The sequence below is a fragment of the Luteolibacter algae genome, from assembly GCF_042683045.1.
Lineage (GTDB): Bacteria > Verrucomicrobiota > Verrucomicrobiia > Verrucomicrobiales > Akkermansiaceae > Luteolibacter > Luteolibacter algae.
In genome coordinates this window covers 286,995-344,665 of record NZ_JBHUIT010000031.1, presented here as the reverse complement: position 1 = coordinate 344,665, position 57,671 = coordinate 286,995, and the positions used below count along the sequence as shown (strand labels likewise).

The window sequence follows — 57,671 nt, the reverse complement described above, 5'->3', positions numbered from 1 at the left end:
CAATTGCACCGGTGGACCAAAAGTCGACTTCGATCCCGAGGAGGATGTCTGCCGGGAGATTGCAGAAGGCCGCTCGCTGGATGTTCTGGAGATTGACGGTGCCTCGAACAACGGCGTGGAACAGGTCCGGGATCTCCGGGACTCCGTGAAATATGCTCCGAGCCGCGGACAATTCAAAATTTACTATATCGATGAGGTCCACATGCTTTCAAATGCCGCATTCAATGCGCTTTTGAAAACCCTCGAAGAGCCGCCGGAGCATGTGAAATTCATTCTCGCGACGACTGAAGTTCAGAAAATTCTGCCAACCATTCTTTCCCGCTGCCAACGCTTCGATCTTCGCCCGATTCCTACTCAAACCATCGCCGATCACCTCCTCCATATCGCCAAAGAGGAAGGCATTTCTCTCTCGGATACTGCGGCGTGGGCTGTTGCCAAAGGCGCGGATGGCGGGATGCGGGATGCTCAATCGATGCTTGATCAGCTGGTGGCATTTTGTGGAGAGACCATCACAGAAGAGAATGTTCTCGATGTTTTCGGCTTCACCTCGCGGGAAAAAGTCGCGGAATTGACCTCAAAGCTTCTTTCCCGTGAGACCCCTGCCGCACTGAAGCTCATTCAAAAAGAGGCGGAGAGCGGACGAGAGCTTTCCCAGCTTTTAGGCGAACTGATCGGATGCCTGAGAGGCTTGCTCATCGCAAAGCTAGACCCCAGCGCGGACGGAGAGGGAATCCCGGAGGCCCTCTGGAAAAAGCTGCTCGACGATGCGGATGAATATGCGCCGGAGCGGATTTTATCGGCAATCGATATGTTCGCGGAGACCGAAGGCCGGATGAAATGGGCGACGAACAAACGTTTGCATTTCGAACTAGGGATGATCAAAGCGATTCAAGTCCTCTCGGAGGTCCGCATCACCGATGTGATCAAGGTTCTTACCAAAGGCGCCGATCACCTCCCACAGCCCACGGCGCCGATCACCTCCCCTACCGACGATCATGCGGATACAGCAACGGTCCCGGAAGGCACTGCCGAGCGTGTAACCGTGCCATCTAGCCACATTTCTCCTGAACCCGAGGTTCCAGCATCTGCTGCGGAAGAGCAAACAGCACCGATGGCAGAGGCTGCCGCAAGCTTGCCAGAGCCAGAGGCTCCAAAGGCAATCACCCCGGAAGTAGCGTCTGCCCCTGCTGCGAACGTGGTCCGGACTCCACCCGCTCCGAAATCTCAAAAGAAGTCTCTCGATACCCTTTCCGCCTTTGACGAGTTAATCGCAAACGCCCCGGACGAGGAGGATGAGCCAGAGCCCGAACCCGTCCGCCAGGAAGTCCCAGCGCCTCCGGCCGAGGAAAAAAAGCCGAAAACCATCGATGAAGACACCTTTTACAAGGATCCGCTGATCCAACAAGCACTGGAAAAATTCGAAGCAAAAATTTTAGGTTCCTGAACCAAATCCCAACCCTCATCCAAATCGATCTATGAACATACAAAAATTGATGAAGCAGGCCCAGCAAATGCAAGCGGGCCTGGCAGCAAAACAAGAAGAACTCTCCGCCAGAGAAGTGGAAGTCTCCGTCGGCGGCGGAAAGGTGAGCGTAAAAGCAACCTGTGCCGGGGATGTGCTGGAGATTAAAATCGATCCCTCGGTGGTCGATTCTTCCGATGTCGAATTTCTCGAAGGCCTTGTCCTGAAAGGTGTGCAGGAAGCGATTACCACCGGAAAAGAGCAGGCTGCCGCAGAGATGAAAAAGCTCACGGGCGGTATGCGCATCCCGGGCATGTAAGCCCTCTTCCAATCACCGTCTCCCCACTCAAAGACATGTCCGGAACGCGGCGAGCAATCGGCTGGAGCCTGGTCGGCTGCTCGCTGTTTCTGCATATCATCACCGTCTGGTGTTATGCACGCCAGCCGGATTCTTTGGCAGCATTTACCGTGTTGCCGATATGGATCTGGGGAGGAGCGGGGCTACTTATGTCGGTATTTGCGTTCTGCTTTTTGCGGGCTCCGCTTTCACTGATTGTTACGGCGGTCTGGGCGGTCACGCTCTCCGTCGCCATGGACGAGGCCAAGGTTCTCTCGAATTTTTCCCATCCGCCGATCACCATCGAGCGATCTCTTGCAATCAATGGCCACCAGATTCTCCGTGTGGCGACGGTGAACTGTGCAGGCTTCAACTACGGAGATCCCGTAGAAGATCTAAAAAAATGGGATCCGGATATCGTCCTTCTTCAACAGGTCTATCCTCATCGGGTCAAAGAATTTGCCGAAAAACTCTACGGAGGCCGGGGTGATTATCGTGCATACCTCACGAATGGTATCGTCACCCGATACGAGATCCGACGAGAAGTCCGCAATCCCATCCTCAGCAACCAGCAGCTAACGGTTCGGCTTCCAAGTGGGGCGGAAATCGAGGTCGTAAACGTGCATCTCACGACAGCTGCAACGGATATGCGGCTTTGGAGCAAAAAGGGCAGAACCCTTCACCGGACGAACCGGGCGATCCGCCGCAAGCAACTTTCCGTCATCCTTCAGGTTCTTGAGCAAACGAGCCCTTTCCCCACCACTCCCACCATACTCGGAGGAGACTTCAATGCTGGCGCCACGGATGTGGTTCATCGCCAGCTCAGCCGGGATTTCGAAGATGCTTTTGCAAAAGTGGGCCGCGGCTGGGGTGATACCTTCCATAGGCGTTTCCCTATTCTGCGTATCGACCACATCTACTCCACCCGCCAGCTGAAACCTTTGAGCTGCGGTGTAGCTGTCTCGAAAAATACCGATCACCGCATGGTTATCGCGGATTTCATGATGGAAAAATAATCCTGGAGTCCTCGGGAACCGCAGGTCCCGAGATTAACTTCCGTGGCCGACCGGGATCGATTTCCCACTCCAATAGGAATAGAGATTCACAATGGCCATTGCGATTAATGCCACCGCAAATAGTGGCGCTTTAATCCCCATAGGCAAGGCATCGCCCGGGACATTCGGATGAAGATGGACGAAGATGGTCACCAGTAAAATTATCATTGCCGAAAGGTTCGAGAACAAAAAGGCCTTTGATGCCAAACTCGATCGCTGAAGTTTCATGCCTGAGAAGACCAAACTGAAAAGAATGATTCCCGTGATAATTTCGCCGGATTGCCCCAACCACTTCGAAATCAAAGGGTAAGGCAGTTGACTCTCCGTGACCTGGATATCGAACCAGGTTCTAAAAGGATTGGCAAATTTCGCGAGACCGGGAACCAGCATTGAAATCCCCAGGATCGCGGAAAACCACTTCATTGTGATTTTCTCATGAGCCCTATCGATACTTCTTTGTGAAAATTCTTTCATCCTATCTTCTTGTTGATGGTGGCTTAGACTGGATCTGACGAATTTTATTGGGTCAAAAATCGAATTATTTTAGCACCGTTACCTTTTGTTAGGTGCCGGGTGCGGAAATTTCGTTGGTCCCTATTAAAAATCAAACCCACGCCAGGAAACGAATAGACCGGTCGTCTAGAGATCGCAAGCCATTTTTTCCCGTAGCGAATTTCACAAGCTTAGGAATAAGTAAGGCTGTTCAAATTCGTTGGCAAAAAGCATATCTAGTCTAGCTTCCTCGGATATGCCAAAGCCTATACCCGGAATGAATTCTTTTGATGGCTTCAATGGCAATTTGAAGACACCTCCAAAGTATCGGCACCAGTGGAAATTACTTGGGAATCCCGCCGTCTTTCTGGAGCAATTGATCGGCGAATACGGAGACTTTGTTCACTACCGCGGGCTTATCAGTTTTTACCTGATCAACCATCCGGTTCTGGTGAGTGATGTTCTCAAAAACACGCACCGGAGCTATGACAAGCATACAAAAATATACGATCACTTTAGAAACATCTTCGGCAATGGTTTGGTCACCGCCGAAGGGGAGGATTGGAAAACCAAACGGAAACTCATGCAACCCATGTTCGCACCGGGGGCAATCAAAGGCTTTTTCGGCATCATGGTGGAAGAAGCGGAAAAAACCTTGGATATCTTCGACATTCTTTCTGAGAAGAAACAGGTGTTCGATTTCGCTCACGAGATGGCGGATCTGACCCTCGGAATCGCCGGACGATCATTTTTCAGTGACGATTTCGGAGATTCATCTGAAAAAATCCGCGGATGGACAGAAGCGATCAACCGCTATTGCGCGAAGCCCCCGCTGCCGATTCTTTCAAACCCACGATTCCCTACCCCCACCAATCTCCGCGTCCGCAGAGTGCTACGGGATTTCTCGGAATGCGTGGAACGTTTGATCGATGAACGGCAATCAATTCCAGCCAAAAACGACCTCCTTGCCATTCTGATGAACTCCCAGATCTCGGGTGGCCCAGATCCCTTGAGCCGCATGGAAATCTGTGAGGAAGTTCTGGGTATGATCATCGCAGGACACGAGACCAGTGCGACAGCCCTGACATGGCTGTGGTATGAACTCCACCACCATCCCGATATTGAGAAGGCGTTGCTCAAAGAAATCGAATCTGTCGTTGGTGATGCTGAACTCCAAATGCACCACCTCCCCGAGTTGAAACTTTCTTCTAACGTCATCAGGGAAACGATGCGTTTACATCCTCCGTTTTGGTTCGAGAACCGGAATACCATGGAGGATATCACATTGGGAAACACCTTTATCCCGAAAGGTTCCATGATTGTTTTCAGCCGCTATTCGTTGCAGCGACATGTGGAGTTTTGGGAAAACCCCCATGACTTCGATCCTTCGAGATTTGATCCGGGGAACTGTTCCAATCCCGGAATCGACTCTGCTTTCATTCCGTTCGGCGGAGGGCCACGCATTTGCATCGGCCGCCATTTCGCGATGATGGAACTACAAGTGATATTCGTGACAATTTTGAGAAAGTATCGGGTCGAGCTGGATGCGAGCAATCGCCATCTGATGACTGCGAAATTGACGATGGCTCCTACCCATGGAATGCGGGTAAAGCTTGTGCCCCGCCACCGATAACCTTTTTTAACCTCACGATCATGAAATCACTTCCCTATGTCACGGAATACGTGAATACAGCATTTGAACGTGAAAAATCGAACTGGGATTATGTTTTTCTCCGGCCGGTTCTGATCTTCTTTTACTTTTTTCTCAGGGTTTTCATCTTCCCGTTCAAATTCTTCTTCCACCGTCGGCCCTATGGGTTCGAGGCACGCTGTATTGATGGATTACTTGCATTCGGCATGAAATATTTTGCCACCAATGAAGCCGTTGAAATGATGGTCCGGCACGTTCAGATAGAGCCCTTGCTCTACCGTCATATCCTTTCCACCCAATCGGGCAATCACACCCCACCATCACCCTTGAGAAAATTCAACGGGATCGACGGAGACTTCAACATGGACGATCTGCGTGAGATGGTGATCAATAATCTTACGATCGGGCATGACGAGCTTTCCTATGAGATGTTGGAGCGCTTTGACAAAAATGATTTTCTCGAAAATCTCGATGAGCTTCGCCGTAAAATTCCGGAAGATCATGGGCTTTTCCGTAAAGGAATCCTGGAGGCTACCCAGACCTCATCCCGCCAATGGATTGGATGAACGAATGTGGTGATCATGATCATGATCGTGATCACGATCACTATTTTTGCCGATCTCCGCACCACGGTGAAAGCGCTGAACTCCTTCGACTCGGACTCCATCCTGCTCTGGGCTCTAAAACATATTTATGCCAATGACCGGGAAATCCTGATTGATTTGGATTTTTACATGCAGGTGGACAGCCACAGAGGGCACTACAACAGCAGCGCCTTCTTTTCAAATCCCAGCCTCTATCTGCATGAGCACATTGCGTTCGATGAATATGCTTATCAGACGCTACGCGAACGACCACCCACGCCAGATCCCCTAGATTCATGAACTGCTATATCACCCACACCGGTTCTTTTCTTCCCAACCTGCCAATCCCCAATAGCGAGCTGCCGCTGTATTTGGGCGAGTTGGATGAAGAAGCTGATGTCCGCAGAAAAATTCTCCGGATGAACGGTATAAAATCCCGGCATTACGCGCTGAACAAAGATCAGACACCCACCCATGATGTTTATCAACTCGCCGCGCTCGCTGCCGAGAAATGCATTGCCGACGATGATCCGGGCATTACCTACCTATCGGCAGGCTCCACCAACACTCCGTATATCGGCCCGGGTATTTCCAGTGTCCTTCATTCGGAACTAAGCCGGCGCGGGATACTGAAGCGTAACCTTGAAATCAATTCAAATTCCGGTATCTGCTCGGCTTCCGCCCAGGCGCTAGTCAATACAATCCTCGCTGTTCATTGTGGCGACCATGGTAGCGGATTATGCGTAGGAGTGGAGCAACCATCCGCAATTTTGAAATCTTCATTCATTGTTCCACCGGATGACCGGAAACTTTTTCCACCGGGATCACCGAAGTCAAAATGGTTCATGTCCGTCTTTCTCAGATCCATGCTTTCTGACGGAGCGGGAGCAGCCGTGGTCTCGGCAAAACCATCGCCCCATCAGATTTCTTATAAGGTAAACTGGACGTATTCCCGTTCTTTCGCAGACGAAGCACCATTGTGCATGACACTGGAAGCGCGCACCCAGTTACTCAGCCAGGACGTTGGAGTTTTGGCTGAACACATGGCTCCGTCGGTCCGGAAGTTAGTCGAGGGCGCCCTAGAATCAAAAGGCGATAAAATCGGGAACTACCAGATGATCCTCCCGCATCTTTCGTCATTTTACTTCAAAAGGTATATGATGAGTGTCCTTGAGGAGTTTTCCGACGGAAGGGAAGTCGCGCACTGGACCAACCTGGAAACTGTGGGAAACACCGGAGCGGCCAGCATCTTTGTCATGCTCGACGAGTTCACCCGCACCAGACCTCCACAACACGGTGAGAAGGTCATGCTCTTCATTCCTGAGTCCGGCCAGTTCAATTTCGTGCTGATCAGTCTTACTGCCGTCCACCCCAATTAGGAAACCTTACCATGCAAAAGCGTCTAGCGATCATTGGGGCGGGCTGCAGTGGCCTCATCACCCTGAAAAATGCGGTGGAACAGTTACCCGGTTGGGAGATTGTTTGCTTCGAGCAAAGCGACAAGACTATTGGTTGTTGGGGAAATCCGTATCCCGGCTTTGCATCGACTTCCACAAAGTTCACCACCCAATTCAGCTGTTTCCGAAAATGGTCTAGCTCCACGGAGCCAGAAAATAGAGCAACCAAGACAGATTTCTTCCGCGATGACGAATACGAACAATATCTTCTGGATTTTGTCCGGCATTTCAACCTCGCCCCCCACATTCGCACAAAAACAAAAGTCACCTCGATTAAACGTGTTGATGGCACTTGGAAGCTTTCGATCGATGATGGCAGCCTTCGGGAGGAATCTTTCGATAAGGTGATTCTTTGCACCGGTCTCGTGGCGAAACCAAAACACGTGGACTCGGAAGTCCCCGTATTGGAAAAACTTGAGCCCTTACCCCGGAACAGAACATTGGTCGTTCTCGGTGGCGGCGAATCCGCAGCAGATCTAGCACATCGTTTGGCAGCTCCGGCCCTCGGGAATCGCGTCTACCTATCGCTGAAAAACGGCATCCGTGTCAGCCCCCGCTACCATCCGATACGTGGGGTGCCATCGGACTTTTTGCGCAACCGCTTGCTTCTCTCCATTCATCAGAATCTCCGCAATGCCATCGGGCAAAAATTTGTGGAAGCGCGTATCAAACATCAGGAAAAATTCGAAAAATTCTTCAACGCATCCCCAAGGGACTCATCGTCTTCTGAATCCTGCCGCCAGCGTAGGAAATATTGGGATGCCAAACTTACCGCCCGTGCGAAGGATCAGCTTTTCAATGTGTTTCACACCAAAAGTGATGATTTCCTCGATGATGTGGCTGAGCAACGGATACAGATCGTTGGGCCACCAACAGATGCTTCCCATAGGGTGTATGCGGATTTCGAGGGCGTCAGCTCCCTTGAGCTGGCTCCTGATCTCATTTGTCCGATGATCGGATACAAATCATCATTGGAAGATATTTCGGAAGGCAGAATTCACGTCGAGGATTTCCATATGGGATGTCTACACGTGGAGTGGAGTGATCTTTTCCTAGTCGGCTTTGCACGCCCGATTATTGGCAACATACCGACGATAAGCGAGATGCAGGCACGTTACGTTGTGGGAACAATATCCGGGAAATACTCACGTCCCGAGGGTATCCGGGCGCTTCATGAACTCGATAGACAGCGCCTTGAAAGAGATTTTCCCAACCTCAACACCCTCGCCATCTATCCGGTCGAGATGTTCCCATATTGTGACAAACTTGCCAGCCTGATGGGCAGCTACCCCTCCATAGGTAAGACCGGCAGCATCGTGGATTGGATAAAGATCCAGCTTACTCCCGCTTCAACCATCCATTATCTCGATGGCGACTACTCGACAACAGACATAAGAAATCAAATTATCCACAGTCCTCCTCTGATTGTCTTCCTGTTGTTTCTTATAAAAATAATCGATTACCCCTACCGTTTGATCCGAGGATCGGGCCGCTAGCTCTCTCAACTACCTTGTCAAACGTGGCTCCGGCAGCCAATGGTGTGCCAGTGAAAACTAAATGGATATTGCTCTTTCTGATCACAGCGGCAGCCGTGGCAGCTATTTTTCTCCGCAATCCCGGATCACAATCCAGCAAGCTGGGAGAAGACGCCCATGCCGTGACCATGGAAATTCTGGCGCAGGGTCCACGGCCTCCAGGCAGCGAAGGATTGGACAAAGTCCGCGCTCTTCTGAAAGACAAATTGGAAAATGCTGGCTGGGCGGTAACATTCCAGGAATTCGAACGCGACACATCCATTGGTAAGATCAAATTTTCCAATCTCCGCGCCCGTTTCAAAACCGGCAAAGAAGATCCATGGGAACGGCAGGTCCGCGGGATTCTCTGTGCCCACATCGATTCAAAATACTTCAAGGATAAGGAATTTCTGGCCGCGGACGACGCGGCCTCCGCATGTGCCGCTATCGTGGTGATGGCGAAAAACCTGGCTGAGGAGAAGCCCCAGCAAGCCGCCGATTTGGAATTGGTCTTGTTTGATGGTGAAGAAGCTTTTGCCTTCAATATGACAATCCTAGACGGCCTGTATGGTAGCCGGTTTTATGCGAACTCATGGCGTGCAAGAGACGACAAGCCGAAATTCGGAATACTCCTCGATATGGTGGGTCATAAGGATCTCAAAATCCGCATCCCCTCTGACTCACCGGAAAAACTCTCTTCCCTGATGTTCTCTGCGGCGGAGAAAAATGGAGTATCAAAGCATTTCGGAACAGCGGCAGGCAGCATCATGGATGATCATGTTCCCCTCAATCTAGTCGGCATCCCAACCCTGGACATCATCGGCGATTTCCCGTCGACCCGCTGGTGGCACACCCCGGGTGACAACGCCTCGATCATCTCCACGGAGTCCTTGGGAATTACGATTGGCGTCGTAGAAAAGATGTTGGACGAATTATTGAAAGAATGACTCTATCGGCTCTGATACGCGGCAAACATTTTTAAGAACGCCGGTGAAAAGTCATCTGGTTTCTTCTCAATCCATTTGGCGATTTCAACGATCGGAAACGGCATCATTGATTCAATTTCGGCTGCCGGAAAACTAACGGAGCCTGTATGACGGGTGAGAAACAGATAGATATGCTCCCAACCGTTTTCAGCAGTGGGTTGTAAACTCGCCAAATGCTCCAGGTCCTCGGCAGTCACCTTCGGAATTCCAATTTCTTCGCTCAATTCACGAATTGCAGCCTGCTGGTAATTTTCGCCGGCATCCAGATGACCTGATACGCTCGAATCCCACAAACCCGGGTTCCGATCCTTACGGAGCGAACGTTTCTGGAGGTATAGATCCCCGTTTTTGTTTATTACGAAAACATGAACCGCCCGATGAATGAGATTGTCCCGGTGGACCACGGCACGTGTCGCGGTGCCCTTCAGCTCATCATTTTCATCGACGACATCGAAGAGTTCATCGTCGTTCTGAGGTTTATCTCCCAACGGATTCGAGTCATAAGCTCTCGTCAAATCAATCCATTTCTGCAGATCCAGGGCTTCTCCCCGGACGGTGAGAGGTAGGCCGAGTTTCTCGGAAACCGCTTCCCAGGAAGGCGTATCGGGTAATTGCTTTTTGATTTGTTTGCGCCGCTGGGCAAAGCCACGGCGGACAAGCTCGTCAAACAGACGTGCGTCGAAAGTAGGTGCGTTTTTGTCCTCCCGGGGAGTTAGCACGGCCACGGCGGAATCGATACTTGGCCGCGGATGGAATGCCTCCGGCGGCACTACGCGCAGCGATTGGATATGCCAGTTCACCTGCATTCTAAGACTCAGAACACCATATTCCTTACAGCCGGGCTGTGCTCCAAGGCGGTCGATCACTTCCTTCTGCAACATAATCACCGCACGGGAAAATGGATGAGGCCGCGACAGCATGTTTTTCATAATCGCTCCTCCGGATGAGTAAGGCAGATTTCCTAGAAATTTCACAGTGCGATGCTTGAAAAGCAAACGTCGATCAAATTTTGCTCCATCGGCGAGGTGAACCTCCACATCCTCACGATCACGGAATCTCTCGGTCAAAGCCTGGGCCAGACGCGGATCGAACTCGATGAGTATAACGTGTTTGGCTTTTCCTAGAACATGCTCGGTCAGCGAACCGGTTCCTGGCCCGACTTCGACGACAGTGTCATCTGGCGTGAGTTCCAGTTGGGAAACGATCCACCGGGCCATGTTGGGGTCGGTAAGGAAATTCTGCCCCAGCTGCTTGCTAGGAAGAACATTGGCGCGCTCAAGGATATCGCGGATTTCGTGACCAGTCATTTCTTGCAAAGTGGAGAGCTTCAGCCCGATTGACCAGCGCGTAAATTTGGGACTCGGGAAATTATCTCCCAGTGAAGACCTGTCCCTTTCCAGACTGCCAAGCCGATTTCACACTTTCGAAAAGCGCCTCCAATTGCTTCGAGGAAAGAATCCGGTATTCGATGCTCTTCGCATGGGTGGTGACCGGATAATTTTTAGCCACCATGTTGTGAATCTCCACCCCGGTCACCTCGGCTAGTCGCGCGCCGGCATTCAAGCCGCTTTCCGCGAGTTTTTTGGTAGCACCTCCCTGATCCGATGCATTCGCCGGAACGACAAAGTAAAATCGGCCTAATGCCTGCCCTTTGGTGTCGATTGATACTTCATCGACGATCAACGCTCCATCCAGCACGTATTTGTGCCTGCTGACAGATGTAATCTGGTTCAATGCAACGAGATATTCCCCACCCTTCAGCCGCGCTTCCCAATATCCCGATTTCGCCACCGTTTCAGCCCCCTCGTTTTGCTCTTCCACCGGCTCCTGGCAAAATCCCGAGGTGATACAAACCAGGATTGGAATCAAAAATAGCATTGGATTTTTCATCCCTGACTAAATGCCACCGAAATGTTTTTTTGGCGAGCCTCCTGACGTATTGCTCACTGTAAAATAGTTGATTTACAAAAAACTCAAGCCATGGTTCCGCCATGGTTCGTTACCGCCCGAATGTTGCAGCATTAATCCTCAATAAAGATGGAAACTTATTGATCTGCGAGCGCTACACCGTTCCCGGCGCCTGGCAGTTTCCCCAAGGTGGAGTCGATAGCGGAGAGGCTCTCGAAGCCGCTCTTTTCCGGGAAATCCGGGAAGAAATCGGGTTGGAAAAGAATCACTACGATGTGCTGGAATCCCGTGGTGACTATCGTTATCTATACCCACCCGATGTTCGCGCGAAAAAAATCAAAAAGCACGGCAATCATGGGCAAGAGCAAACCTACTATCTCTGCCAACTCAAAGATGACGCCCCGCCGATCAATGTGAACCAATCTCCCCAGGAGTTTCGCGCCTATCGTTGGATTCATCCCGAGGAGTTTGATCTTGATTGGCTCCCGAGCTTCAAACATGAAGTCTACTCCTCCGTAATGCAGGATTTTTTTGGTATATCACTCATGCCTGAAAGTTAATTGCGCTTCCCTGGAACGTTAGTTCTACAGTAGAGGATCCCAATTCTACGGCCTTCCACTGAAGGATTTTCGTAAAAATCCTGCAATTGTTGCAATCGTGAGAATTGGACTTCCAAATTTCGGAAATTAGGGGCTATATATTCTCGTGAGCTTGCTAGTTAATTGCAATTAACAATCAATCTCATCCCATTCCTGTTTTTCTTTATTTTGTGCTGCGAGCACGCAACTCCGGGGGGAACTGCGAGCTTGCCGCTTAGTTCAGAAATTCTTTGGGGGAATGTGCAATAAGGCGCGGACTAATTTTTTAGTCCGCGCCCTTTTTGTTTTTAGAATGTATTCTCAGGACTGCTCATCCGGCGGAAGTAAGCTCCGCCGGATAATCTCCCTTTTCAATGAGCGCTCGGATCGAGGTCACCACGTGTGGTTTGTCGTCTGGATAGGTAACTCCAAACCAAGAAGCGCTGGTTTCCAGCACCTGGCATTTGGTAACCCCTTGGCTGATGAGTGAGTCTACCACTGTGGGGATGTAGCACTCGCTTTTCTCCTTTTCCACGTTGTCGGCGAGGAACTTTACAAATTCTGCCTCCAGGTGCTCCATAAAATTCGCCGGAAAAGCCCAGAAATTCATTGAAGCGGGAGCATCAGGAGCAATTTCGCGTTTGCTCCCATCCAAAGCATCTCCGCTGATCATTCCGCCGTCCGCACGCGAGATCTTCACAATTTCCTCCACATTTTGGAGGTAGCCTTCCTTGGAAACTTCACAAATTCCGCGGTTCACAGTGCCGTGATCGGAAAGGGTATTTTTGAGAGGGTAGGCAATGAGTCCACAACTATTCTCTGTATTATTATTCAGAAATTCACTCGCTTTCACGTAGGCGTCACTACCGTAGAAGTCGTCTGCATTGATCACCGCGAAGGGTTCGTCGATAATTCCACGGGCGGCGCGCACGGCGTGACTTGTCCCCCATGGCTTTTCGCGAGTCGCAGGCGGAGAATATGGTGCAGGAAGGTCATCCAGCTTTTGAAATGCGTATTCTACTTTGATACGATCCGCGAAACGTGCTCCAATGCCCTCTCTGAAAGCATCTGCAAAATCCTCACGGATCACAAAGATCACTCGATCGAAACCTGCGCGAATCGCGTCATATACCGAGTAGTCCAAAACAGTTTCCCCGTTTGGACCCATAGGATCGAGTTGTTTAAGACCGCCGTAGCGGCTCCCCATACCGGCAGCAAGAACTAATAGTGAAGGCATGGGCAATGAATGCACACCCCATGCTCGCCAGACAATACAATTATAGAATTAGCAAATTAGAAACGAGCCTCCGGATCAGGGTTGCAGAGGCTCGTTTCCAAAAAATCAAGGCAAACGGCGTAAATTCTAGCAGTTAGGCAGGTTTCATCAGATATCCAGCTACCCAACCTTCACTGCCATCATGGTTTTTACACCAATGCCAGCCGTGAACTTGGCGAATGGAGCTTACCTTTTCCCCTCTTTTGACATTCAGAATTGTGGGGTCGAAATCCTCCAAGACAGCCCAGCGATCCTCTCCGAGCGGTTCGAGAATGCTCGCTGGCACATAGCCACTACATTCATCGGCATTGCTTGCCCAAATCCAACCGGGCCAGGTTTTATCCGCTGGCCCGCTGGTAACTTCCTGTCCTGCGGAAAGGTGAAGAGCGCGAGAATTTGTCTCCTCATAATCCGCATTGATAAGGTAATCCATTTGAATCTAAATCGTTGGGATTTACTCTGCTCCGACAGTCTCAACATCCGGCTCGGATTCCGAATCAGGACGGGTGCTGTCAAAAACAAGCTCTTCCGAGTCTGCTTTCTTTGTCACAGTAACAATGTCTCCGGTCTTGACCGTGCCTCTCAGCAAAGCCTCCGCAAGTGGATCTTCAAGGAAGCGCTCGACCGCCCGGCGCATCGGTCTGGCCCCATAATTCGGATCAAAGCCTTTTTCCGCGAGGAGGTCTCTTGCATCTTCCGCAAGAGTGAGATCGATCTCTTTCTCCTTCAGACGTTTGACAAGTTTTGCAACCTCCAGATCGACGATTTGGTTCAGGTCCTTTTTCTCCAGCATATGGAATACGACCAAGTCATCCAGACGGTTAAGGAACTCCGGTTTGAAGTAGCGTTTGGATTCCTCAAGAATTTTTCCTTTCATTCCTTCAAAATCGCCCTGCTCCTCGTTCATCGCACCAAAGCCCAATGAAGTCTGACGCTTGATCGTGGACGCACCCACATTGGATGTCATGATGATGATCGTATTCCGGAAATCAATTTTCCGACCTAGCGAATCCGTCACTGTCCCGTCTTCAAGAATCTGAAGCAGCAAATTCATGACGTCCGGGTGCGCTTTCTCGACCTCATCAAAAAGGACTACGGAATATGGCCTCCGGCGCACTGCCTCGGAAAGCTGACCACCTTCTTCATATCCAACATAACCTGGAGGAGAGCCAATCAGACGGCTCGCGGTGAATTTCTCCATGTATTCGGACATATCAATCTGAATCAACGCTTCAGTATCTCCGAACATGAACTCCGCAAGATTTCTCGCAAGGTAGGTCTTTCCAACACCGGTGGGTCCCAGGAAGAGGAATGAGCCGATCGGGCGCTTCGGATCCTTTAGATCCGCACGAGAGCGGCGAAGTGCTTTCGAGATGGCAATGACAGCCTCATTTTGACCGATCACACGGTCTTTCAAGTCATCTTCCATCCTGAGGAGCTTTTCGGTTTCCTTCTGCTCCATTCTCTGGAGCGGAACACCGGTCCACTTGGAGACAACCGCCATGATATCCTCATCGTCCACCACGACAATTTTCTCCTCGGAAGAGGCACGCCATTCTTTCAGGGTATCTTCCAGCTCCTTCTTCGCGTTTTTCTCATCATCGCGCAAAGCAGCAGCTTTTTCGAAATCCTGTTCGGCGATCGCAGCAACCTTTTGCTTGTTGATTTCGTCAATCAACGTCTCGGCTTCCTTGATGGACGGCGGGCGTGTCATAGTTCCAATCCGAGCGCGCGCACCTGCTTCATCCAGGACATCGATGGCCTTATCGGGAAGATACCTTGCGGTAAGATAACGGGAGGTAAGCTTCACTGATGCCTCGATGGCCTCAGGGGTGTATTCCGCCTTGTGATGGGATTCATACTTATCCCGCAGACCCTGAAGGATGAGAATCGCATCATCGACCGATGGCTCATCGACTTTCACCTGCTGGAAACGGCGCTCCAGCGCGGAGTCCTTCTCGATATATTTCCGATATTCGTTCAAGGTTGTCGCTCCGACACATTGGAGCTCCGAGCGACTCAGCGCCGGTTTGATGATATTCGAAGCATCCATCGCCCCTTCCGCGGAGCCTGCTCCGACGATCGTGTGAAGTTCATCGATAAATAGTATCACATTTTTCACCTTACGGATCTCGTCCATCACCGCCTTGATGCGTTCTTCGAACTGCCCGCGATACTTGGTTCCTGCCACCATCAGCGCAAGGTCCAGAGTGATCACTTTTTTCTCACGGAGGAGCTCCGGAACATTTCCACTTACGATTTCCTGGGCAAGCCCTTCAACAATCGCAGTTTTGCCAACTCCGGCTTCTCCAATCAATACAGGATTGTTTTTCGTGCGGCGGCAAAGAATCTGGATTACCCGCTCGATTTCGTCTTCGCGCCCGATTACGGGATCCAACCCGCCTTCTTTCGCGAGTTTTGTTAAATCACGACCGAAAGCCTTTAGTGCCGGCGTTTTGGCTTTCCCCTCACCAGGGTCACCACCGTTGGAACCATCACCTTGGGAACCGGATTCCTCATCGAAGACACCGAGATCGTCATCGTCCTCTTCGTCATCGTCATCATCCATATCCTCAGGGGAAAAATTGGGATCGATTTCCGCGAGGATTTCATTACGGGTGCGTTGGATATCCACGTCCAGGCGCTTGAGCACCCGTGCGGCGACGCCTTCACCTTCACGTAGAAGTCCGAGCAGAAGATGCTCTGTTCCCACGTATGAATGGTTCAAAGCTTTCGCTTCCTTGTTGGCCAGAGCCAGAACCTTCTTTACCCGTGGAGTGTAAGGAATATTTCCGGTGCTTTGCTGCGGGGGACCGGAGCCCACTTCTTTTTCGACTTCGAGTCGCACGGTTTCAAGCTCGAGACCCATACGCTCGAGGACATTCACCGCCACGCCTTGTCCGAGCTTGATTAGACCAAGCAAAAGATGCTCTGTGCCTACATAGGCGTGATTGAAGCGATCGGCCTCTTTGCGGGCCAGCGCCAGGACTTGCTGAGCTCTTGGAGTAAAATTGTTCATGCGTTTTCAGTGTTGCCGTCCTCAGGGAAACGGTCGGTTTGATCATTCTTTTGATTAAAATTATCAGGGGAATTGAGGGATTGCAAACGAGAGCGAACAATTTCCGCCCGAATCGAATCCCGATGCTCCGGTGATAGCTTAGTTCCAGCATGTAGCTGAAGGTGTGCCTGTTGAATGTCCATCAGCAGAGTATCGCACAGATTCACGGTTTCAGCAGGAAAAAATCCCAGATTACCTCCCAGCCTGAGAAGGGAGAGATGATTCAGCGCCTCTTTGGAATCGATGATGAAAGCATGTCTGAGCACGCCATAGGCACGGCCGATTTTATCGGCTACCATTTCAGGATCTTCTTCCATGAGCTTCTCCCGAGCATTCTGTTCATGGGTTGCAACCTGGGCGATCACGCGCTCCAAACGGCTGATGATAGTTTCCTCACTTTCCCCGAGTGTCGATTGGTTGGATATCTGATAGAGATTGCCCAAGGATTCGGTCCCCTCCCCGTATAACCCGCGCACGGCAAGTCCGATTTTGTTCACCGCTTGCAGCACTTGGCCGATCTGATCGCTCAGCACCAAAGCGGGAAGATGGAGCATGGATGAAGCCCTGAGACCGGTGCCAAGGTTGGTAGGACAGGTGGTCAGATAGCCCAAATTCGGATCAAACGCATATTCAAGTTTTCCCTCCAGCTCGGTATCGAGCTCGGAAAGCGCCTCGTATGCTTCAGTCAGCTTCAAGCCCGGGCGAATCGATTGCATGCGCAAATGGTCCTCCTCGTTCAACATGAAAGAGAAACTCTGCCTCCTCTCGATAACGGCACCGGAGCCATCAGTGCGGGCGGCATGCTCCCGGGAGATCAGGTGTCGCTCCACCAATACTTGCTTCTGGACCGAAGAAAGATCGCCCAACTCTCTGGAAAACGCATCTTTCATTGCCGGGAGCTCTTCCACAGCAGGACGGAGGATCTCTAGGGTTTTCACACGTTCCGCTTTCCTCGCCCAGCCGGGGAATGAATGTCCCCGCAGGTTCCGCGCAAGACGTATCCGTGAGGTGATCACCGCGCTATGCTCCGTCTGAACACCCGTCATCCAGTCCGCGGGATGGCGGATCAATGTGGAAAAACGCATCATTTGCTTACCTTATCGAGATTATTGATTTCGTCCCTGAGTTCCGCTGCCTCTTCGTAGCTCTCCGAGGCAATGGCCAGCTCCAGGCGATCCCGCAGCTCTTCGAGCTTTTGTTCACGAATGCGGACCTCCATCAAGCCTTCCGGGACTTTCCCCACATGGCTTACCCCTTTGTGCATACCACGCAGCATGGGTGCCAGATCGCTGGCAAATACCTTGTAGCAATTCCCGCACCCAAAGCGTCGAACTTTTTGCAAATCCTCAAATGAGAAGCCGCATTCCGGACAGATCCGGGCATTCCCTGCGATTTTTTCCTTCCGTGGAACGGGCACTTTTCCCATGTTTTTCTGGAAATTTCCCAGCAGTAGATCTGACATGGAAAAACCCGTTGGATCGGTTACACCGCGCTCCTTCGCACAGCTATCGCAAAGGCAAACTTTCTTCATTTGCCCTTCAGCAAGCTGTGTCAGGAACACGGTCGCTTTGTTATCGCAGTAGTCGCACTTCATTATCAGGATAAAACTCTAGCATATCATGCAAACGGGGTTCCAGTGCTCATCGCCAAGCTGTGAAACTCTGCGAGGAACTTCCTGGTCAGCTCTCCCGGCTTGCCATCACCAATCACACGTCTGTCCAAAGAGACAACCGGAATTACCTCTGCTGCCGTGCCGGTGAGGAAGCACTCATCCGAGATGAAAATATCATAGCGGGTCAACGAGCGCTCCACGACTTTGACTCCAAGCTTCGCGGCAATTTCAAGTATCACCGCGCGGGTGATACCATCGAGGGCACCATCGGAAATCAACGGGGTGAGGAGCTCGCCGTTTTTGATGATGAATAAATTGTCGCCGGTGCATTCCGCGACGTAGCCCTGCTCATTGAGCATCACAGCCTCCAGGGCACCACCTTGGATAGCCTCCACTTTGGCCATCACATTATTTAGGTAGTTCAAGCTTTTCACCTGCGGCATCAAGGCTGCCGGTGCCGGGCGGCGGGTCGCGCATGTGATCAGCGCAAGACCATTCCGATAATGTTCTTCCGGATACAATTTGATCGTAGAGGCAATGATAAACATCGAGGGCTTCGGGCACAAATATGGATTAAGCCCCAGCTCACCAGCACCACGTGTCACCACCAGGCGGATGTAGCCATCGGTAATGCCGTTTGCAGCCACCGTTTCACAGGTGAATTTGCACACCTCTTCCTGCGTCCAAGGCATATTGAGAAGAATCGCTTTAGCTGAATCAAACAGGCGGTGGATGTGCTCCTCCAACCTGAAAATCCTTCCATTATAAAAGCGAATCCCTTCGAAAACACCGTCTCCATATAACAAACCATGATCAAAGATCGAGATCTTCGCTTGCTGCTCGTCTACCAACTTACCGTCTAACCAAATTTTCATGCTTTTCTCGCCCACGAACCTAGGCTTCTCACAGCCAGTGGCAAGCTGGAGATGAGAAAATCGGCAAATCATTTTCGTAAAAATCGATCTCCCCGGTTTGCGGGAATTACGAAGGATTCGCGGTTGAAACTTTCCACGGAAAAAGGAACGCTTGGAAATGCTCCAAATCACCGCAGACCTCAAAGCCCTCCTTCTAAAAAAATCCGTGCGAACCGGGACTTTCACCCTCGCTTCCGGGAAGCAATCCGACCTTTATATCGACTGCCGGATGACCGCCATGGACCCCTTTGGCGCGGCGCTCATCGGAGAACTGGGCTGGCATGCGGTCCGCTCAAAGATTCATTCCGAGAAGCTCTCCATACAGGCAATCGGCGGAATGACACTCGGCGCGGACCCCATCTCCCTGGCGATCGGCATGGCATCCGCCCGCAATCATCCCGAGGAGGCACTCCAGGTTTTCACCGTAAGAAAGGAGCCGAAAGGTCACGGAGCAGGAAAGCAAATCGAAGGGAATTTTACACCCGGGCAGAATATCGTCGTGGTGGATGATGTCATCACCACCGGAGGGTCCACTCTCAAAGCGATCGATGCCATTGAGCGCGATGGCGGCGTAGTCAAGTTCGCCATTGTCCTGGTGGACCGGGAAGAAGGCGGTCGGGAAGCAATCGAAGCCCGCGGTATTCACGTGATCCCACTTTTCACCCGCAGCACCCTACTATCCTGAGTGTATTGCATTGACAGAACATTCCTTCCCCATGCGATATAAAGAAAATACATGGCGGATTTTCCCAATAAACCCAAAGTCGCCGTCCTGGTAAGCACCGCCAACGGCTGGGGACGGAATATTATCAAAGGTATTCTTTCGTATGCCAGCGAGGTTGCGCCCTGGCAGCTATCACTGCGTTCCTCGGAGCTGGAGAGCTTTTACAGCATTCCCAAAGACTGGAACGGAGACGGAATCATCGGACGCATCTCCGATCCTGCCCTCGCGGAAGAAATCAAACGCACCGGGCTTCCCGTCGTGGACGTATCGGATACCTCCCTCAGCGGCTTTTCCTCCCCCTGTTTCCGAACGGACGACTTGGCGGGGACCAAAATGGCAATCGATCACTTCAAAGAGCGCGGCCTGAAAAACTTCGCCATCGTTGGCCCTTTGGATAAGCCTAACCCGCAGTGGTATACCGAGGCCTATCGGAGCCACCTGGCCACTCTGGGTCACACTTGCGAGACATTCACGCTGGAGGATATCGACAAAGACCAATCGGCAAAATTCATCGACTGGCTCCAGAAGCTTCCGAAGCCAGTCGGAATCCTTACATGGGGACATAATTTCGCCATGAAAACCGTCAGCACCTGCATGGACATCGGCATATCCGTCCCGCATGACATCGCTGTTCTCAGCGGAGATTATGACGAGCTCCTGAGCAATGCTTGCTTTCCGGCGCTGGCGGGGATCATGCTGCCAACAGAGCAGATCGGCTACCGCGCGGCCCAGACCCTCCACCGGATTCTTGAGGGTGAGCCCATTGAGGACTCAATCACCTATATTCCTCCTCTGGGGATACAGCCTGGACCATCCACCGATATGCTGGCAACCGACGATCCCAGAATGGTCGAGGTGGTTACATTCATACGGGAACATGCTTTTGCACAGATCACGATGAAAGATATCATCAAAAAAGTCCCCATGGCCAGGCGCTCGCTGGAGCGTCGTTTCCAGCTGGCTTTCGGACACTCACCGAGCGATGAGATCCGCCGCATCCGCATGGTTCACGCTAGGGAGCTTTTGGTGAAAACCACATTACCGATGCAGCAGATCGCGGAAGCGTGTGGCTACGCGACCTACAATCATCTCACGACAGTGTTCAAAAAGCACGTCGGCTGCACGCCGCGGGACTACAGGAAACGCTACCGCAAGTAAGCTTCGCCGGAGCCTCGGCAGTAGCCCGGATTGACCCGCCAGGGACGCGGCGACATCTCAATCAAAAGGAGCGGCAATTCTGTCCCAATGGAAAGTTTTCACTGCGTATTGGTGTGACCGATAACTCAACTCGGCGATATTGCCAGATTACGTATACTTTTTACGCATTTACGAATTTCGACGAGCCGGATTTTTCCTATTCTGACTAGTTCCAAACTCCATGCAAACATCCCACCTCACGAAATTATCCGCACGGATTCCTCTCCTTCTGGCCAGTCTTTTGCCACTTGCATCCATTCATGGGGGCACCTCCATGGAAAAGCCGAATATCGTATTCATATTGGTAGACGATCTGGGTTACGGCGATGTGGGATTCAATGGCTCCAAATACTATGAAACACCGGCGCTCGATGCATTGGCCGCGGAAAGTCTCGTTGTCGATAATGGATACATGTATCCATCGTGCTCCCCATCCAGAACCTGTTTTTTCACAGGCAAGCAATCATTCCGCACAGGAGTTTACACAGTCCCCGTCCTCGAAACAGGAGACGACCAGGAAAATATCTTTTCACGATGGACCGTCGAGTTGAAGCACACGCTTTTTGCCGAGCCGCTGGAGGATATCGGCTATCAATCGATTCATCTGGGAAAATGGCATATCGTCGGCCCGTATCCGGATGAGGAGTTGGCCTCATCTTTCCCATTGAAGGAAAAACTCACGCAGCCGGATCCGGGCGAATACGGTTGGTCTTACCGGCACAAAACTCCGGAGCTTCAGAAATATTATCCGGAAGGACGCGGATTCAAAAAGAACGTCGGTGGCACCTACCGCGGCGATCCCGCCCTGGAAGTCGGCGGGTATAAAAGCGAGACAGGCGGATACTTCGCTCCTTTCAGCAATCCCTTCATTGAGCAGAAGCCCGATGATGAATGGCTTACCGACCGGCTCACTGATGATGCCATCGAGTTCATGGAAGAAAACAAGGACGCCCCGTTTTTCGTCAATCTCCACTACTACGCTGTTCACGGGCCCGTCCGCGCACGCAGTGAAGAACTCTTGAAAAAATATACGGAGAAGGCTGGAGACCCGGTGCTAGGACAAGGTATGGCTACAGGGAAACGCCATGCCGAGCAGGCCGCGTATGCCACGATGATCGAATCTGTGGACGATAATATCCAACGCATTCTCGATTACCTAAATGAAAACGATCTACGTAAAAACACTCTGATTATCTTCACTTCTGACAATGGTTATAATGGTGGAATGAGCGCAAACGATCTCCTCCGTGGCTCCAAGGGCTACATCTATGAAGGCGGTATCCGCGTCCCCTTGCTTCTCAATTGGACTGATAAAATCAAGCCGCGCCGCACCGATACCGCAGTCAGCGTTCTGGATTTTTTCCCAACGTTTCTTGATGTTGCAAATGTGAAGGACTATTCCGGCACCTTGGATGGTGATTCCATCACACCTCTTTTCCAAGCCGAGGACGCACAACTAAGCGACCGTCCGCTTTTCTGGCATATCGCCAGCCAGTGGAAACATGGCACCTGCTCCGTCATTCGAAAGAATGACATGAAACTCATCCAGTTTCTGAAAGATGGAGCACTGGAACTCTACGATTTGAAAAAGGACCCTCTGGAAGCCCACAATCTGGCGGAAGAGGACAAGGAAACCGCAAGCAAATTGCTCGCGGAACTTGTCGAGTGGCGGAAAAGCAATCAGGTGCCATTACCGCCAAATTCGAGCTTGGAATTCTAAATCCTCGCAGAAGATTCTCCGTATGATACATATAGATTTTTCCCAGCTTGAAAACTTGATTTCCGTATCATACCACCAAAACAACTCTGAAATTCATGATTAAACGTAAAAATTGCATCACTTTAGTGGCGTCGTTTGTCAGCCTGTTTGCCCCGTTGCACGCCGAGAAGACAGACACTTCTGATAAACCAAATATCATCTGGCTGATGGCCGAGGATATGGGACGCGATCTCGAATGCTACGGCATGCCGGGAGTAAAAACCCCCAACTTGAACAAAATGGCAGCGGAAGGCGCCCTGTTCACAAAAGCCTATTGCTCGAACCCCATCTGCTCGCCAAACCGCTCAGCAATGATGGTCGGGGTGGATCAAACGGTGATCAATGCCCACCACCACAGAAGTAATCGCGATGTTCCCCTGATGGCTCCATACAAGCCAATCACCTCCTTCCTAAGGGACGCGGGTTACACCTGCTTTTTGGGTCACGATCTGGTTCTCGGGAAAGGCCGCAAAATCGATTGTAACTTCAAATACGAAGAAACCGGTCCATATGATGGCGTAAAGCATTTCGGAATTTTCGATAAAACGGAGAATTTCAGTGCGGAAAACCAACCATTTTTCAGCCAGATCCAACTGCAGGCCACCCACCGTGGCGACTGGTGGAACGGCATACGTGAAAATTCCAAACATCCCGTAGCTCTCGATTCAGTAGTGCTTCCTCCCTATTTCGCGGATACTCCCGAGATCCGCTACGACTGGGCGACCTATCTCGACACCGTGGAATTCATGGATAACGAAGTCGGACAGATCATGCAGAACATCAAGGACCAGAAGCTTGATAAAAATACGATCGTGATTTTTATCGCGGATAATGGCCGCTGTAACTTGCGGGGCAAAGGCTACCTCCAGGAAGCCGGAGTCCACATCCCGATGATCGTCTGGGCTCCCGGGCTTATTGAACCTGGAACCAGGATCGACAATCTGGTGTGCACAACGGATATCTCAGCCACCGTCCTGAAGCTCGCCGGCGCAGAAATCCCGGAATACATCACCTCCAAACCCTTCCTCGGAGTCGACAAGCCGGAATACCGGGAATTCGTCCGCTCCGCCCGGGATATCTGGGATGAAATCGATGATTGTTCCCGCAGCATTTCCACCTCCAAGTTCAAATACATCCGCAACTACATGCCGGAGGTGATGTGGGCCAATGATCAAGCCTATCTGGAGCTCAACCGACCGGCTCTTCACGTCATGCGACGCCTGAAAAAGGAAGGAAAACTCTCCGAGGCAGAGCAAACCTTTTTCGCCGAGCGCAAACCCTACGAGGAACTCTACGACCTCGAAAAAGATCCTGACGAGCTAAACAACCTCGCTGAAAATCCGGAGTATGCCGCCGTTCTTGAGGAGATGCGTGCAAAGGAAACCGAGTGGACCGCGAAGAACCGCGACTACGGACTGGAAGATCTTGGCAAACGTAAGCCCGAGGAAGGTCTGGCCTCCGTCACCACGCGTGAAGCGGTTAAAAAAAATGATCCACAGCTCTGGGAAGAGCTGGAATCCGGGAAGCTGATGGAAACACAAGCCTGGTCCAAAAGATACAGAAAGCCCAAGAAGTAGCCCCTCGTAGCTGAAAAATCCGGCCTGCTTGTCTTCGCCGACAGGCAGGTCTTCTTAACTCATCCCAAAATGCTTACCCACACCGCCTCCATCCTGCCGCTTTCGGCCTCAGCTGTTTTAGCCCTTTCCTGCAATGCCTCAGCGCTGGAAGTCATCAAGCTGGAATCCTCTTCCAAGGACATGACGCCCATTGTCAGAAAGGCCATTTTTGATGCGCAGGATCCCGAGCTGAAAATTGTTTTGGCACCCGGAACCTACCGTTTCCTTCCGGATTACGCCTTTCAGAAAACATGCACGATCACCAACCATTCAAACGGTCTGAAAAACATCATCTTTCCTTTCCAGGGACTGAAATCGATTGAGATCGAAGGCAATGGAGCAGAGCTCGTTTTCCACGGACAGGTTCTTCCATTTCTCTTTGAGGATTGTCAGAAGGTGACCGCCAGGGGCTTCAGTATCGACTGGGATATCCCATTCATTTTCCAGGGAGAAGTAGTGGCGGTGAATGAAAAAGAAGGCTGGCGTGATATCAAGCCCCATACAGAAGGCTTTGGCTGGGAGCTCCACCGCGGGAAGGTTCTTTTTCCGGGAGTGGATGGCTTCAATTATGAAATTCTTGGTAGCACTCTGGCATTCGATCCGGAAACCCGGCGCGTTTCCCACGGAGCTCTCGATATGGAAAGCGATCCGCAGCGGGTGGAAAAACGACCGGGTGGAATCCTCCGTTTCCACGAGCAGTTGCGTCAATACCCCGCGGTTGGCTCGGTGCTTACTTCAAAGGGCGATCGTGCCCATGATCGCTACGCCCCGGCGGTTCATGTAAAGGAATCATCAAACATTCATCTGGAGGATGTGACAGTCCATCACGCCCTTGGTATGGGCTATTTGATGGAGCGCTCTCAAGACATCGTGATGTCTGGCTGCTCGGTGGTTTTGAAGGATGATACCCAGCGGCTGATTTCCTCCACCGCAGACGCGACCCACTTCGCCAACTGCAAGGGCGATATTCTTATCGAGAACTGTCGCTTCGAAAATATGCTCGATGACGGCACCAATGTCCACGGAACCTACGTAACGATCGATGAAGTGCTGGACGAGCGCTCGGTGCGTATCAAACTGGAGCATTTCGAGCAAACGGGATTCCGCTTCGCTGGCGAAGGAGACGAAGTCTGGTTCATCAAATCACCAAGCCCGAAACGCGGACGGGTGAATGAGGTGATTTCTTCCCAGCCCATCAATGATCGTTTCTCGATTCTGCATTTCAAAGATCCCCTTCCTCCCGAAATCACGGCTGGCGATATCCTTGAAAACAAAACCTGGAACCCGACGTTCACCATGCGCGGTTGCACCATCCGCAACCACCGCGCACGTAACATCGTTCTTAAAAGCCCGCTGAAAACGGTGATCGAAGACAACGATTTTTCCTCGATGATGTCTTCGGTATTTTTCCGGGGTGAGACCTTTTTCTGGTTCGAATCCGGTAGTGTGAACGATGTCACCATCCGCAACAATCGCTTCAATTACTGTGCATATAGTGGCATGGAGCATGCGGTATTGAACATTACCCCGCGCCTTGGCGCAGCCTTTGATCAGGAAGAAGTCTACGATAGCAACATCCGCTTCGAGAATAATACCATCCATACCTTCGATAGCCGCATCGTGTGGGCGGATCGTGTGGACGGTTTGGTTATCAAAGACAACACCATCGTCAGAACAGATGATGCGGAGCCGCTTTATCTGGATCGGGCACTTTTCGATTTCAAGAACTGCAGGAATATCGAAATCACCGGAAACAGCTACGACGGCGAGGTTTCCAAAGACATTCAAGCAGATGATTCCTCACGCAAATCCCTGAAAGTCGAAGGCAACACAGGATTCTAATTTTTATCAAAGCAGACGAATATGAAACACCACTTTCTAATTAGCGCATTGGTCGCACTTTCAACTTCCGCATTCACGTTGGCCGGAGAAAAGCCAAACATCCTCATCATCTACGGAGATGACATCGGCTACGGCGATTTCAGTTGCTACGGTGCGACAGGCGTTCAAACGCCGAACATCGACGCCTTGGCGAAAAACGGGATCCGCTTTCGCTCGGCATACGCCACCGCCGCCACCTGCACCCCCTCACGTTATTCGCTGCTCACCGGCGAGTATGCGTTCCGCAATGAGGAAGCGCACATCCTGCCGGGAAATGCCCCGCTGATCATCAATCCGGAGCGCCCGACGGTCGCCACCTTCCTTCGAGACAATGGCTATTCCACCGCTCTCGTGGGTAAATGGCATCTCGGCCTCGGCTCAGTAAGCGAGCCCTTGGACTGGAATGGACTTATCAGCCCCGGCCCCAAGGAAGTAGGCTTCGATTATTCATTCAACATGGCAGCAACCGCGGACCGGGTTCCCTCGGTCTATATCGAAAACGGACACATTGTCGGCTTGGATCCGGCGGATCCCGTGAAAGTGAACTATGCGGAAAAAGTGGGAGACGAGCCGACCGGGATTTCCCATCCCCAGCTTTTGAAAGTGCAGGCAGATGAGCAACATTCCGGCACGATTGTCAACGGCGTGAGTCGTATTGGCTGGATGACAGGTGGACATGCCGCTCGCTTCAAAGATGAGGATATGGCGGACACCTACCTCAACAAGGCAATCGAATTCATTTCCGGGACCAAGGAACAGCCGTTCTTCCTCTACTACGCGCCAAATGAAAACCATGTGCCGCGCGTTATCCATCCACGCTTCCAAGGCTCCACCAATATGGGCCCGCGTGGCGACGCGCTTGCCGCCTTTGATTGGTGTGTGGGCCGCCTTGTCCAGGAACTCAAGGCTCAGGATAAATTCGACAATACCTTGATCATTCTCTCGTCTGACAACGGCCCGGTCCTTTTCGATGGATACTGGGACGGAGCGGTTGAGCTGAACGGGGACCACCGCCCGGCAGGGCCCTGGAACGGGGGCAAATACAGCCGTTGGGAAGGCGGGACACGGGTTCCGTTCATCGTTTCCTGGCCAAAAATGGCTAAGCCGGGTGTCTCGGATGCGCTCGTCAGTCATGTCGATATCTTTGCGTCCATCGCCGGCTTGATTGGAAAGCCTCTGCCGGATAAATCCGGCGCGGATGGTGAAAATCTGATCAAGGCTCTCACCGGGGAATCCGCCATTGGCAGAGAATTCATCGTCCAGCAGGCTCTCGCGCAAATTGCGATCCGTAAAGGCGATTGGAAATACGTTCCACCCGGCAGTGTCACCCAGCGGGGTGGTATCGATCAGTGGATCGAAACCCAGGTTGATGCTCCCGGTCTTTTATTCAACCTCGGAGAAGATCCGGAGGAAACCACTAACCTCGCAGCAGACTACCCTGAAATTGTCGCGGATATGCAAGGAATCATTGAAAAAGTGGCCCCGGAAAAATCTTCCGGAGATAAGAAAATCAACAAAAAGCAGCTCGGTTTCTAATTTTCCATCACCTCGCTGAGCGCAATCCCAATCATTTCAGATCATGCAAAAGAAACACCTTCTCACACTCGCTGCCATGCTAGCAGCAGTTATCATTCCCAGCCGGGCCGAGGATGCCAAAACCCTCGCCGATGGAAAGCAGCCCAATATCGTTCTGCTCTTCGTCGATGACTGGGGCTGGGCGGATTTTCATGCCCGGAACCCGAAATTCGAGTCTCCCAATATTGATCAGCTCATGTCAGACGGGATCGATTTCACCCAAGCATACATCGCTTGCCCGACTTGCAGTCCTAGCCGGGCCACTCTGCTCACCGGCCAACACCCCGCCCGCCTACGGATCGTCCGCCACATTCCCACGGCACCGAACAAGGATGGCTTCGATCAATTCGGAAGAACCGATGAGGAATTCCATACACTCAAGACAGACCCCGCGAACTTCCCCTGCCGGAACTGGTTGCCACTTGAGAAGACCACCTATGCGGAAGCTCTTGGAGAGCTAGGTTACTACAACTATTTTGTGGGAAAATGGCACCTCGGCCACGAGCCGTATCATCCGATCCACCAGGGTTTCGATTCACAGGCAGGAACATCGAACTGGGGCCATCCGAGCAATTATAACCCACCCTATTTTAAGAATTCCGATGTCTACAAAGATGAGAAGGAACGCTATCTCACCGACAAACTCACCGATGAGAGCGTGGAATTTCTCGAGAAATATGATAGTAGCCAGCCCTTCATGTTGAGCCTCTGGTATTACACAGTCCACGGTCCACAAATCGGGAGAAAGGACTACGTAAAACACTTTGAAGAAAAAGGCATGACCGGAAAAGACGCCCACTATGCGGCGATGGTGAAGTCCTTGGACGACTCAGTAGGCAGGATCCGCGAGACACTGAAAAAACAACAACTTGATCAGAATACCATCGTCATTCTTCTCTCGGATCAAGGTGGCACCTTCGAAAATCCACCTTTCCACGGCGGGAAAAAATCGGACACGCTCTACGAGGGCGGAGCACGCGTCCCCTTCGCATTCTACTGGCCGGGAGTGACGAAGCAGGGAAGCAAGAACGAAAACATCGTTCAATCAACCGATCTTTTCCCCACGCTTGTCGAAATCGCTGGAGGCGATGTTTCGAAATACAAGGATTTGGATGGAATCTCACTCCTCGATGTCATCAGGGAAGACACCACGCTGGATAGAGGCGAGCCAATCTATGGCTACCGCGCTTATGAAGATCTTTACGCCAGCGTTCGCGAGGGCGATTGGAAGCTGCTCGCCTACAGAAGCGGCAAAGTAAAGCTTTACAATATCGCGAAGGATATCTCGGAAGAAAAAGACCTGGCCACATCGAACCCGGAAAAAGCTGAAGAACTCCGGAAAAAACTCGCGACGTGGGAGCAATCCATGGGCGTCGAAAAATATTCCGGCGTTCAGTAGCTGCTTCGTATTCCTTTTCCATAAAACCTGTATTCCTCATGAAAAATCTACTCTTGATCGCACTGCCACTGGCGATGGCCGGAGCACTTTTCGCAGCCCCGGAAACCAATCAGAAACGCCCGAACATTTTATTCGCTCTGGCCGATGACTGGTCGTTCGGGCATGCGGGAGCCTACGGTTGCGAGTGGATCAAAACTCCTAACTTCGATAAGATCGCCAAGGATGGGATGTTGTTCACGCGCGCCTATACCCCAACGGCAAAATGCGGCCCCTCCCGCTCCTGCATCATCACGGGACGTAATCCATGGCAATTGAAGGCAGCGGCGAATCACTGGGCTTACTTCCCGACAGAGTTCAAATCCTTTTCCGAAGCTCTTTCAGAGAACGGATATTTCGCCGGGATGACAGGAAAAGGATGGGCTCCTGGCGTGGCAAAGGACGAGCAGGGGAAATTACGGAATCTTGTGGGAACGGTATTTTCCGACAAGACCCTTGAGCCCCCCACCAACCAGATTTCCGATGTCGACTACACGGAAAACTTCAAGGAATTCCTCAATGCGGCCGGCGGAGAAAAACCGTGGGTTTTCTGGTTTGGCAGCACGGAGCCACACCGTGCCTACGAATATGGCACCGGCGTTTCCAAAGGCGGTAAAAAGCTGGCCGATCTCCCGCACGTTCCTCCCTACTGGCCGGATAATGAGGCTGTCCGCAACGACATGCTCGATTATGCCTACGAGGTAGAGCACTTTGACAAACATCTCGGCAATATGCTCGCGGAACTCGAAAGGCGCGGCGAATTGGAAAACACCTTGATCGTGGTTACCAGTGACAACGGAATGCCGTTCCCCAGGGTCAAAGGCTACGCCTACGAGAATTCCAATCACCTCCCCATGGCCATCATGTGGAAAGGAACCATTGTCCCGGACCGCGTTATCGAGGATTATGTCAGCTTCATCGATCTCGCCCCTACCTTTATAGAAGTGGCCGGCCTCACCGCAGAACAATCTGGGATGCACCCATTTACAGGTCGCAGCCTAACGGAGTTTTTCAAAACCGAAAAAAGTGGCAAGGTCGTCGAAGAGCGTGATCACGTGCTGATCGGCCGCGAGCGTAATGATGTCGGCCGCCCGGAAGATCATGGATACCCGATCCGCGGGATCGTGAAAAATGATCTGCTATACATCAATAATGTGGAGCCAGACAGGTGGCCAGGCGGGAATCCGCAGACCGGCTATCTGGATACAGACGGCAGCCCTACCAAGACCGAGGTCCTGAAATCCCGTCACGATCCGGATACAAAGAAATTCTGGGATCTCTGTTTTGGCAAACGTGGCGCGGAAGAATTCTACGATCTCAGCAAAGATACCTGGTGCATGAATAATTTGGCAAAAAATCCGGACAAGGCCTCTGCCTACGCGGGATTGAAAAAGCAACTCCAGGAAGAATTGGAAAAACAGGGAGATCCCCGCTCATCGGGCAACGGTCCTGTATTCAATACCTACCCGAGTGCTAACCCCGTGGAGCGCGATTTCTACAAGCGCGCGATGAGTGGTGAAAAGGTGAAGGCGGATTGGGTGAACGAGTCCGACTTCGAGCCCGATTTTCCAAACTGAAAACCGGTCCGTCCAAATAAACCCACACCATGCCGCCCGTAAAAGAAATCCCGCAAGTCGCCATCTTTGTCAGCACCTCCAACAGCTGGGGACGCAGTATCGTTAAGGGTATCATCTCCTATGCCAACGAAGTAGGCCCATGGCATATCTGGGTAAGGACCGGCACCAGAGAGACCTTGGAGCATCTGCCACGCGGCTGGCGCGGAGATGGCATCATCGCCCGGGTTGCCACGCCAAGTTTTGCAGAAGATATCAAGAAGTCCCAGTTACCGGTGGTCAACGTTTGTGACTTTGACGTCCCTGATTTCGCTTCCGCATGCGTCCGCACAGACGATTCCATCGGCACAAAATTAGCGGTGGAACATTTCATTGACCGGGGAATCAACAATGTCGCGCTTGCCGGGCCGTTCCATCTGCCCAATCCTGCAGCCTACTCACGGCATTTTAAAAATGCGGTCTCGCAGCACAAACTCCCCTATCAAACCTTCGCTCTGCGGGAAAGCGAACTACAGGACTCGAAAAAACTGGCCGAATGGATCAATTCCCAGCCGAAGCCTCTCGGCCTACTCGTCTGGGGCAACGAATATGCCAGGCAGGTCGTGGATTGCTGCATGCAGGAAAACATCAGTGTCCCACACGATGTGGCTATCCTGAGCGGCGGCTACGATGAGTTATTGAGCCATGCATGCTTTCCCGCCCTTTCGGGAATTATGGCACCTACCGAACAGATCGGCTACAAGGCGGCCGAGCTGCTTCACCTCAAACTACTCGGTGAACCGGTTGAGAACAAAACCATTTACCTTCCACCCATGGGGATCATCGAGAGACTATCAACCGATACCCTTGCCGTGGAAGACCCTAGACTCGTCCAGGTCATCCAATATATCAGAGACCACGCCTTCGAGCCCATCTCCATGGATGATATTCTAAGAGCCGTCCCCATGGCCAGACGTTCCCTGGAGAATCGATTTCAGCGAGCTTTCGGCCGTAGTCCGACAGACGAGGTCAGGCGGATCAGGATCAAACGTGCCAGCAAGCTCTTATCTGAAACAGATCTGCCGATGCAGGATGTGGCAGAGGCCTGCGGCTACACGACTTACAATTATTTGAGTCATGTATTCAAAAAATCCACCGGCCAATCCCCAAGACAATTTCGCAAGCAATTCCGAATCTGACGCGAAAATTGGTATTATCCACCGATAAAATGGCACAATCACACACATATTTTACGTAAACGCGAATTACAATTACGGGTCGAGCTGATAGATTAAGTTTAACTAATGTCCAAAATTAATCTTAAGAACTTCCTGATAAGCGGGTTTTGCCTCAGCACCGCCCTCGCAAATGCCCGGGATATCAACGTGGCAGACTTCGGCATCATTCCTGGAAAGGATGCGAGCCTTCCCCTGAATGAATTGATCCTCTCCGTCGGAGATGAACCGGACGTCACCTTGATCTTCCCGAAGGGTGACTACGATTTTTACCCGGATCGGGCGCTGGAGAAATATCGCGCAGTGGCCAACCACGACAACAGCCTCAAGCGGATCGCTTTCCCGTTGATGGATTGCAAAAACATCACCATCAATGGCGGAGATTCCCGCTTTATCTTTCACGGCCGGATCGTCCCCTTCGTCTTGGATGGCTCCAGCGGTGTGACCCTGAAAAACTTTTCCATCGATTGGAAACGCCCGTTTCAGAGTGAGTTGAAAGTCGTCGAGCACTCGGCGAATGGAAAAGCGATCACAGTCGAGATCGACAGCGATGAATTTCCCTACACCATAGAGAAAGGCCAGATCCTCTTTGACCATTATGACTGGCAGGATCCGATCGCCACGAACATTCTTTTCGATCCCAAAACGCGGTCGCCCATGCATGAAACCAGGGATTACTCGCTAAATCCACGTCACCCGATGAGCGCTAAAAAGCTTGATGGGAATCGCGTCGAGCTCACCGCTTCGTTCAGCAAGAAACTGCCCCCTGTGGGCAGCGTCATCGTCACCTACGGCTCCCACCCGACCAGCCGTCTTGCTCCCGCCATTCACGCCTCCGATTCGAAAGACATCATCATCGATAATGTCACTGTTTATGCAGCGGGCGGTATGGGCCTCATCGCCGAGCGCTGTGAAAACCTGAAACTCGATCATATGGTCGTCACTTCTACCGACAAGCGTCTCATCTCCACCCGCGCCGACGCCACACACTTCATTGGCTGCAAAGGAACTATCGAGCTGGAGCACTGCCTTTTCGAGCACATGCTCGATGATGGTATCAACGTCCATGGAGCGTATGTCATTATCGATGAATACCTCGGACAAAAGAACTTCCTATGCACGATCAGCCATTTCCAACAATGGGGTCTGACCTTCGCGGAAGCGGGTGATAAAATTATGGTCATGGATCGCTCAACCGTTCTCCCGCTGTTTGAAGGCACAGTCGAAAGCGTCCGGCCGATCAATGAAAAGCATTTCATGGTTACCTTGGAAAATGTGCCCGCGGAGATTCCCCAGGGTCCGCTCTCCATGGAAAATATGACCTGGTATCCGGATCTTGTAATGACTCACAACGTCATTCGTGAAAATCGCGCACGTTCCGCTCTGATCACCACGAAAGGCAAAGTCACCGTTACAGAAAACTACTTTTCTTCGCAGATGCACGGCATCCTCATCGAAGGTGATAACAATGTCTGGTATGAGTCCGGTGCGGTCGAGGACGTGACTATCGCCAACAATACTTTTGTGAACATCGGCTACGAAGGGGCTGACCGCTATCCCCTTTACGCATCCCCACTCCTCAATGACGAGCAGAGGTTCGGTGATGGCCGCTACCATAGAAATATCAACTTCACCGGGAACAGCATCAAAAGCTTCAACGGGCTTATCGCCTACTCAAACTCGGTGGAAGGCTTGAATATTTCCGATAATACCATCGAACTTAGTAGCGATTATCCAGCTGCCCGGGACTTCCCGAGCATCGATCTCCACTACAGTGATAAGGTCACCATCAAGGGGAACAAGTTTATTGGCTTTGGAGAAAGCGGCACGATCCGGATCTCCGGTGATACGGAGAACGTCACCATCGAGCAGAACGAAAACCTGCAGCAGGAGAAAGCAAATCAGCCAGCACCAAGCAAATAGCATTTTCCCTTTCACCTGAACTATGAGGCTCTCCATCTAACGTGGATGAGCCTCTTTTTTTTGCCTTCCTACCTTACAGATGAACAAAGGTTGATCTCCAGAAGAGCGCTTCCCGAATCTCCTGAAGATCTACGATGGAATCAACCGATGGAACGAGCCTAACCCGGCGGAGCGCCTCATTCCGCCGTCAGCAACCGGACATCGCAAGGCTTCAGGATGATCTCGGGGGAAACTTCTTTACCGCTAATGAGATCCGTCACTTTCACGGGAGAATTCCCATCACCCAATTCAACAATGCGCTCAAAACGGCTCACATTATTCAGCGTGATGGATACAACTCCCGTTTCCTCATTAGGATGTTGCGTAATGATGACACCGTAGGCGGGTTTGCCGTCCGCATCCGTGATCCGCACCTCACAAGACATCGAGAACAGGTCAGCATCCATCTCTTTCCGGAACGTCGAGCAATATCCGTCTATTGTGCTTTCAGCGAAGGACCGCACGGTGTCTAACGTTGTTTTCTCGCCGCGCTCCTTTCCCAATTCATTTTTCACAAAGCTTCTCTCCGGCCCCACAGTCATTACTCTACCACCCCCTTCGATGAATGCGCCCAGCCCCTTGAGGTTCTTGTCCGTGATAAATGGAGTGGGCGTGATCAACAGAGTTTGTTTCTCCAGATTCAGCTCACTGAGCATCGAAGGAGTCGCGAAGCCTACGGGAACATTCAATAGCTTCAGTGCCTCGTAGACCGCTTTCACTCCAGCGATATACTCACCGGTCTGGATAGCTGATTCCTCGCAATAATAAATCATCACTTTCCGCAGATCCGGCACTGCTCCCGCGACATGCTCTGAATGGGCATTCAATTCCTTCATCACTCGTCCATAGGCATCAAGCGCGATAGGTTGTGTGGATAGCTCACCGATGTGATCCGCATTGGAGCCCAGCGCTCCATCTTCAGACCTTCCCCAAAGCCAAGGATTGATCGCGCCCATACCATGAGTGAAAGCAAGCCAGAGCGACGAGCGGACATACTCCCGCTTGAGATCAAAATGTCGCCAACTGACAGAGCTCAAGCCATGCCATTCCGAATCGTAGAAAGGCCGATCGGGACACAGAGACTTCGAGAAATCCAAATACATGGATTGCTCCTGCCACTCGTAATCGTAATAAGCCTGCCAACCTTTTTCGGGATCGTTCCCAACCTCGTTTTTCCCGAAAAATTGTGCTCCCCGTGGGGTGACCCGGAGATCGGCACCTACGATTTCCTGAAGACGGGTGAGATATTCCATATCCATTCCGTCATCCCTATCTTCATCTCCCAGAATGTATCCGAGCATCTTGATCGTCACTGGAGATTTCTCGGGATCATATGCGTGGACACGCTTTTTCAAAAACGTGAACCACTCATTTACCCGATCCATATTGAAGCGGCACCAGTCATACCAGACTGCCGTTCCTCTAAGCGTTTTATCAATGGGCAATTCCACATGCACCTGATCGTATGAGGTATATTCGGTGCCATGGGATTCATTGAGCGCGGCAAGCGTTTTGTATTTCTGAACAATCCATTGCCGATACTTCGCCATCGTTATGCCGGATACTCCGTTCTTTGCCAGCCATCCGCCCTGTTGGGTCGAGAAATTCGGCTCGTTTGCCAGCAAATGCATTTTGGGGACATTGCCGAAAGCTTGTGACCAACCTGGCAGCATTTGCGAAAAAAGCTGATCGAGACTTTCCCGAATGAAGGGATTATCGATATCATATTTGGTGAAGTGCCGGGCTCCATCCAGGATTTCCGGATGTGCTTCCTCCATCCAACCTGCAGCATGATGCCCGATGAAATAGTCTGCAGGAGCCATATTCTTAGCTGTCTCTTCTTTTGCCCGTCGATATACCGCATCTTTCCGTCCTTTGGAGACTTTCCCATCCTTTCCCAGAAAACTGATCCCATAGTATCCTCCGCCCATTCTCCCGAATGCCTCAAGCATTTCCTCGCTATCCCCCATCCACGTTATCGTGCTCGGAAAAACAATTCTTCCATCCTTCCGGTAGTAGGCGTCTTCCAATGTCATGCCACCCTTCGAGAAATCCACAGGTGCTTCGAGGCTGAGGGCCCCCTGCAATTGCTGTTCTAGCTCGGCAATCGCAAAATCCGCAACGGTCAGGCAATCCGTCATCTCATACACGGGGAGGTTCTCCGTTTCGGCAGGGTCGATTTTTGAATAGTAGCCGTAGGTTTGAAATATCTTGCGGACTTCTTCCAAGTTTTGAAAATCGAACTCCGCAGCTTTTTGGAAGGTTGAGAGAACCGTCCTGGAAACGGATGCGTAGTCCGTATTGAGACCTTTTTCTTCCGCCTGTTTGATCAGAGCGAGGAGCCGCTTCTCTTTTTCAGCCACTTTACCTTTCAGCTCCAGCCATTCTTTTTCAGCTGGTTTGGAATCGTTCTGAGCTGCCAGCGGCATGCAGCTGAGCACGCCAGCTAACATCAGCGGAAGTTGTAATATTTTAGTCATGAGCAATACGGACTACTCGCCAAATCGATCATTCTTTCAACGCCAATATCATTATATGACATGCCCACAGAATATCTCTCTTCGGAAACACTCCCAGCGAGCCCACTTGGTCTGGCCCAACGGTCTGTGGGTTGGCCTAATCGGCCTCAAGCAATCTGCAGGATACGTGATAGGCACCCCTAGTTTTCCCGGTCTTTCCGTCGGTAAACCATGTCTCCAGGAGAGCCGGACCGCGTTTCAAATCCAGTTCAAAGCTTACCGATCCAGCCTCCGGACTGAGCGCTTGTCGTGCTTCCTGTTCGCCGATTCTGATCCGTGCGTCAGATGCCTCGATAGGCTTCATGTTATCCTCAGGGAAACGGGATAGCTTGATTTCATACCTGCCTGCGGTTTTGACATCGATCGCCCAAAAGCCATTGATGAACAACTTATCGTCGTCCAGCTGACTGGGGCGCCAGATAACGTTCCCCTCTGTAGGGTGCCAATCGCGGATGGTAAACTCAGTGCTGCCGGACGGATCTGCACCCAACTGGAGGCGGGTAAATCTGTCATCGTGTGCCGAGACATCATCGAACCATTTCCCATAAGCCGCGAAAAGCTTTTCTGCGATGTCAGGAAACTGATCGGCCAGATCTTTGGTCTGCCCGGGATCCTGCACAATATCGTAAAGTTCACCGTTAACGTAACGCCACCTCTCGGTCAAAACCGCAAACTGGGGACCTTTGGCGCCCGTTTGCGTCAGAGTTGGCTTCCGGAGATCATCATTCTGCCGATCTAGAAAAAACATTCTGTCCGGCCATTCTTCTGCCTTGCCCGTGAGCAATGGCGCGATGCTTTTCCCGTCAAAATGAACATCCTGTGGAGCCTCCAATCCGCAGAGATCGATCAATGTCGGCAACCAATCACGGTGACTGGTAAGCTCGGTGATCTTCTTGCCCTCCGGGAAGTGATCCGGCCATTTCGCAAAACATGCCACCCGATGACCACCTTCGTAAACGGAACCTTTTTTACCCCGCATGCCCGCATTGAAACCATCTTCGGAATTTACACCTCCGTCTGATCCCTCGGCGGTGCCATTATCTCCCATGAAGATCACGATAGTATTTTTATCCAATCCGGTCTCTTCCAAAGAGGAAAGCAACCTGCCAAGATTCTCATCGAAATTCTCGATCATTCCGTAAAATGTCGCCCGTTTCTCAGGCATCCCCAGCTCGGTGAATTTCTTGGAATACTTTTCTTCCACGAAATGTGGGCTGTGCATCGCATTAAGTGGAAGGTAGATGAAAAACGGTTTTTTTGCCTCGGGCTGATTGATGAATTTCAAAGTTTCATCGAACCACACATTGGTGCAGTAACCTTCGAACTGCTCGGCAACGCCGTTTCGAAAATAGGTATCGTCGAAATAGTCGTTCCCCTCCGGGTTTCCAATCTCATCCGCGCCACCCGCCATGTGGCGGACAACGGTATCGAATCCACGGTAGCGGGGAGCAAACGGGAATGAATCCCCCAAATGCCATTTTCCAAACATGCCCGTCCGGTAGCCGGAGGCAGAAAACACATCTCCCATGGTTTTCTCATCTGGATTCAAAAGCTGCCGGCCCTCGGTAACCGCCCACGCTCCCGCACGGATGCAATACCGTCCGGTCATTAGTGCGGCGCGCGATGGTGTGCACACGGGATCCACATGATAGTCTTCCAGCGAAACACCTTCCCGCTGCAGTCTATCAAGATTTGGCGTATCGAGCCATGGATTCCCGTGGCCCGACATATCCGCATAGCCTTGATCATCGGTAAGAATGACAATCACGTTCGGCTGTCGAGGGTTTCCTTCTGCCCGCAGGGATGAAAAAGGAATGAGCAGCAACGCGGCTTTGAATATAAATCGAGATTTCATCACTTTTGTTTTTTCTTTGATCTTGCAGGCTTCAGCACGGGCAGATCCGGATTCATTCTACGCAGCATGGCTTCATCCGGGCCACCGCCGTATTGCGCCCAATACAAGGCTTTCAGAGGATTGATTCTGGGAGCTTCCACATCTTCATTTACCATTAATGGTTTAGCCTCATTCCACCATTTTTCATAGCTGGAACGTAGTTGCGCCACTACTTCCGGGTAGTCTGCTATAATATTTGTCGTTTCGCCCGGATCGGCTTTGAGATCATAAAGCGCTTTATTACCAACCAACGTAAAACGCGAGTTCTGGATCGCGCATTTGGTATATTTGGCTTCCTCGCTCCCTCCTTTTTCCCAACGTCCCACATGGTGAACAAGAATCCGATCCTGCCATTCGGCATCCGGGTTTTTCAATAGAGGAACCAGGCTGATCCCCTCGACCTGCTTTGCTGTTTTTTCTGAGATTTCCGCGCCAGCGATCTCCGCAAGTGTGGGATAAATGTCGATATTGGAACTCAACGCACTGGTTTCCTTCCCTCCCTTGATTCCCCCGCTGGGCCAGCGGAAAAAACACGGTGCGCGGGTCCCGCCTTGATACTCGGTTCCTTTCTGGCCACGCATTCCGGCATTGAAAATTCTCACGCCAGCAGTGCCGCCATTATCCGTAGCCAAGTAGATGACCAAGGTATTCTCCGCAATTCCCCATTCGTCCAACTTCGCCAGCATGTTGCCGAAGTTCGTATCGATATTTTCGATCATCCCATAGAACTTCGCCAGGTCTTCGCTCACGCCTGGCTTCCCAAGGTAGTGCTGGTAATATTCTTCCGGAAGGACATGCGGGCCGTGAGCCGCGTTTGGCGTGATATAGGCAAAGAAGGGCTCATTGGATTGTTTTTTCTTTTCCATCCATTTCAGTGCCTGATCAAAAAACAGATCGGTGCAATACCCCTTTGTCTTTTCCCACTTTCCGTTGTGCCACAATGCGGGATCGATATTTGTATTACCGGGCGCGTCTCCACACGATCCGGGATAGGTCTGTCCGATACCTCCGGCACCGTGGATGAAAACCTCATCAAATCCTCGGTTCTCAGGGCGGTAGGCCTCCTCGTCGCCAAGATGCCACTTACCGAAAATACCGGAGGTGTAACCTGCTGTTTTCAAAATCTCCGGTAGGGTAAATGTGTCCAGCGCCATACGCTCCCGCTCAAGAATCGTATGGGTGACACCGTTCTTGAATTCGTGCCTTCCGCTCATGAGCGCGGCACGACATGGCGCACAAGTGGGACTTACATGAAACTGCGTGAATAGCAGGCTCTCTTTTTTGAAAGCGTCCACCGAAGGGGTCTTCATGATAGGATTGCCAAGGCATGCATAGTCTCCGTAGCCGATGTCATCCGGCATCACGAGAATGATGTTAGGACGCCCGGCTCCCAAAAGGGACGAGAGGGAGGAAAGAAGCAGACTACCTAAGAGAGTTATTGGGAACTTCATATTCATCATTGGGTGTAACGTTATCCGATGCTGTTCTCACCACGGTTTTCCTTCTGCTGGATGGTCACCGGCCAACCGGGAAACTGATTGGAGTCTTTTCCATCCTCCGCATCCACAAGGAAGCGGTAGCAATCGAGCGTATAGGTTTTAGCCTCTGTATCGAAGGTGATGAAGCCAAAGCCACTACCTTTTTCGTGAGCCTTTTTGTAACGGTTTTTGTCTTTTCCAACCACAGGATTCCCCACGGCATACACATATACTTTGTTGCCAAAGCCGTCCAAATACTCACCGGTATGATCCAGTCCATGGTTTGGCCGATTCTCATGGGGCATGCCGCTCTCATCCGGTCGCCACCAACGGGGATACCCCGCGGAAATGGCCGGCGTGCAGAAAGACCAATTACTATCGCGCTGCTGATCCACTCCATACTGGCAAAGCGAGGCCAAATGCTGATCTCCATTAATGTGCAGCGCCATCGACGGACGCATCAGATCGATTGCCCGGTTGCGTGGAGTCTGCGGCCATGCTCCGGAATCCAGATCGCCTTTCAAGTAGCCGTCATAGTCGCCATGGTGTGTCGCCACGCCTGCGAAAACGGTCTGACTCAAGACCGCTTTAAGTTCATGGCCGCGCCAGTCCGCAGACCATTTTTCGAGAAATTCCTCCTGTCTGGCACCCAGCAGAACCAAGCCCGGTTTGTCTAGGCCAGCAGTGTCAAAGTCCGGATCCACCACGTGATCCTCCCGACCTTCTCCCGTATCGACATGCTCGGGGCCGCTCTTCCATTGACGATCCGCAATTATGGCAAACCCAACGTTCCCGTAGACCATATCCCCGTAGTAAACGCTGATATCCTGGAGGGATGGTGCAGGATCATAGGCATCGGGATGATGGGCCACGTTTGTTTTGTGCACGGCGTTCACCATTCGGGCGGGCTCGCGATATCCCCCTTTTGATGAAGCACTCTCATCCGCCCCGGTCATTGCGGCTCCGCCTTCTCCCCAGATATTTCCCTGGAACACATCATGATCATCCGGCAGGCAAAGCGTCGGCTGGCTATGCATCACATTCCGGAACGACCAACCAAACTGGTAAAATTTTCTCAAATAACACAGAATCGCTGGCTGCGCCGGCTCACGGATAATACCGTATCCACCATGACTTTCGTAGATCTGGTCTCCTGAAAAGAACACCAGGTCCGGCTTGAGCTTTTCCACATTTCGTGAGACCGGCTCATAGGGAAACCCGTAATCATTCTGACAGGTAAGTGCCGCCATTCTCAGAGGCCGCCCGCTTGGATTTGCCTGGATCGTCCCGGTCCATTCATCCGGAGTCTCAGTGCCATCCACATGTTTCTCCCGATAAACGAGCTTGTAGGGAATCGCGGTTTTTTCATTCCAATTCGGTATCCGGAAAGTCGCGACCCACGCATCCGGATCCAGCTTCGCTTCCCCCAGAGACTCCCATTTGCCTTCTCGTTGAACCTGGAGTTCCACAACCTGGCTGTCATCGGCTCCCATTGGACCTGTCAGTGCGCTCATCTTCATGACAAAGCCCTCGTCTGAACGCGAATCACTCAAGGAATACATCGACCATACAATCGGCCCGAACCTTTGTTCGGGCTGCACTGAAAATGCCTCGCCCATCATAGTCCAGTTACTAAAGCGGTAACGCGATGCCGCTTGAGACGCTTTCTTCGGTGCTCCATGCTTTGTGGAAGCTCCATAATTACTGACCAAGGCGACATTTCCCAAAATCAACTCCGCAGGGAAATGCTCTGTGATCGCACCAAGGCTGAGTCCATCCACCGGGGAGCCGGCTTCCAAAGTCACGGCAATTCTTCCATTGTCCGCTTTCACCGATAGCCGCAAGGACAAGTCCTTAGGATTCGCGTCCTCCGACAAAGGTTCGTGCTTCGCACCGAGGATCAGCTGTCCATTCATCACTCCCGCATTGATCCCGTTTCCGGCGAAGCAATTGCTGCGATACTCGTTTAGCTCGCTATGGATACCGATGCGAAACCCTGCTCCAGCATCTTGTTCGTTTTGCTCCAGCTGACTCAAATGGACTGACATCTCGAATCCCTTCGAAGGATCCGTCACCTGATGCGTTACCGAGTGGATGCTCCGATTCGGGCCCATGCTCTGGCACTCCGCCGCTCCATCGGCGATCTTCCAGTTTTCCATGGGATTGGCCCAAAACCCACCCCCCAGCCAAACGCGGTCATGGGTATTTGCCCATACGTCTTGCGCGGCAGCATCCTGCGCCATGGCAAACCGAGGCCCTGCGGCCATTCCGGCTACAGTTCCTGCAGCCACTAACTTGAGCGCCGAGCGCCGGGAAATTTTTTCGTTCATTGGTTTTATCTATCCGGTTTAGCTGGAAAGTTCAATTCATCGGCAGGGCAATTACATGCGCGACAAATCCCGCGCCTATCAGATTGGCCGAAAACGCCATAGTAGCTCCGCTGCCGGCAACCATCTAAACGCAATGGAGAGTGCCTAAATTTCACAAAACCGTTTCCCGAGAAAAGAAACGCTCATTTTTTCCAATCCCGCCATTTCTTTTCTTTTTTGACGGTTTCCTGCGGAAGCTCATCGTTATAGACCGATCTACCACTCCAGCGCAATAAGGCTGCGATCTCCTTTGCTTCCTCAAGCAACTCCTTCATCCGATCCGGAGTTATTCCCGGTTTGGTCAGCGCCGCCTTCACTGCGGCGTCCCGCTTCTGCAGAACGACAGAAGACAGCATCCCAAGTGCTTGCTCGGCTGCCTGCAGACCATCCCCGGGATTCATTTCCAGTAGACTCATCTCGCGATGCAAAGCCATCTGCTCACGTTTTCGAAGACTTGCGACGAAGGCATTGACCGCCGCACTCGAATTGGGATCTGGAGATGCAGCCAAAATCCGCTCCAGAAGGCCAACACCTTCAACCCACGCCTTCGCTTCGTGCAATGTTTCAAACTGCTCGTTGAGGAAATGTTGCGCTGGGGCGGATGCCAACGCCAGCTGGCAAAGATAACCCACGGTTCTGTCCAGTGCCAGAGGCTCCAGGTTTTCCTGATACTCTTCCACAGGCTCCGGGGAGCGATTGTTCGCCGCTCTTGTCGATTGTGTTTTCGCTCGTTTGACAGCACCCCCGATTCCCTCCCGCAGGGTGGCGGAACCCAGACCAAGCATGCTGGCGACCACGTTGATTTGTTGATCCCGGGAAGCGTGATCGCCCATCAATGCCAGCAGATCCGTGCAATCGCGGGAAAGCGATGCCTTGCCTTCCGCGCTGTCCAGGCTTCCGGCCTTTTTTGCAAATGCTATTTTGAAATCGAAAAAATCCCGGGCACTTTCCACCAATGCACGGAACGAATCCACACCTTTCGCCTTGATATAGGTATCGGGATCTTCGCCCGGAGGCAGCTCTACCACCTTCACCGAAAGCCCCTCCGGTGCCAGCTCGCGGAAGGCACGCTCGCAAGCTTTCACCCCTGCACTATCCGCATCAAAACACAACACTGCGGTTTGTGCGTAGCGTTTGAGAATCCTCGCATGCTGGGCGGTGAATGCGGTGCCCAAAGGCGCTATCGCATTTTCCACACCGGCCTCATGACAAGAGATCGCATCGATCTGGCCTTCACAAAGGATCACAGTCTTCTCCTTGAGGATAGCCTTTTTCGCTTTATCCAGGGCGAAAAGCACATTGGATTTTTTGAAAATATCGGTTTCCGGAGAGTTGATATATTTTCCCGACCGTCGATCCTCCCTCAGCTGTCTGCCGCTGAACGCAATCACATCGCCAATCTCGTTGCGGATAGGGAACATCAGTCGATCCCGGAAGCGCACATACAGCCCCGCCGCCGGTTTTTCCTCATCCTTGAGCGCCGCCAATCCAGAGCCGACCAGTTCCTTCCCGGTGAATCTGCGCTCCCTTGCCCATCGAAGGAAAACCTCCGGGTTCTCCGGCATCCAGCCAATCTCCCAGCGCTCCGCCATCTCTTTACCGAAGCCACGTTGTTTGAGATAGTTTCTGGCATGTTCACATGCGGGATCTGTCAGAAGATGTGCGTGGAAAAGAGCCGAAGCCTCACGATGAAGATCCAATAATCTCCCGCGGGATTGTCTGGCTGCCTTTGCCTTTGGCGTGTCCGGTTCCTCCTCCAGATGAACACCTGCCTTTCCTGCCAGCTTTTTTAGCGCATCCATGAACAGGAGCCCTTCATGATCCATCACAAAGCCAATGGCATTGCCGCTTTTCCCACAGCCGAAGCAGTGATAAAACTGCCGGGAGGGACTGACATTGAACGAGGGCGTTTTCTCGTGGTGAAACGGGCAATTCGCCTTATAGCCGGTGCCTGCTCTCTTCAATGGAATATAGCTCCCGATGAGGTCGACGATATCCGTCGCCGCCAGCACCTGCTCAATCGTTTCCTTGGCAATCAGGCCCACGGTTTATTCTATTTTTCCGGCGAATTTTCCGCGCCCTAGTTTTTCATCCAGGATCTCCCATTGCTCGCGGCTGACGATATATCCTACACAGCCCTCGCGCCCGCACCGGCAGGGATGATCTTCATAGCACTCGACGTCAAAACCATAATCGAAAGTCAGCTCCTCGCCCTTTTTGATGTCGCGGAGCGAGTGAATAAAAATTTTTTTTCCCACAGACCAGGCTTCACAATTCGGCTCGCAGGAATGATTGATCAGGCGTGCGGTATTCCAGGGAAAATTTCCGTCGATATCGTATTTATTGGAGAGATTGAAAATATAGACGGCCGCATCCCCCGTTTGCACCGCTTGCTCGTGCTGCTTCACCCCACGCTTATCACTCTCCGATTTATCAATCAGTTCACCGACATACTCGATGATTTTTTCCTCAGCAGGAATATCGCGCGTCGCATAAACACCCCGTCCGTGAATCTCGGACTCGCGGACTTCGCAAAGCTCGCTCTGGCCACGCTTCCACATGGCCAGCATCTTCCGGTGCAGCTCACGCTCACTGATTTTTGTGGGACTCTTCGGCATGATCTGGGGAGCTATCTAATCTGGCGCTTTTCGAGAGGTGGAAGTTCCAAATCCTTTGGCAGGGTAATGAAGAGACTACGTAAATCATTCACGGTCACACCCGCCCCATCAATGAAGGTCCAGCTGTCTTTTCCCTTTTCCGAAATTGCCACCTGGAAGCCAGTGCTTTCAATGACTACTGCCACAGGATCTCCTTCAATCATCGTGCGGAATCGGGTGACCGTGGGCACGAGAACCAGCCACTTTGTGTAACGCAGGCTCTCGACTTGCCGGCCATCAATCGTTTCCACCTTTTTCCCGGGAAACACCTCGAACGCCCGCGGCTGCCCCTGCGGAGTAAAATCCGTGATGGAAATCCCTTGTTGGAGCATCTGTTTTGCCACCCCATCGAGCTGTCTTTCCAGATTTTCCATCCCGCCCATACGCATCGCCGTGCGCTCTTTCCACTGAGGATACATCCTGTCCACCGCTACCTTGTAACGTCCGAGAACGACTTCCTGCCCCAAATCCGCCACAGCTTTCACTGCTGAGGCGATGACTTCCGGAGGAGCTTTCTCCACAGCAACTTCCTGCCCGCGCAGACTGATCACCATCGCAAACAAACAGAACAAGAACTTCATGTCACTACCCATGCCCCCCACCCGCCTTTCCGTCAACTCCATCTCGTATTGAGTATGTCCTCCGGGAAATATTTCCGTCCGTCGTTAGTTCCCGAGTCTCTGCACGAACTCATCCAGTAAAGCGTCCAATCTGCGCTCTCCGGCGATTTTCTGTGGCCGATCGAAGCCTATCCATATCGCGGTGGATCCTGCGGGACCCAGGCGCAAGGTCCAGGCATCCCGCTCGGACCCTGTTGCCCCTGTGAAGCTACGGGTTCCAGCCCGCTGTTCCAATACCGATATAGCCTCCTGGGCACCCGCGCTGCTCAATGCGGGATCCAGTGAAGGTGTTGCCCGGTAGATTTCCTTTCCTTCGAGGTTCTTGATCGACCTTATGAAAAACGGCTTTGGCTTTTTTCCTTTATTGCCCAGCGTTGCAAGTCCCACGGACATTTCCATCGGAGTCGCGGCAACGGCTCCACGAAATAGATCCTCCGTCTGGAGAAACGGGCCGGAAAGTCCACAACGTTTCGATAAACGCTCCACTTCCGCGGGGCCGATCTGACGGCCTGTCTGCAGCGGACTGCCGGGCAGGACAAGCTTCCCTCTCTCCGCCGCAGCTGCCGCGACAAATGGCTCGAAAGCAGAACCCAGATCACGTTTCGAGCGGGTCCTATCATAGCGGGAATGAGAAAAATCACGGCCGCCAATCAAGGCTAGAACCGCTCCGCTTTTGGTTTCGGTGGTGACGGCCGCATATTGCAAATAATCCGCTTCGGTTCCGCTTTCATGGCTGGAATGCGTCGGATGCTCCCACCCGTTTTCATTCTCCAACGCGAATACCGCCCGATTCAGCTCCGTCTCCAATCGCCCCTGCCAGCTGCTATCCAATGTCGTGTAAACCTTCAAGCCACTGAGCAGGATATCTTCCTTCTCCATGATCTTCTCCAGCTCTCTTTTGACTGCGAGAAGAGCGTATGAGCTTTGATTTTCAGAGCTTCCATCGTCCTTCGTAAGACGGATCTCCAGTTCCTTGACCGCCTCCGCCCGCTCCGTTGTGATAAACCCCGCATCAACCATCCGTGCCAGCGTCTGGTTACGCTGCTCAATGGCAGCCGGTAAGTTTCTCAGAGGAGAGAAAATGTGGGGGCCGCGGATAATCCCCACAATCATCGCACATTCCCCGGGATGGAGCTGCGCGGTCGACTTTCCGAAATAAGTTTTTGCCGCTTGTTCCACTCCGTAGGCCCCGGAGCCAAAATAGATCCGATTTAGGTAGCTGGTAAGAATTTCATCTTTGGAATAGCGGCCTTCGATCCGAAGCGTGAGAGCAATTTCCACAGCCTTCCGGTGAAGCGATTTCGCGCGCATCTCAAAAGTGTTCCGCGCAAGCTGCATGGTTAACGTCGATGCGCCCTGGGTAAAATCCCTGTCCTTCACATTCCTCACGGTCGCCCGCAGTAAGCCCTTGAAATCCACTCCACTGTGCTCGAAGAAATGCGCGTCCTCCCGGGCAGCGAGGGCTTCCACCATAAAATCCGGGATTTCATCCCTGGAAACGATTTTGCGCCCGGAGGACCCCGGAACATCAATCTCTTTCCCATTCCTATCGTAATATACAGTGCCGCTAGGCAGCTTCGCGACCTCATCGAGATCAAATTTGGAAGCTAGGAGAAAATAGAAAAACGCAACTCCCAGGGCGATCACAGCGCCGACCACCGATAGAGAGAACATGAGAACCGCCGGCCCATGTAGCCAAGCTGGTAGGCACCTTCTCCATAACGGTGCTTTTGTGATCGGGCGCCAGGTTGACATTATTCAGATAACTTCTTTGTGGGACGGGATCACACAATCGCCCTCACACCAACCTCAATCCAGGCTGTTCGCAAAATTTACTCCTCGTCGGCAGGATAGCGGAAGTGGCCGAGAATTTGATGACTGAAGACTGAGGGCTCCCATTTTACGCCGCCACCTGCGGGATGGTGAACCACCCAGGGAGTCGAGCCTTCTCCGGAAGGGCCTGGAACCACGATTCCGATATGGGTTTCGGCATTTGCCAGCGCCCATACTACAATATCTCCCGGCTTGTAAGTGGAGGGATCACGGGCTTTGTCCGGCTGAACGGTTTCTCCATAGCGCGAGAAAAAGGCCTGAAGATTCGGCACCCGTCTGTGATCAATATTCGAATCCGGTTCCGAAGAGGTCCAAAGCTGCGGATAGCTGCGGTAATCGCTTTCCATGTCTTCATGGATTTTTTCCTGCAGGTCTATTCCGATCTCTCGATAGCAGCGGACCACCAGATCGGCGGCCACCCCTTTGGATAGCGGCACATCGCCGTTAGGATAACCGATTTTGTAGTAAGCCGGATCATAGGTGATCGATTTCGAAGAATATTTGAGCGCTTCCGAAGCGAGTTGATCGCCGATTTCACCCGTATGCTCCAGTTCGCGGATCACGAGTTCCACCTGCTCACTGGTGGGGCCATTTTGTGCAGCCATCAGGCTACCTATCCAAGGTTTTGCAAAGAAGAATCCAGCTCCCAGGGTCATTGCGACGATAACCCAGCCTCCAAAAAAATTCGGCTTCTTCGGTTTTTGCGGGCGTGGCCCGATGTATTCGATCGCGTTGTAATATCCTGAGCGTGAACGTGCCATTTCGTGTAAGATTGCAATCAGGAAAGCAAAATCAGCACCAGGTTACCACGAAAAATATAAGATAATCCCATTATTTTTGGAGTGGGAGAATGGAGGCTGGCCACGGGTTGTCTTTTGCATTCAAACATAGCCCATGAAAATTTTCAATTCACCGTCATTGCTATCATGGGGCGAGCTGGATCTTCCACTTTTCGGGCTATCCTCGGATTGGTTTGGGAAGCCATTGGATCCCCCCCAGGGATTTGCTCTGGCGATGGATTCGGAGCAGCTATGGTTTATCGCCACACGGCAGTCCGCCGCGCAGACAAGACCGGATGCCATCCCGGGTGCCTTTGTCTATGGCCTATGGGAATATGATGTTGCCGAGCTTTTCATCGCGCGTCCGGATAGCGGGGAGTATCTGGAATTCAACCTTGCGGCAAACGGGGCATGGTGGGCATCGAAGTTCAGTGCCATTCGCATGCCGGCCCAAAATCAACCGGATTTCACCGGGATCATTACCAGCTACCATCAGGAAGATCCGTCGGATTCCTGGTTGGCAGCGCTGGCGATTCCCCTGTCCTTTCTGAAAGAGGCTATCGGTTTCGGAGAAGAAAGCAGAATCAATGCTTCATTCATCCTGGGCACACCAAAGCGGACGTTCCACAGCGTAAACCGACTTCCCGGCGAACAACCGGATTTCCATCAACCGATGGCGTTCTCCAAGGTGGATCTCATCGATATCCCGTCATTTTAGCCCTCTTCCTGCTTGGAGCGACCCGTTTCCGCGTCTAACATCTTCCGACAAATGAGCCGGTTCGAAATTGAAGAAATTATCGCGCAAGGCGAAACCGGGATTGTTTACAGAGGCACTGATACAAAAAATCACGAACCTGTGGCTATCCGCAGGTTTTTTCCTTATGGACAAAATGGTGGCGGACTGGACGCTGCCGAAGCTGCATCATTCCGATCTGCGGCTGAAAAGCTATGCTTTGTGGAACACCCGGCTCTCCGCTCGATCGTCGCGGGTGATCTGGATCCAATCGACGGTATTCCATTCATTGTAACCCAATGGATTGAAGGCGTTTCGCTCAAAACCATTATTGCGGGAGAAGTCCTTGATCCGGCATTGGTGATCGATCTTCTGCGCATCGCTCTCGAGGTTTCCATTGTCCTTTCCCACGTTCTTGGCGAGGAAGCCGTGTGGATTGAGACCGATGTCGAATCCATCGTCCTCGGCACCCAGGATAGCGAGCGAAGCTTCACCTTTTGGATTTGTCCGTTCAAGTGGTTGGGGCGCGATATCGAGTCCCGGACTCTATCCTCGATCGCGGAGCTTGGCGAAGAGTTAGCCGGGTGGCAAAACAAGCTTGTGAGCGATCAGGCAGGCAACGGCTTGGGCGGCTGGCTGAAATGGATAAAAGCCAACCCCGAAACCAGTTTGCGGGAAGCCAGAGAGAGACTTGCCAGTTGCACCGGTGGCGCAGCTCCCGACCGTGAGTCAACCCTGGTCCGCCGCTCGACACGCCCTGCGAGCACTGTCATGGTCAAACAGCCGAGCTCGAAGACCCCTCTGGTGATCGCCGCACTCATTGTGATGATTGGAGCGGCCGGCTACTTCTATCTTCCGAAGAATACGAAGCTTCCGACGATTTCCCCCCAATATACCGAGCAGACTATATCCGAAGTGATCACATCGGCCGAGAAAACACCTCCAGTCGAAAAGCCTCGGGAAAGACAATCTCAAACCCGCAGCGAAGCATTGTCCCGCGCAAACGACCTGGCGGAAAAACTGAGCCAGGAGGCAGCGGAAAACCACGATACCCAGGCTGCATTGCTCCAGGAGCAGCTCCAAATCATGGAAGAGCGGGGCGGAATACTCAGCCCGGATGACGTGGTTCTGGTGGAATCGTTCCCCAGCGGGACAGACGTCAAACTATCCGGCACCCTTCGCGGCATTCGCCTCTCCAGCTCCGGCAAGACACTTTATCTGAATTTCTCCAACCCCTACGACCCGAACCAAATCAACGGGATCATTCGAAAGTCCGATTATGAAGATGATTTTCCAGGTGGCGGCTTCACCGCACTCATCGGAAAAAAAATCCTCCTCACCGGAAAAACCTTTCGGGAAAGCTCAAAGAAGAAGCCGTTTGTAAAAATCACTTCCCGCAGCCAGATCTCCACTCCGTAGATTCTCTCCCACCACACGGCGGATATGATCTACCATTCCGGTGCCTGCTGCCGCACCGCCTCGTATAGAACGATCGCCACGGCAGTTGAAAGATTCAGACTGCGCGTTCCTCCTGGCACCATCGGGATTTTCAGAGCATGATCCCCCGCCCGTTCGATCAATTCCCCGGGAAGGCCTTTCGTCTCCCTTCCAAACACAAGACAATCACCCGGCCTGAAGTCTGCGGTCCATGGCGATTTACTTGCCTTGGTGGATAATAACCACATTTGTCGGCCTTGCATCGCTTCCTCCAGCTCCGGATAACTTTCCCAGACATGGAGATCCACATCCTGCCAATAATCAAGGCCGGTCCGACGCACATATTTATCCTCAAGCGAGAAGCCCAATGGCTTAACCAGATGCAATGACGACCCAGTGGCCAATGCCAATCTACCTGCCGCTCCCGCATTATGCGGTATCTCAGGCTCCAGCAGGACGATATTGAACATAGACAGGTTCATAATCAGCTCCCCGCACGATTGCCAAGTCTTCCCCGAAGAAAAAATGGGAAAAGAAAATCGGGCTGGCGGGATTCGAACCCACGACCCCTTGCCCCCCAGGCAAGTGCGCTACCAGACTGCGCTACAGCCCGCTCAATGTCGGAAGGAGAAAAAAGCAATCGATTCGCCGATTGGCAAGCCTGTAAAATCGTGAAATGTATTTGTCGTGAACAGAATCAAAACAGCCATCGTAGGAGCCAGCGGATACACCGGAATGGAACTTCTCCGCACGCTCCTAACCCATCCAGCTGTCGAGCTCACCGCAGTGACCTCCCGGGCAGAAGCAGGAAAGAGATTGGACGAGGTATTTCCGAGATTTTCCAAAGCCCGCTCAGCCGCTCTTACTTTCTGTGAGCCGGATCCCGATCTGATTGCATCCACTGGCGCGGAGGTTGCCTTTTTGGCTTTGCCCCACGGAGTCGCTGCAGAAATCGCCCGTGCCTTGCTTGAGCGCGGACTCAAGATCATTGATCTTAGCGCGGATTTCCGTCTCCGCTCCCCACAGGTCTATGAGGAATTTTACGGACACCCTCATCCCGCCACAGATCTCCTGGAAGAGGCAGTCTACGGGCTCCCGGAAATTCGGGAGGAACAGATTAAAAATGCGAAGCTCATCGCATCCCCCGGCTGTTACCCGACAAGTATCATCCTCCCACTGCTTCCCCTGCTACGAAACGATCTGATTGATCACAGCACGATTGTTGCAAACTCAATGAGCGGCGTCAGTGGAGCAGGACGCAAAGCAGATCTCACGCTTCTATTCTGTGAATGCAATGAGAGCGCCCGGGCCTACGGGGTGCCCAAACACCGCCACCTTTCGGAAATCGAACAAGAGCTCAGCATCGCCGCGGCAGAAAATGTGACCATTTCCTTCATCCCGCATCTGATTCCTGTGAATTCCGGCATCGTCACCTCCACCACTGCAAGGCTGAAACCCGGCGTGAGTGCAGAGCAAATCGAACAAGCACTGGAATCAGCTTATGCGGATGCGGCATTCGTCCGCCTTCTCGGGCGGGGCAAAGCTGCGGATACGAAAATGGTAACCCGCACCAACTTCATCGATATCGGCTTCGAGATTGATTCACGCACAAATCGCGTAATCCTGATGAGCGCCGAGGACAATCTCTGCAAAGGAGCTGGCGGACAGGCAATCCAGAGCTTCAATATCATGCATGGATTCGATCAGCGAACGGGGCTCGAAAACTGGTGAGTAAATTTATTTTACGATTTATTCAAAAATGAGCTTGCCCAACGGCTGGGTCCTCCATAGCGTCCCGCCCTCCAAGGACAGATGTCAGAGTGGTCGAATGAGCACGCTTGGAAAGCGTGTGTAGCAGCAATGTTACCGAGGGTTCGAATCCCTCTCTGTCCGCCATTTTTGCCCGTATTGCGAACTTGCGATACGGGCTTATTTTTTCCCAGCATATCCTTGATAGACAAGGAGATGGAGAAGAGGCGCAAATCCACGCGATACCACGAAGTTCGCATTTGGGTCACGAAAGCCTCGTCGTCGCACTGGTGCTTGTCCTTTTTCGGGTCAAATCGCGATACCCGAATTTCCTTCAAAATGAGGCTCAGAAGTTCGCTCTGCTCCTCGAATGTCAGCTCTCCGAAGAGGGACGTGAAGTCGGTGAGCTTCTCGCAAATGATCGCCTCGTCGGTGACGAGGTTCCGGCGGTAGTCGATTTCCATCTGGAGCTTCTGTCTTACGACTTGCAGGTCGCTCTTGCGCTTACCAAGCGCGTTGGCTTCTTCCATGAAGTCCGATGAAAGGTCTTTCATTTCAGGACGCTTGGCCATGTCGATGAGCCGCGCCACTTCGGTGGAAACGTCGCCCAGCTCCTTAACGGTCTTCTTGAGTTTTGCCTCGAAAGGCTTGACCGCTTTCAGATGATCCTTGCGAGCCGATTCCGCTGTTGAGCGGACGATCTCGGGATGCTTTCCGAGTTCGGACAGGAGTTTGAGAACAAAATCCTCGAAGGCTCGGGCGGGAATATTCCGCAGCGGGCAGGCGGTGTCCTTGCCGTGTTTGTTGAGGTCGCCACAAACATAATAGAGGTAAGGATTACCATCTTTGTCCTTCTTTCCGGCAGGCTTTGGGATGAGATGCTTCCCGCAATGATCGCACCTGAGCAATCCCTTGAGGAGCATTTCGTGTCGGTTCGCTCGGCGAGTTGCCGATTGCGGCACCTTCTTCTCGACAAGGCTCTTATTAGCTTTTTCCCACGCATCCTTTGTCACGATGGCCTCGTGGCGACCGGGATATTCCGCGTCGTTATGGGCGATGATTCCTTTGTAAAGCGGGTTGCGGATCAGTCGGGTGACGTTCTGGCCGACCCACTGCTTCCCGCCGATGTGCTTGGTTTTTCCTTCCTTGGTCGTGGTCGTCCGAGCCTTGGTGGTGATGCCATCATCGTTGAGTTGCTTTGCAACTTCGATAGGCGTTCCGTAGCGTGAAATCAGGGTGAAGATATTCTTCACGATGGGGGCTTCGCTCGGGTGAGGGACGAGCAATTTCTGATCGCTCGCGTAGTCGTAGCCGAAAGGCGGATTACCACCGTTCCAGTAGCCGCGCTTGCTGCGCTCGGCAATCTTGTCGGAAACCCTTCGGCGTGTGAGCTGACGTTCCCATTGTGCGAGTGAAAGCAAGAGATTGAGAAACAATTCTCCGGTCGGCGTGTCAGTGGAGAAAGCCTCGGTAGCCGAAACGAACACCACTCCGTGAAGCTCGAAGAGTTTCCAGAGTTCGTAGAAGTCGGCGATGGATCGAGTGAGGCGGTCTAGCCGATAGACGATGACGGCCTGGATGCGTCCGGCTTCGATCTCGGCAACGAGTTCTTGCAAGCCCGGTCGCTCGATTGATCCGCCCGAGTATCCTCCATCCTCGAAGATCTGTCCCAACGTCCAGCCGTCGGGTTCTTTCATGGCGACCGCATGTTTGCAGATGCTCGCTTGGGATTCCAAGGTGCTGAAATCCTTGCCCTGCCACTGCTCATCGGTGGAGCATCGGCAATAAATGGCCGCTCTGACGGCTTGTTTTCGTTCGGTGTTCATAGTTCGTATCTAATTTCACAAAGTGAATCAGATATGAGCGAACCTACAAGGCCGAAAGACTCTTAAATTACCGCATAGCGGGTGTTTCTAGTGCTGCCTGATTTGGCAAGATGGCCGCTTTTGACCATTGCATCGAGACGGCGGAACGCGGTCGAGCGGGAAAGGGAAAACCGTTCGCGCACTTCGAGAGGTGAGCATTCCCCCACTTGGGCGATGAAGATCAGAATGGGGTCGGCGTCTTCGGCGATTCTCTTCTGGTTCTGACGCGCTTTTTCAAGCTCTTCCCTGCGGCAGCGTCGGGCGACGGCGCGTGCCAACAACTCTCCGATGCGCTCCATGCGGGCGGGGTCGGAAGTCGGGGATTTTGTCAGAGAGCAAACCATAGTCGTTCTGTAGAACGACTATGGGCGGGCGCACATCCGGCACGGTTTGCATCAAAACGAACGCCGCCCGTTCTTAAAGCGCAGCTGCCAACCGCATCAAGGATGCCGAAAACGGTCACGGATGCGGCGTGATAGCGATGACCGTGATTTCTTTTTTCTGAGGTCCGTAGAACCAGAAAATGCGGTAGGCGGCGGGTGTCCTGTTTTCCGCGTAAGCCTCAAAAATCTCCTCCCCGTTCGGACCGGAGAGAGAGCTGTATTTGTGGGTGTTCAGACCGGGGTGTCTCGGATTCACTTCGAGATAGCCCAAAGCCTTCCTAACGGCCTTGAGTCGCTTGAGGAGGCTCTTGTCCCCCTCAAGTGATTTGAAATCGGCTTCGGCCTGTGCCGTGAATTTGAGCTGAAAGGACATGAATCAGTCGATGTCCTCGTCAGCGTGTTCGGCAAAGCTGCCGAGCGAGCTTGTCTCGCCGGAGGCAGCTTGTGCCAGTCCGACCTTTACGGCCTCAAGAGCCTGAGGATTGTCGAAGAGCCATTTTTCACGGGTAGGGATCTCCGAATAGGGTTCGAGCACGATATTGCCCTCCTCGGTTCTGTGTGCGCGAAAACTGCTGATTCCCTCGGCTAGTTTCCCAAGATTGATCCGGCCTTTTGCGTCCGGTCTGATTTGATGTGTGGTTTGATCCATAGCTTTTCCTCACTTTCTGATTCCAGTGTAGCAAATTGGTGGGGAAAAGTCAATGTGGGCAAAGCTATATTGCCCACATTGTGATTTAAACAAGCAATCCAAACAAATCCGGCTGCTGGGCAAGCAGGTCGTCAATGGCGATCAAGTGCGCGAAGTCGTTGTAAAGGTGGTTGTGTTTCAGGCTCACGCTCGTGTGGACAGCGTGACAGGGAAGCTCTTGACCTGCGGTTCTTCGGCGGTAGCGGTGCAGTTCCAAAGCAACTTGGCGATAGCGGCTCAGATCGCCCGCCAGTTCGGCAAGGACAATGGCGCGAAGCTTTCGCAAGCCCTGCGAGCGTTGCGGCTCCGCTTTAGCCTCCAGTTTGTCGAGTTCGTCCGCTCTCCAGCCATTGTAACCAGATTCCCGGACGCTCTCCCTGATTTCTTTCGGGGTTAGCACTCTTCCACCCAAAAGGTAGAACCATGGGTGGCCGGGGCTGTAGGTGCTAGGGCGGCTCTGTTGCTCTTCCTGTTGTGGTAACATTTTTCTCTCCTTTGTTCGTTGGTTGCACCCCGTGACCGAACCAACGGCAAATGGGGCGAAAAAAGGGAGAGGCGCGAAGCCTCCCCCTTGGGAGTGGTTTTCAGTGATTCCAGAAAACGAGGGTTTCGCTGTTGTGTTCGATGGTGAACACGTCGCTGATTTCCATGTCGCGGGCGAATGCCGCATAATCGAAGTAGTGACGCAGATTCTCAGGGATGGATTCCAGTTGCCCGGTTTCCTCAAGAAACTCGATGCACCAGTTTTCCAGTGAGTCCGCTGTCCCTGCGTATGCTTCGCTAAATATTTCAACCTGTCCGGCTTCAATGTCGTGCCCTCTGTGGGCGCAGAATTCGCAGAATATTTCCCAGTCGATCCCCTCGGCTTCGACTTTCTCGTATGCCTCCTGAATCGCGTTCAAGGTATCGGTTCCGGGATACTCGGAAAGTTGGCCGCAAAACTCATAGTCATGCACCGCCCATTCTTCGGCGTCCTCTTCTGGTGAAGCTTCGAGGATTTCAGAAATCCGCTCTTCGAGGTCTTCCGTTCCGTCGAGGTCGATCCAGTTTCCGTGCAGGATTCCGGCGTTATAGCTGGCAAGGCAAGCCACGTAAATTCTAGGTGTGTCGTTTGTCATATCAGGTTCCTTTCAGTTCTTGTTTCTTAGATAAGCCACTGGGCTTCATCGCCCCGCGCATGAAACCTTGGCCTTCGCCGAGAAGCGGGGTAGCAACGTCAAGGGAGGCTCCGAAAAGTCCCGCAAGAGCGTAGTGACGAGGACAATTTTGGGATGCCCTTGACGGTCGCGAGGGCAGCCAGCCCTTAGCCAGATCAGTTCGTCTTCTGGCAAAAACCGTTCGTCGGTTGGCACTGCCATCGGACAAAAGAACGCTGACTTTTCCACCGGAGGGGTGAGGCACGATAAGACCGTCCGGCACACGAAGCATGAGGGAACGGCGGGCTTTTGGTGTCCACGGGGTGCGGAGCAAACAGACCTGTTAGTCAGCTAACCCTGTGCGCCTAACGCCGCCACTCCAGAGAGTTTGAGAGGCGTTAGCCTTTCAGGAGAAGGGGTAGGGCTGCACGGCAGTAAGCCCGAGGGGAAGGCTTTCCCCCCTTTGAAGAAAAAATCAAAAAAATGAAAATCTGCCGGATAAACCTGCCACCACCATCGTTCCTTTGGTGAAATGCTCACACCAACCATGGAATATCCAGAAACAGCCAACACGAAGGAGGCACGCGAAGCGGTCTTCGAGCGACGTAAGGTGGCCGTAAAGCAGTCAATCGACGAATACCACGGCTACCTTCAGAACTACCTCTACGGACTGACACGCCAGTGGCAGGACGCGGAAAACCTGCTGCAAGATCTCTGGCAGTATGTGCTCCTCCGTTTCAAGGAAGATCAAATCGGATCGCTCCCTTTGCTCAGAAAGAAAGCCTACCAGCTTTTCATCGACCACTACCGCCGGATGGTCAGACGCGGAGAAACCTTGTCGGATTCACCGCCCGAACCAGTGACCAGACCAATGACACCTGACGCTTACACCGATGCGGAAGAAATCGCTCTCAAAGAAAAATTCTGGTCGGAGTATCCCGGCATTGATCTGACAGAGGAACAAAAAGAAGTCCTTTGGCTTCACGCTCGCTACGGATTTACCTTCGCCGAGATTGAGGAGAAAACGGGAGTTTCCAGTTCCACTGCCTGTGATTGGGTCGCCCATGGCCGCGACTGCATCGCCAAATTTATCAACCGCTAACCAACTACCATTATGAATGATTCACAAAGTGTCCCAAGCCCTCAGTTCGAGGCAAAAGAAGTCGATAGCCTGATCGCAAATTTCGGAGTGCAACTGTCTCCTGAAAAACGCGAAGAGCTGCACCAGAATCTCGATGCTCAAAAAGAGCAGTTTCTCTCGCAGGAATTTGATCTTGAGAAAGGTCATGACCGCGAAGGTCGCGGAGGCAGTTGATCAACGTGCTAACCCGATCTCCTCAAACACCCCGTGACGGCCTGCCGTCACGGGGTGTTTCCTTCATGATCCGTAAATACAACTTTAAGCGGAAGGCAGTCCAAGTTTGTCGAAGAACGCCCTATTTCTTTCTTTAGACATTTGTAGAAGGCGATCAAAGCTAATGACCTCAATGTATGCCTTTAGGCTCTTCTTGTAACCAAAGTATCCACTTCCGTCTGAAGTTCTAGTCAGGTCATGGATTTTTTCACACTGGTAAATCATAGTTTTCGTAATGTCTGCTATGATGTAACAAAATCCAGGAATGTCTTGTGAACCGGTGATTGGCCTTCCAGTAGCCGTGGTTATCTCACCGAGCCGTATCCGGTCGAGGTAGCGAAGAGCCTGTTCGATCG

At 52.2% G+C, this 57,671-nt stretch carries 51 protein-coding genes, 2 tRNA genes and 1 pseudogene (2 of these 54 cut by a window edge); 27 read left to right on the top strand and 27 right to left on the bottom strand.

The window, feature by feature from the left end; genetic code table 11:
* The 3 genes in view from dnaX to ACFSSA_RS13760 are tightly spaced (at most 35 nt apart) and all read left to right on the top strand, a layout consistent with a single transcriptional unit that may run on beyond the window.
* Positions 1-1,444, top strand: partial view of a DNA polymerase III subunit gamma/tau gene (gene dnaX, locus ACFSSA_RS13770; protein WP_386821108.1) — the 3' portion only. It extends 185 nt beyond the left edge of the window; 1,444 of the gene's 1,629 nt are visible here — the last part of the coding sequence; its start codon lies off the left edge, out of view; it ends in the stop codon at positions 1,442-1,444.
* 31 nt (positions 1,445-1,475) lie between these two features.
* The gene (locus tag ACFSSA_RS13765) at positions 1,476-1,781 is read left to right on the top strand and encodes a YbaB/EbfC family nucleoid-associated protein (RefSeq protein ID WP_386821107.1); all 306 of its coding nucleotides are present in this window, start codon (positions 1,476-1,478) and stop codon (positions 1,779-1,781) included.
* Between the two features lie 35 nt (positions 1,782-1,816).
* Positions 1,817-2,815, top strand: a complete 999-nt coding sequence (locus tag ACFSSA_RS13760; protein ID WP_386821106.1) for an endonuclease/exonuclease/phosphatase family protein — start codon at positions 1,817-1,819, stop codon at positions 2,813-2,815.
* A 33-nt stretch (positions 2,816-2,848) separates the two neighbouring features.
* On the opposite strand, the gene ACFSSA_RS13755 is transcribed toward ACFSSA_RS13760, so the two are convergent.
* Positions 2,849-3,277: a hypothetical protein gene (locus ACFSSA_RS13755; RefSeq protein ID WP_386821104.1), complete on the bottom strand. Its 429-nt coding sequence runs from the start codon at positions 3,275-3,277 to the stop codon at positions 2,849-2,851.
* A 346-nt stretch (positions 3,278-3,623) separates the two neighbouring features.
* Between ACFSSA_RS13755 and ACFSSA_RS13750 the strand changes: the two genes are divergently transcribed.
* From ACFSSA_RS13750 to ACFSSA_RS13725, 6 genes are read left to right on the top strand one after another with little or no spacing between them, the layout of a single operon-like run.
* Positions 3,624-4,979, top strand: a complete 1,356-nt coding sequence (locus tag ACFSSA_RS13750) for a cytochrome P450 (protein WP_386821103.1) — start codon at positions 3,624-3,626, stop codon at positions 4,977-4,979.
* Between the two features lie 20 nt (positions 4,980-4,999).
* Entirely contained in the window at positions 5,000-5,563 is a 564-nt protein-coding gene (locus tag ACFSSA_RS13745; RefSeq protein ID WP_386821102.1) for a DUF6999 family protein, read from the top strand.
* Positions 5,564-5,578: 15 nt separating this feature from the next.
* A complete protein-coding gene (locus ACFSSA_RS13740) occupies positions 5,579-5,881 on the top strand; it encodes a hypothetical protein (protein WP_386821100.1) in 303 nt (100 codons plus the stop codon).
* Positions 5,878-6,960 (top strand): hypothetical protein, encoded by a 1,083-nt coding sequence (locus ACFSSA_RS13735; protein WP_386821098.1) that lies wholly within the window; start codon positions 5,878-5,880, stop codon positions 6,958-6,960. The genes ACFSSA_RS13740 and ACFSSA_RS13735 overlap by 4 nt, the downstream gene beginning before the upstream one ends.
* 11 nt (positions 6,961-6,971) lie before the next feature.
* Positions 6,972-8,534 (top strand): NAD(P)-binding domain-containing protein, encoded by a 1,563-nt coding sequence (locus ACFSSA_RS13730; RefSeq protein ID WP_386821097.1) that lies wholly within the window; start codon positions 6,972-6,974, stop codon positions 8,532-8,534.
* Positions 8,535-8,584: 50 nt separating this feature from the next.
* Positions 8,585-9,499, top strand: coding sequence for a M28 family peptidase (locus ACFSSA_RS13725; RefSeq protein ID WP_386821096.1), 915 nt, complete (start codon positions 8,585-8,587; stop codon positions 9,497-9,499).
* Between the two features lie 2 nt (positions 9,500-9,501).
* Here the strand turns inward: ACFSSA_RS13725 and rsmA are convergent, their stop codons facing one another.
* Positions 9,502-10,845, bottom strand: coding sequence for a 16S rRNA (adenine(1518)-N(6)/adenine(1519)-N(6))-dimethyltransferase RsmA (gene rsmA / locus ACFSSA_RS13720; RefSeq protein WP_386821095.1), 1,344 nt, complete (start codon positions 10,843-10,845; stop codon positions 9,502-9,504).
* 61 nt (positions 10,846-10,906) lie between these two features.
* Positions 10,907-11,407 (bottom strand): hypothetical protein, encoded by a 501-nt coding sequence (locus ACFSSA_RS13715; RefSeq protein WP_386821094.1) that lies wholly within the window; start codon positions 11,405-11,407, stop codon positions 10,907-10,909.
* Positions 11,408-11,529: 122 nt separating this feature from the next.
* On the opposite strand from ACFSSA_RS13715, the gene ACFSSA_RS13710 reads away from it, so the two are divergent.
* A complete protein-coding gene (locus ACFSSA_RS13710; protein WP_386821093.1) occupies positions 11,530-12,006 on the top strand; it encodes an NUDIX domain-containing protein in 477 nt (158 codons plus the stop codon).
* A 349-nt stretch (positions 12,007-12,355) separates the two neighbouring features.
* Here the strand turns inward: ACFSSA_RS13710 and ACFSSA_RS13705 are convergent, their stop codons facing one another.
* From ACFSSA_RS13705 to ilvE, 6 genes are all read right to left on the bottom strand, one after another.
* Positions 12,356-13,261 (bottom strand): nucleotidyltransferase family protein, encoded by a 906-nt coding sequence (locus ACFSSA_RS13705; protein ID WP_386821092.1) that lies wholly within the window; start codon positions 13,259-13,261, stop codon positions 12,356-12,358.
* 133 nt (positions 13,262-13,394) lie between these two features.
* The gene (locus ACFSSA_RS13700) at positions 13,395-13,733 is read right to left on the bottom strand and encodes an SH3 domain-containing protein (protein ID WP_386821091.1); all 339 of its coding nucleotides are present in this window, start codon (positions 13,731-13,733) and stop codon (positions 13,395-13,397) included.
* Between the two features lie 21 nt (positions 13,734-13,754).
* Positions 13,755-16,319: an ATP-dependent Clp protease ATP-binding subunit gene (locus ACFSSA_RS13695; protein WP_386821089.1), complete on the bottom strand. Its 2,565-nt coding sequence runs from the start codon at positions 16,317-16,319 to the stop codon at positions 13,755-13,757.
* Positions 16,316-17,446 (bottom strand): protein arginine kinase, encoded by a 1,131-nt coding sequence (locus tag ACFSSA_RS13690; protein WP_386821088.1) that lies wholly within the window; start codon positions 17,444-17,446, stop codon positions 16,316-16,318. The genes ACFSSA_RS13695 and ACFSSA_RS13690 overlap by 4 nt, the downstream gene beginning before the upstream one ends.
* Positions 17,443-17,952: a UvrB/UvrC motif-containing protein gene (locus ACFSSA_RS13685; protein WP_386821087.1), complete on the bottom strand. Its 510-nt coding sequence runs from the start codon at positions 17,950-17,952 to the stop codon at positions 17,443-17,445. Before ACFSSA_RS13685 ends, ACFSSA_RS13690 begins: the two co-directional genes overlap by 4 nt.
* Before the next feature lie 23 nt (positions 17,953-17,975).
* Positions 17,976-18,845 (bottom strand): branched-chain-amino-acid transaminase, encoded by an 870-nt coding sequence (gene ilvE, locus ACFSSA_RS13680; protein WP_386821086.1) that lies wholly within the window; start codon positions 18,843-18,845, stop codon positions 17,976-17,978.
* 157 nt (positions 18,846-19,002) lie between these two features.
* Between ilvE and pyrE the strand changes: the two genes are divergently transcribed.
* The 10 genes from pyrE (at position 19,003) to ACFSSA_RS13630 (ending at position 33,782) form a co-directional block, all read left to right on the top strand.
* Positions 19,003-19,569, top strand: coding sequence for an orotate phosphoribosyltransferase (pyrE, locus tag ACFSSA_RS13675; protein WP_386821085.1), 567 nt, complete (start codon positions 19,003-19,005; stop codon positions 19,567-19,569).
* 51 nt (positions 19,570-19,620) lie between these two features.
* Positions 19,621-20,766 carry an AraC family transcriptional regulator gene (locus ACFSSA_RS13670; protein WP_386821083.1) on the top strand — a complete coding sequence of 382 codons (1,146 nt, stop codon included), beginning with the start codon at positions 19,621-19,623 and terminating at the stop codon, positions 20,764-20,766.
* Between the two features lie 220 nt (positions 20,767-20,986).
* Positions 20,987-22,525 (top strand): sulfatase, encoded by a 1,539-nt coding sequence (locus ACFSSA_RS13665; protein ID WP_386821082.1) that lies wholly within the window; start codon positions 20,987-20,989, stop codon positions 22,523-22,525.
* Between the two features lie 95 nt (positions 22,526-22,620).
* Positions 22,621-24,141, top strand: a complete 1,521-nt coding sequence (locus tag ACFSSA_RS13660; protein ID WP_386821081.1) for a sulfatase family protein — start codon at positions 22,621-22,623, stop codon at positions 24,139-24,141.
* A gap of 69 nt (positions 24,142-24,210) precedes the next feature.
* On the top strand, positions 24,211-26,022 hold the full coding sequence (locus ACFSSA_RS13655) for a right-handed parallel beta-helix repeat-containing protein (RefSeq protein ID WP_386821080.1): 1,812 nt from the start codon (positions 24,211-24,213) through the stop codon (positions 26,020-26,022).
* A 21-nt stretch (positions 26,023-26,043) separates the two neighbouring features.
* Positions 26,044-27,597, top strand: coding sequence for a sulfatase family protein (locus ACFSSA_RS13650; RefSeq protein ID WP_386821079.1), 1,554 nt, complete (start codon positions 26,044-26,046; stop codon positions 27,595-27,597).
* A gap of 43 nt (positions 27,598-27,640) precedes the next feature.
* Entirely contained in the window at positions 27,641-29,035 is a 1,395-nt protein-coding gene (locus ACFSSA_RS13645) for a sulfatase (protein ID WP_386821077.1), read from the top strand.
* A 38-nt stretch (positions 29,036-29,073) separates the two neighbouring features.
* A complete protein-coding gene (locus ACFSSA_RS13640; protein ID WP_386821076.1) occupies positions 29,074-30,648 on the top strand; it encodes a sulfatase family protein in 1,575 nt (524 codons plus the stop codon).
* A 29-nt stretch (positions 30,649-30,677) separates the two neighbouring features.
* On the top strand, positions 30,678-31,823 hold the full coding sequence (locus tag ACFSSA_RS13635; RefSeq protein ID WP_386821075.1) for an AraC family transcriptional regulator: 1,146 nt from the start codon (positions 30,678-30,680) through the stop codon (positions 31,821-31,823).
* Positions 31,824-31,928: 105 nt separating this feature from the next.
* Positions 31,929-33,782 (top strand): right-handed parallel beta-helix repeat-containing protein, encoded by a 1,854-nt coding sequence (locus ACFSSA_RS13630; protein WP_386821074.1) that lies wholly within the window; start codon positions 31,929-31,931, stop codon positions 33,780-33,782.
* 176 nt (positions 33,783-33,958) lie between these two features.
* On the opposite strand, the gene ACFSSA_RS13625 is transcribed toward ACFSSA_RS13630, so the two are convergent.
* From ACFSSA_RS13625 to ACFSSA_RS13585, 9 genes are all read right to left on the bottom strand, one after another.
* A complete protein-coding gene (locus ACFSSA_RS13625; protein ID WP_386821073.1) occupies positions 33,959-36,301 on the bottom strand; it encodes a beta-galactosidase in 2,343 nt (780 codons plus the stop codon).
* Positions 36,302-36,437: 136 nt separating this feature from the next.
* Positions 36,438-38,195, bottom strand: coding sequence for an arylsulfatase (locus ACFSSA_RS13620; RefSeq protein WP_386821072.1), 1,758 nt, complete (start codon positions 38,193-38,195; stop codon positions 36,438-36,440).
* Entirely contained in the window at positions 38,195-39,685 is a 1,491-nt protein-coding gene (locus ACFSSA_RS13615; protein ID WP_386821071.1) for an arylsulfatase, read from the bottom strand. Before ACFSSA_RS13615 ends, ACFSSA_RS13620 begins: the two co-directional genes overlap by 1 nt.
* A 20-nt stretch (positions 39,686-39,705) precedes the next feature.
* Positions 39,706-42,042: an alkaline phosphatase D family protein gene (locus ACFSSA_RS13610; protein ID WP_386821070.1), complete on the bottom strand. Its 2,337-nt coding sequence runs from the start codon at positions 42,040-42,042 to the stop codon at positions 39,706-39,708.
* A 182-nt stretch (positions 42,043-42,224) separates the two neighbouring features.
* Positions 42,225-44,126 carry a DNA primase gene (gene dnaG, locus ACFSSA_RS13605; RefSeq protein ID WP_386821069.1) on the bottom strand — a complete coding sequence of 634 codons (1,902 nt, stop codon included), beginning with the start codon at positions 44,124-44,126 and terminating at the stop codon, positions 42,225-42,227.
* Between the two features lie 3 nt (positions 44,127-44,129).
* Entirely contained in the window at positions 44,130-44,699 is a 570-nt protein-coding gene (locus ACFSSA_RS13600) for an SET domain-containing protein (RefSeq protein WP_386821068.1), read from the bottom strand.
* An 11-nt stretch (positions 44,700-44,710) separates the two neighbouring features.
* The gene (locus tag ACFSSA_RS13595; RefSeq protein ID WP_386821066.1) at positions 44,711-45,361 is read right to left on the bottom strand and encodes a hypothetical protein; all 651 of its coding nucleotides are present in this window, start codon (positions 45,359-45,361) and stop codon (positions 44,711-44,713) included.
* 42 nt (positions 45,362-45,403) lie between these two features.
* Complete coding sequence (locus tag ACFSSA_RS13590) at positions 45,404-47,113, bottom strand: transglycosylase domain-containing protein (protein WP_386821064.1); 1,710 nt, start codon at positions 47,111-47,113, stop codon at positions 45,404-45,406.
* A 77-nt stretch (positions 47,114-47,190) separates the two neighbouring features.
* Complete coding sequence (locus ACFSSA_RS13585) at positions 47,191-47,952, bottom strand: DUF1287 domain-containing protein (RefSeq protein ID WP_386821062.1); 762 nt, start codon at positions 47,950-47,952, stop codon at positions 47,191-47,193.
* A gap of 133 nt (positions 47,953-48,085) precedes the next feature.
* On the opposite strand from ACFSSA_RS13585, the gene ACFSSA_RS13580 reads away from it, so the two are divergent.
* Positions 48,086-48,688, top strand: coding sequence for a DOMON domain-containing protein (locus tag ACFSSA_RS13580; protein ID WP_386821061.1), 603 nt, complete (start codon positions 48,086-48,088; stop codon positions 48,686-48,688).
* A 51-nt stretch (positions 48,689-48,739) separates the two neighbouring features.
* Entirely contained in the window at positions 48,740-50,122 is a 1,383-nt protein-coding gene (locus ACFSSA_RS13575) for a hypothetical protein (protein ID WP_386821059.1), read from the top strand.
* 29 nt (positions 50,123-50,151) lie between these two features.
* Here ACFSSA_RS13575 and ACFSSA_RS13570 read toward each other — a convergent pair whose 3' ends face one another.
* Entirely contained in the window at positions 50,152-50,622 is a 471-nt protein-coding gene (locus ACFSSA_RS13570; protein WP_386821058.1) for a tRNA (cytidine(34)-2'-O)-methyltransferase, read from the bottom strand.
* Between the two features lie 57 nt (positions 50,623-50,679).
* A tRNA-Pro gene (locus ACFSSA_RS13565) sits at positions 50,680-50,753 on the bottom strand.
* Positions 50,754-50,827: 74 nt separating this feature from the next.
* On the opposite strand from ACFSSA_RS13565, the gene argC reads away from it, so the two are divergent.
* The 3 genes from argC to ACFSSA_RS13550 all read left to right on the top strand — a co-directional run bounded on the left by argC (position 50,828) and on the right by ACFSSA_RS13550 (position 52,431).
* Positions 50,828-51,871 (top strand): N-acetyl-gamma-glutamyl-phosphate reductase, encoded by a 1,044-nt coding sequence (argC, locus tag ACFSSA_RS13560; RefSeq protein WP_386821057.1) that lies wholly within the window; start codon positions 50,828-50,830, stop codon positions 51,869-51,871.
* Positions 51,872-51,946: 75 nt separating this feature from the next.
* A tRNA-Ser gene (locus ACFSSA_RS13555) sits at positions 51,947-52,036 on the top strand.
* A gap of 113 nt (positions 52,037-52,149) precedes the next feature.
* Positions 52,150-52,431, top strand: coding sequence for a hypothetical protein (locus ACFSSA_RS13550; protein WP_386821056.1), 282 nt, complete (start codon positions 52,150-52,152; stop codon positions 52,429-52,431).
* Between the two features lie 243 nt (positions 52,432-52,674).
* Here ACFSSA_RS13550 and ACFSSA_RS13545 read toward each other — a convergent pair.
* The 6 genes and pseudogenes from ACFSSA_RS13545 to ACFSSA_RS13520 form a co-directional block, all read right to left on the bottom strand.
* A pseudogene (locus tag ACFSSA_RS13545) lies at positions 52,675-53,715 on the bottom strand (recombinase family protein); the annotation flags it as partial.
* 62 nt (positions 53,716-53,777) lie between these two features.
* Positions 53,778-54,098 carry a hypothetical protein gene (locus ACFSSA_RS13540; RefSeq protein WP_386821054.1) on the bottom strand — a complete coding sequence of 107 codons (321 nt, stop codon included), beginning with the start codon at positions 54,096-54,098 and terminating at the stop codon, positions 53,778-53,780.
* A gap of 115 nt (positions 54,099-54,213) precedes the next feature.
* Positions 54,214-54,510, bottom strand: coding sequence for a hypothetical protein (locus tag ACFSSA_RS13535; RefSeq protein WP_386821053.1), 297 nt, complete (start codon positions 54,508-54,510; stop codon positions 54,214-54,216).
* Positions 54,511-54,513: 3 nt separating this feature from the next.
* Positions 54,514-54,786, bottom strand: coding sequence for a hypothetical protein (locus ACFSSA_RS13530; protein WP_386821052.1), 273 nt, complete (start codon positions 54,784-54,786; stop codon positions 54,514-54,516).
* Positions 54,787-54,871: 85 nt separating this feature from the next.
* Positions 54,872-55,309 carry a hypothetical protein gene (locus tag ACFSSA_RS13525; protein WP_386821051.1) on the bottom strand — a complete coding sequence of 146 codons (438 nt, stop codon included), beginning with the start codon at positions 55,307-55,309 and terminating at the stop codon, positions 54,872-54,874.
* 100 nt (positions 55,310-55,409) lie between these two features.
* Positions 55,410-55,943 (bottom strand): antirestriction protein ArdA, encoded by a 534-nt coding sequence (locus ACFSSA_RS13520; RefSeq protein ID WP_386821050.1) that lies wholly within the window; start codon positions 55,941-55,943, stop codon positions 55,410-55,412.
* A 565-nt stretch (positions 55,944-56,508) separates the two neighbouring features.
* On the opposite strand from ACFSSA_RS13520, the gene ACFSSA_RS13515 reads away from it, so the two are divergent.
* Entirely contained in the window at positions 56,509-57,063 is a 555-nt protein-coding gene (locus ACFSSA_RS13515; protein ID WP_386821049.1) for an RNA polymerase sigma factor, read from the top strand.
* Positions 57,064-57,075: 12 nt separating this feature from the next.
* Positions 57,076-57,276 (top strand): hypothetical protein, encoded by a 201-nt coding sequence (locus tag ACFSSA_RS13510; protein WP_386821047.1) that lies wholly within the window; start codon positions 57,076-57,078, stop codon positions 57,274-57,276.
* Positions 57,277-57,360: 84 nt separating this feature from the next.
* Here ACFSSA_RS13510 and ACFSSA_RS13505 read toward each other — a convergent pair whose 3' ends face one another.
* Positions 57,361-57,671, bottom strand: the 3' end of a protein-coding gene (locus ACFSSA_RS13505) for an ATP-binding protein (protein WP_386821046.1). It continues 1,753 nt past the right edge of the window; the window shows 311 of its 2,064 coding nt (coding positions 1,754-2,064); the start codon falls outside the window, past its right edge; the stop codon is at positions 57,361-57,363.

Excerpts from the sequence above, each read along its gene's own strand:
- ACFSSA_RS13765 (WP_386821107.1), top strand. The coding sequence starts at position 1,476 with ATGAACATACAAAAATTGATGAAGCAGGCCCAGCAAATGCAAGCGGGC.
- ACFSSA_RS13760 (WP_386821106.1), top strand. The coding sequence starts at position 1,817 with ATGTCCGGAACGCGGCGAGCAATCGGCTGGAGCCTGGTCGGCTGCTCG.
- ACFSSA_RS13755 (WP_386821104.1), bottom strand. The coding sequence starts at position 3,277 with ATGAAGTGGTTTTCCGCGATCCTGGGGATTTCAATGCTGGTTCCCGGT.
- ACFSSA_RS13750 (WP_386821103.1), top strand. The coding sequence starts at position 3,624 with ATGAATTCTTTTGATGGCTTCAATGGCAATTTGAAGACACCTCCAAAG.
- ACFSSA_RS13745 (WP_386821102.1), top strand. The coding sequence starts at position 5,000 with ATGAAATCACTTCCCTATGTCACGGAATACGTGAATACAGCATTTGAA.
- ACFSSA_RS13740 (WP_386821100.1), top strand. The coding sequence starts at position 5,579 with ATGATCATGATCGTGATCACGATCACTATTTTTGCCGATCTCCGCACC.
- ACFSSA_RS13735 (WP_386821098.1), top strand. The coding sequence starts at position 5,878 with ATGAACTGCTATATCACCCACACCGGTTCTTTTCTTCCCAACCTGCCA.
- ACFSSA_RS13730 (WP_386821097.1), top strand. The coding sequence starts at position 6,972 with ATGCAAAAGCGTCTAGCGATCATTGGGGCGGGCTGCAGTGGCCTCATC.
- rsmA (WP_386821095.1), bottom strand. The coding sequence starts at position 10,845 with ATGACTGGTCACGAAATCCGCGATATCCTTGAGCGCGCCAATGTTCTT.
- ACFSSA_RS13710 (WP_386821093.1), top strand. The coding sequence starts at position 11,530 with ATGGTTCGTTACCGCCCGAATGTTGCAGCATTAATCCTCAATAAAGAT.
- ACFSSA_RS13705 (WP_386821092.1), bottom strand. The coding sequence starts at position 13,261 with ATGCCTTCACTATTAGTTCTTGCTGCCGGTATGGGGAGCCGCTACGGC.
- ACFSSA_RS13700 (WP_386821091.1), bottom strand. The coding sequence starts at position 13,733 with ATGGATTACCTTATCAATGCGGATTATGAGGAGACAAATTCTCGCGCT.
- ACFSSA_RS13695 (WP_386821089.1), bottom strand. The coding sequence starts at position 16,319 with ATGAACAATTTTACTCCAAGAGCTCAGCAAGTCCTGGCGCTGGCCCGC.
- ACFSSA_RS13690 (WP_386821088.1), bottom strand. The coding sequence starts at position 17,446 with ATGATGCGTTTTTCCACATTGATCCGCCATCCCGCGGACTGGATGACG.
- ACFSSA_RS13685 (WP_386821087.1), bottom strand. The coding sequence starts at position 17,952 with ATGAAGTGCGACTACTGCGATAACAAAGCGACCGTGTTCCTGACACAG.
- ilvE (WP_386821086.1), bottom strand. The coding sequence starts at position 18,845 with ATGAAAATTTGGTTAGACGGTAAGTTGGTAGACGAGCAGCAAGCGAAG.
- pyrE (WP_386821085.1), top strand. The coding sequence starts at position 19,003 with ATGCTCCAAATCACCGCAGACCTCAAAGCCCTCCTTCTAAAAAAATCC.
- ACFSSA_RS13670 (WP_386821083.1), top strand. The coding sequence starts at position 19,621 with ATGGCGGATTTTCCCAATAAACCCAAAGTCGCCGTCCTGGTAAGCACC.
- ACFSSA_RS13665 (WP_386821082.1), top strand. The coding sequence starts at position 20,987 with ATGCAAACATCCCACCTCACGAAATTATCCGCACGGATTCCTCTCCTT.
- ACFSSA_RS13660 (WP_386821081.1), top strand. The coding sequence starts at position 22,621 with ATGATTAAACGTAAAAATTGCATCACTTTAGTGGCGTCGTTTGTCAGC.
- ACFSSA_RS13655 (WP_386821080.1), top strand. The coding sequence starts at position 24,211 with ATGCTTACCCACACCGCCTCCATCCTGCCGCTTTCGGCCTCAGCTGTT.
- ACFSSA_RS13650 (WP_386821079.1), top strand. The coding sequence starts at position 26,044 with ATGAAACACCACTTTCTAATTAGCGCATTGGTCGCACTTTCAACTTCC.
- ACFSSA_RS13645 (WP_386821077.1), top strand. The coding sequence starts at position 27,641 with ATGCAAAAGAAACACCTTCTCACACTCGCTGCCATGCTAGCAGCAGTT.
- ACFSSA_RS13640 (WP_386821076.1), top strand. The coding sequence starts at position 29,074 with ATGAAAAATCTACTCTTGATCGCACTGCCACTGGCGATGGCCGGAGCA.
- ACFSSA_RS13635 (WP_386821075.1), top strand. The coding sequence starts at position 30,678 with ATGCCGCCCGTAAAAGAAATCCCGCAAGTCGCCATCTTTGTCAGCACC.
- ACFSSA_RS13630 (WP_386821074.1), top strand. The coding sequence starts at position 31,929 with ATGTCCAAAATTAATCTTAAGAACTTCCTGATAAGCGGGTTTTGCCTC.
- ACFSSA_RS13625 (WP_386821073.1), bottom strand. The coding sequence starts at position 36,301 with ATGACTAAAATATTACAACTTCCGCTGATGTTAGCTGGCGTGCTCAGC.
- ACFSSA_RS13620 (WP_386821072.1), bottom strand. The coding sequence starts at position 38,195 with ATGAAATCTCGATTTATATTCAAAGCCGCGTTGCTGCTCATTCCTTTT.
- ACFSSA_RS13615 (WP_386821071.1), bottom strand. The coding sequence starts at position 39,685 with ATGAAGTTCCCAATAACTCTCTTAGGTAGTCTGCTTCTTTCCTCCCTC.
- ACFSSA_RS13610 (WP_386821070.1), bottom strand. The coding sequence starts at position 42,042 with ATGAACGAAAAAATTTCCCGGCGCTCGGCGCTCAAGTTAGTGGCTGCA.
- ACFSSA_RS13600 (WP_386821068.1), bottom strand. The coding sequence starts at position 44,699 with ATGCCGAAGAGTCCCACAAAAATCAGTGAGCGTGAGCTGCACCGGAAG.
- ACFSSA_RS13595 (WP_386821066.1), bottom strand. The coding sequence starts at position 45,361 with ATGGAGTTGACGGAAAGGCGGGTGGGGGGCATGGGTAGTGACATGAAG.
- ACFSSA_RS13590 (WP_386821064.1), bottom strand. The coding sequence starts at position 47,113 with ATGTCAACCTGGCGCCCGATCACAAAAGCACCGTTATGGAGAAGGTGC.
- ACFSSA_RS13585 (WP_386821062.1), bottom strand. The coding sequence starts at position 47,952 with ATGGCACGTTCACGCTCAGGATATTACAACGCGATCGAATACATCGGG.
- ACFSSA_RS13580 (WP_386821061.1), top strand. The coding sequence starts at position 48,086 with ATGAAAATTTTCAATTCACCGTCATTGCTATCATGGGGCGAGCTGGAT.
- ACFSSA_RS13575 (WP_386821059.1), top strand. The coding sequence starts at position 48,740 with ATGAGCCGGTTCGAAATTGAAGAAATTATCGCGCAAGGCGAAACCGGG.
- ACFSSA_RS13570 (WP_386821058.1), bottom strand. The coding sequence starts at position 50,622 with ATGAACCTGTCTATGTTCAATATCGTCCTGCTGGAGCCTGAGATACCG.
- ACFSSA_RS13540 (WP_386821054.1), bottom strand. The coding sequence starts at position 54,098 with ATGGTTTGCTCTCTGACAAAATCCCCGACTTCCGACCCCGCCCGCATG.
- ACFSSA_RS13535 (WP_386821053.1), bottom strand. The coding sequence starts at position 54,510 with ATGTCCTTTCAGCTCAAATTCACGGCACAGGCCGAAGCCGATTTCAAA.
- ACFSSA_RS13530 (WP_386821052.1), bottom strand. The coding sequence starts at position 54,786 with ATGGATCAAACCACACATCAAATCAGACCGGACGCAAAAGGCCGGATC.
- ACFSSA_RS13525 (WP_386821051.1), bottom strand. The coding sequence starts at position 55,309 with ATGTTACCACAACAGGAAGAGCAACAGAGCCGCCCTAGCACCTACAGC.
- ACFSSA_RS13520 (WP_386821050.1), bottom strand. The coding sequence starts at position 55,943 with ATGACAAACGACACACCTAGAATTTACGTGGCTTGCCTTGCCAGCTAT.
- ACFSSA_RS13515 (WP_386821049.1), top strand. The coding sequence starts at position 56,509 with ATGGAATATCCAGAAACAGCCAACACGAAGGAGGCACGCGAAGCGGTC.
- ACFSSA_RS13510 (WP_386821047.1), top strand. The coding sequence starts at position 57,076 with ATGAATGATTCACAAAGTGTCCCAAGCCCTCAGTTCGAGGCAAAAGAA.